This is a genomic window from Pseudomonas sp. B5(2017) (assembly GCF_002112825.1).
Lineage (GTDB): Bacteria > Pseudomonadota > Gammaproteobacteria > Pseudomonadales > Pseudomonadaceae > Aquipseudomonas > Aquipseudomonas putida_Z.
This window is the reverse complement of record NZ_NEIR01000004.1, coordinates 1-57,354: the sequence shown is the minus strand read 5'-3', so window position 1 is coordinate 57,354 and position 57,354 is coordinate 1. Positions and strand designations below refer to the sequence as shown.

Genomic DNA, 57,354 nt, shown 5'->3' with positions numbered 1-57,354 from the left:
CTGCCGGCCACCTTCCTGTCGCAAATGGCCAACCAGCAGTTCCACGGGCAGTGGCTGGCCGACCTGTTCTGGCCGGCGTTCGGCCTGGCGGCGGCGCTGGGGGTGCTGCTGGTGAGCCTGCGCCGTGGCGGCGCACCTCGGCCTGGCTCACTGCCACCCTGTGGCTGCAGGGGCTGGGTGTACTGGCCTGCCTGATGGGCGGGGGTGTCGGGCTGGCGTTGGGCGTGGTGCTGTGTGGCGGGCCGTTCCTGGCCTGCATGCAGCTGGTGATGCAACGTTCGCGGGAGCTGGCGCCGCATGCCACGCAGCGCAATGCCGGGCTGCTGACAGCCTGCTTTGCCCTGGGGCAGTTGAGTGGGCCGCTGCTGGCGGCGGTCAGCAGCCATTACAGCGGCGGGCTGCAGCCGGCGCTGATGGTGGCCGCGGGTGGGTTGATGGTGGCTGGGGGGCTGGTGCTGTTTGGCTCTGCACAGCAGGGCAGCGCCTGTCAGGCCAAGGCAGCATCCTGAATCGTGGCTGCCCGTGCCGGCCTCTTCGCGGGTAAACCCGCTCCCACAGGTACTGCACAGGCCTTGAAGATTGTGCGGCCCCTGTGGGAGCGGGTTTACCCGCGAAGAGGCCGTAACAGGCTAAAACTCACCCCACAAACTTACGCAACTGCTGCTTCACCCAAGGCTCGGCACTCACCAGGACCACCCCCAGCAGCACCATCAACGCGCCAACCACAAAGTTCAGGCTCAGCGGCTCATCCAGCAACAACACGCCGAAGGTCACCCCGAACAGCGGGGTGATGAACGAGAACACTGCCAGGTTCGACGCCAGGTATTTGCGCAGCAACCAGAACCAGGTCAGGTAGCTGATGAACGACACCACAATCCCCTGGAACAGCACGCTGCCCATCGCCAGCGGCGTCAGCGTCACCGCGCCGATCTGGCCGCTGAGCAAGGCAATCAGCAGCAACCCGGCAAAGCCCACCGCCAGCTGATAGAACAGGGTCAGGGTCGCCGGTGCTTCCGACAGCCGCGAGCAACGCACCACCACCGTGGTCGCCCCCCAGGCCAGCCCGGCGATCACGCCAAAGGCATCCCCCAGCAGGGTGCGGCCGTCCATGTGCTCGAACGACATGCCGCCGGCAAACGCCATGGCAATGCCACCGAAGGCCAGCAGTATCCCAAGCCATTGCAGCAGCCGCAGGCGTTCGCTGGGCAACCTGAAATGCAGGCCCAACGCGGTAAACACCGGCGCGGTATAGAGGAACACCGACATGTGCGCCGCAGAGGTCAGCTTCAGCCCCTCGGCAATGAACAGGAACTCCAGGCCGAACAGCCCGCCCGCCACCACCCCGGCACGCCAGGTGCTGCCGACCTGCTCCCAGCCCCCGCGCCAGCACAGCATCAGGCCCACCAGCACGGCGGCGATGCCGTTGCGCAGGGCCGCCTGCATCACCGGCGCGATATCGATGGCGGCAGTCTTGATCAACACCTGCTGGCAGCCCCAGATCAGGCACAGCCCCAGCATCACCTGGAAGGCAAAGGCGTCGGGGTTCTTGCGGACCGCGCTCATAGGCGGGCCTCTGTGGTGGTCATTGGCATGGGCAAGGGCTCGGCAGTGTTCAGGAACTACCGATTATCGGGTGTCCATGGCCGCCCTTGCCAGCCTCAAAACGACCTCAGGCGATCTGTGCCTTCGCCGACACCTGCTCGAAGGTGGTTTCGTCCAGCGCATCCTCCTGCTCGTCCAGCACCTGGCGCGGGTGCTCGAAGCCGGGAATGCTGCTGTCGATCAGGCTCATCAGCCGCGAACCGCGCTCGGTCAGCACGAAGTTCTCGCCATTGCCGCCATCCTCTTCGGGCCGGGTTTCGATGAAACCACGCTCGAACAACAACCTTTCGTACTCGCAGGCACGGGTTTTCAGGTGGTCCAGGTCGCCCACCGGCTCCCCCTTGGCAGCCAGTGCCGCAGCGTGCTGCTCGGCATAGGGGCGTGGCGTGAAGCTGTGACCGGCGCCGTTCTGCACCTCGTGCAGCAAACGCTCGATCAGGTCCCAGTCGTAGGCGATGCTCATGGCTACGGGCTCCTGCTGTGGACGGAAGGGGTACACAGGTTGGGACCTGTCGAGGTTGCCCAGCGTTCCGAAATATCTCAGCGCCGGCGCTGTGGACCCAATGGCTAGCACGGCTCGGTCAGTTGCCCAACTGGGGACAGGCTGACCATGAAGTGCCACCGGTCGAAGGCGCTGAACTAACGGCCAGGCACATGCCTCCACCGGGCATCACCACCGCCGGAGGTAGAAGGATGAAACTGCTGCTGCCCATTGCCTGTGCCACTGCCCTGTTCTGCGCCCTGCCCGCCTGGGCCTGCACACCGGAAGAAGCAACGCAGAAACGCGAAGAGCTGGCCGGGTTGGTCACCCAGTTGACCGAGCAGAACCCGCAGAAGGCCAAGGAGATCAATGACGAGCTTCAAGGGATGGAGCTGGGGACGGCGAGCAAGGATTTGCCCGACAAGTGTCAGCTGATCGACAAGCGGATCAAGGAGTTGAAAGAGGCGGAGAAAAAGGCTGAATGATCAATGGCCGCGTGACGTGCGCCCTGTAGGAGCGGCCTCGTGTCGCGAAAGGGCCGCAAAGCGGCCCCCGGATAGATGCGTCACTCACGAAATCGAGGGGCTGCTTCGCAGCCCTTTCGCGACACAAGGCCGCTCCTACAAAGGACCCACCAACCTGACAGAGTGCTGATTACTCAGCCGCAGGCTTGCGCTTCTTCAGCGGCGCCAGGCCGTCGGCGCTGGCCAGCGGTGCGTTGGCCTTTGGCTTGGCGGTTGGCTTGCGCTTGGCGGCCGCCTTCTTGTCACCGGTCTTCTTCTCGACCTTTTTCTTCTTGCTGCCAGCTGCCTTGCCCGAGGCCTTGACCTTCTTCGGCCCGTTGTAGGTGCCCTTCACTTCCTTGATCACCCGGCGCTCGAACTGCTGCTTGAGGTAGCGCTCGATGCTCGACATCAGGTTCCAGTCGTTGTGGGTGATCAGCGAGATCGCCAGGCCTTCGCCACCGGCACGGCCGGTACGGCCCACGCGGTGCACGTACTCGTCACCGCTGCGCGGCATGTCGAAGTTGATCACCAGGTCCAGGCCGTCGATGTCCAGGCCACGGGCCGCAACGTCGGTAGCCACCAGCACCTTGGAGCTGCCCTGCTTGAAGCGGTCCAGGGCCAGCTTGCGGTCCTTCTGGTCCTTCTCGCCGTGCAGCACGAAGGCCTTCACGTCCTTGGCCACCAGGTGGCCGTAGATGCGGTCGGCCAGGGCGCGGGTGTTGGTGAAGATGATCGCCTTGTCGAAGGTTTCGTTGGCCAGCAGCCACTGCACGATCTGCTCTTTGTGCTGGTCGTGGTCAGCGGTGATGATCTGCTGGCGGGTGCCTTCGGCCAGCTGCGAGACGCTGTTGAGCATCAGGTGCTCTGGGTCTTTCAGCACCTTGCCGATGATGTCGCGCAGGGCCGCACCACCGGTAGTGGCGGAGAACAGCAGGGTCTGCTGGCGGTTCTCGCACTCCTTGCACAGGCGCTCCATGTCTTCGGCAAAGCCCATGTCGAGCATGCGGTCGGCTTCGTCGAGGATCAGCACCTGCACGTGGGACAGGTCGAGGTTGCCGGCATTGAGCTGCTCGAGCAGGCGGCCCGGGGTGCCGATCAGCACGTCCGGCACCTTGCGCAGCATGGCGGCCTGTTCCTTGAAGTCCTCACCGCCGGTAACCAGGCCCGACTTGATGTAGGTGAACTGGGAGAACAGCTGTACCTGCTTGAGGGTCTGCTGGGCCAGTTCACGGGTCGGCAGCAGGATCAGCGCACGGATCTCGACGCGGCGTTCGCGCAGGTCGACCAGGCGGTTGAGCAGCGGCAGCACGAAGGCCGCGGTCTTGCCGCTGCCGGTCTGCGCGGTCACGCGCAGGTCACGCCCTTGCAGGGCCAGGGGGATGGCCGCGGCCTGCACCGGGGTTGGCTCGACAAAGTTAAGCTCGGCCACGGCTTTAAGCAGGCGTTCGTGCAGGGCGAATTGGGAGAACACGGAGGTAACCTCAGGCAAGTGCGGAAAATTCAGTTGCATAGGGTAACGTTTTCTGCCGCCTTAGCCGAATTTCTTTTGGCAACTTTGTCGCCATCCGCGCTCTAATGGCGCTTCGTTTGGCAACAAGACTGTACGCAAGCCCATGGATATCCAACGAATCTGGCGTGACTCCCTCGACCTGTGGGGCACCCTTGACCAACATCCGATGCTGCACGCGGCCATTGGCCTGGCGGTGCTGCTGCTCATTTCCCTGGTCATCGGCCGCCTGGCACGCTTCCTGGTGCTGCATGGCGCCCGCCTGCTGGCCCGCCAGCCAGCGCTGAAATGGCTGGACGACCTGCGCAACAACAAGGTGTTCCACCGCCTGGCACAGACCACGCCGTCACTGGTGCTGCAGTTCGGCCTCAAACTGGTGCCTGAGCTGTCCGACACCGCCCAGCACTTCCTCGGCAATGTCGCCCTGGCCTTTACCCTGCTGTTCATGACCATGGCGCTGTCGTGCCTGCTGGATGCCCTGCTCGACATCTATGCCCGCACCGAACACGCCCGCACCCGCTCGATCAAGGGTTACGTGCAACTGGCCAAGATGATGCTGTGGATCTTCGCCTCCATCGTCATCGTCGCCACCCTGATCGACCGCTCGCCGCTGTTGCTACTGTCGGGCCTGGGTGCCATGTCGGCGGTGCTGCTGTTGGTGTACAAGGACACCCTGCTGTCGTTCGTCGCCAGTGTGCAGCTGACCAGCAACGACATGCTGCACGTGGGCGACTGGATCGAAATGCCCCAGGTGGGCGCCGATGGCGACGTGGTGGACATCACCCTGCACACGGTGAAGGTGCAGAACTTCGACAAGACCATCGTCTCCATCCCCACCTGGCGCCTGATGAGCGAGTCGTTCCGCAACTACCGCGGCATGCAGCAGTCCGGTGGCCGACGCATCAAGCGCAGCCTGTTCATCGACGCGGCTGGCGTGCGGTTCCTGACTCGCGAGGAAGAACAGCGCCTCACCCAGGTCAGCCTTCTGCGCGATTACCTGGCGGGCAAGCGCCAGGAACTGCAAAGCTGGAACGAAGCCCTGGGGCCGGTGGCCGAGCTGTCGGCCAACCGCCGCAAGCTGACCAACATCGGCACCTTCCGTGCGTTTGCCCTGGCCTACCTGAAGAACCACCCCAACGTGCACCCGAACATGACCTGCATGGTGCGGCAGATGCAGACAACCGCCGAGGGTGTACCGCTGGAGATCTACTGCTTTACCACCACCACGGCGTGGGCTGAGTACGAGCGGATTCAGGGGGATATCTTCGATTATCTGCTGGCGGTGTTGCCGGAGTTCGGGCTGAACCTGTACCAGCAACCGAGTGGCAACGACATGCGGGTGGGGTTGAGCGGGCGTGTATCGCAAGAGCCTGTGCCGCGTCGGCTGGAAGACATGAGCGAGGCTTGATATTGCCGGGGCTGCTTCGCAGCCCATCGCCGGCAAGCCAGCTCCCACAGGCTCCGCGCAAAATTCGAGAGGTGTGCAGTACCTGTGGGAGCAACTGTCTTGCTCAAATTCCAAAAGGTGGGGCGATCCCTGTGGGAGCTGGCTTGCCGGCGATGGGCCGCAAAGCGGCCCCAAATTGCTTGACTGACAGGCATTACGCCTGAGGGTGGTGTTCAAGGGGTTTTCATCATGCCCAGTTCAGCATCATCCATGAGCGCCTTGGCCAAGGCACAGAGATAGTGCGAAGCCCAGATTAGCTGGGGTTTGTCTTCCATCAAGCCGTCCAGGGTCATGTCTCGCGCGTAGCCCATCAGCTCCGAAGCTTGTTCGCGGGCGCTCTGGCAAGGGATGCCGGCTTCGATACGGAACAGCGGATGAGTCTGGCTTTTCACCTTGGTAGAAAGTGGTTTTGCCGACGGTGAATTTGGTTTCTTCTGTAGACATCGTTCAATCTCCCCCGAAATCTCTAGTGCCTGGGCTGGCCCTATCGCCGGCAAGCCGGGCTCCCACAGAGGCAGCCCCAGGCGAATCATGATGCGGATTAATGCAGCGTCTGCGGATCTGCTGTTTTTTGGACTTGAGCCAGCGCTGATTCAAGCAACTTGCGGAGGGTCTCCAGCTCGTGCATTGACGCCATCATCAATACCGAGACGGGTGATCTCGGTTGCATCAAAACGGCTTGCTGAGCAACGGCTTCGGCGCATAGCGCGTAATCCGAGGCCATCAGCAGCGTGTCTTCCAGGGAATGGAGGTTGCAGGGTGGATCGGGGACTATCTTCAGCATGGTGTAACCCTCAATTTGTGGTTGGGGACTACCGCCATTTGCTGTCAAACAAAGGGTGGCAGCTGTGCACGGGTTGACAGACCGGTCAAATTGAGAAACCCGGCGCACCCGAAGGTGCCCCACGCACAGCCGCCATTGAAGGGAAAGCTGAGGATTGTAATTTGAGTCGGCCTGTCAAAGCCGGTCGTTGGATCGCAACGACTAGACGAGACTAGAGGCCAACTCGGAACATCACAATGGCCCGCAGTATCTTTGGGAAATGCCCTACAAGAAAGGGGCAAAATCTGATTTTTTAGCCGCTAGGGATAACACATCGCACATTCGCACATCGTGTCGATGATAGAGGCGCCACTCTCGGCATTCCGTTTCGCAGCAAGGAGGCGTATTAAGCCACTGTAACAATTTGATTTTATTGACAAATTTCCTCGTTAGAAAGAAGGTATTGCACTCCATGCTGGCAAATGGCAATTTCTTGGTCGGATCAGGCCATCACCGAATGGAAACAACATGCCAAATACCTATAATATATACAAAGTTAAATATCACAAAATCAACGAGCTAAAGGAGAAGCTTAAATCCGTAGGCTTGATTGAGCAAAAAACAATCCCCACTCCAAATTATTCTAAGACGTTTTATTTCTCAGAAAACATCAAAGGCAATGATGTCTGGTGGTGGAATACATACAGAGAGTTCTTCAATGACAACGTGAAAGAGCCAAAAAACACTTTTAATTTTGGCATGCTACTATGCCAAAATCTAGAAGATCAGGAACAAATCTACGCAGTGAGCCTGGGGAAATCTCACTTCTATCTATCCAAATTCATTCACCTTGATTTCGGAATTGATCTTGCGATACGCGTCGCAGATGAAAATTCAATCCTACTAAAAAAAAGCCGCTATTTCACTGGCACAAAGCGCCAAGATGTGTCCTCTTATCAGCGCTTCCAAATCGATAGCTATGAAGCAGGCGAATCGGTCGACCACTTGAAACTCAAGGCTGCCAATAAGGAAATCTGGGGCGATCGCAACATAATTTTTGCCGACTCCATTCAGATGGACATGGATAAACAACCTTTGGAATTATCGGCAATCTTTCAACAGATTGATGAAAGTTTTCGTGGTGAAAAAATCATCCATCTACCTAAGCTTGAATCTGTAGATACTGAAGTAGCAAGTGAACTTGATAATCTACTGCTCAATCACCTCAAAAATGAGGGCGGCGAAGTTCTTATTGAAGAATTTCAGGTGCACGGGATAGCGATATGCTTTAGCTTCCATGATTACGACTATGAAATCAAGGCAAAAGTAGACAAGGGTAATCATCGCCAAGCTCTAGGCAACACCATTGACATCCAGACCATATCAAAGTTTCTGGTGGCCCACCCTGACATCATCGATATTAACAACATCTCCGTTCAGTTCAAAAGCGAAGATTCAGGTCGATTCACACGCCCCCTAAAAGAGATTCTAGACTGTCCAATTGAATACGAAGATCAGCATTATTTCCTTAAAAGTGGCGAATGGTTCGTCTTCAACCAGACGTTCATGACCTACCTAAAACGATCTCTAAGCAATATTGAAGTAAAACTGGAGGAGCCACTGGTCGAATCTGCCTTCATTGCCTGGCAAACAGAAAAGCGGAAAAATGCGAAGCCAGAGGATGACAAAATCGACTATCGCGAGGCTTATTTCAATCAAAAAATATGTAACGACCGGGACTACGAACTCCTAGACAGGGTTCTGACAGATATTAAGTCACTGGAACAGAAAAGGCGGAACTATCAAGTAGAAGTTGCCGACCTCTACAATAACGGCGAAATAATATCGGTAAAAATCTCCAAGAAAAAACCAGAGCTAATCTACAATATCGAGCAGTCCCGGGACGCTATCACACTAATAAAAAACAAGACAATCAAGTTTGAAAAAGAATTGAGCAGCGCCGCTCTTTGGTTCGTATTTGAAGACAATGTAGAAAAAATAACCGATGTAAACTCAATCCAGTTCCTTCTAGCTGTAGAATCCTGGCATAAATTAGTCAGAAGCCATGGACTCACCCCCAGGATCTACATATCTAAACACAAAAGAGACGTCGAGAAAAAAAGAAAGAAAAAGGCATAACTCCCATCAAATATTTTAGAGCTCATTAAAACGCCCTTTCAATCGTTAAGCGCCGAAAAAGGTATTGACGAAGCGTCCGGATAGGCTCAATACGATGAGCTAAACTGTGATTAGCACTGAGGTCTCAGTATGGAATATCACATTCGCCCGGCCACGAGCAAAGATGCAGCAGCGATTAGCCGAGTAATTTTAGCCGCACTGCGTGGGTCAAACTCACAGGACTACCCGCTTGATGTGATCGCTCAGATTGAGCGAAGCTTTTCTCTTGAGGGGGGTGACAGCACAACTTGCTAAGCGTAGAGTCTTCGTAGCTTTGCTAGGCGAAAAACTTATAGGCACTGCCGGTCTCGACGGTGATGTAGTCAGAAGTGTTTTTGTTGACCCGGCTCACCAAAAAGGCGGTGTCGGTCGGCAGTTGATGGATGTCATTCATGCAACCGCTATCCGCGCCGGCACTGGCGTTGTACGTGTTCCATCGTCGATTACAGCTGAAAAATTTTATGTCGCATTGGGTTATCAGAAAATTCGCGACGAGTTTCATGGGGCTGAGCGCACCATCGTTATGGAAAAACGGCTTTAGGCCTTGTCCCGCCCTTACCCACTTACGCGGCAACTCAATCATTTCACTCGCCTGGTTACGTCGGCAGCCGCTGAGCAAACCTTATAAATAGTTAGATCGTGTCGATTCACTCGCCGATTGGATCAGACTCTTGATCGCCGCTGCCCACCTACCGCAGTGCAAGTCTGTAGTCAAGGGCTTGCCGTGATTGAGCTCTCGATTAATAACCATAGCAAAACCGAATTAGGTTCAAGAACGCTCGCGCTTGATATACGGGCCGGTCTAGCGGTGCGTGCGATGCCAGAACCGATGCCACACCGGCTTGAGGAAATGAACGAGGTTTAAGAATGCCGGGCTGCCGTGCAGCCCCTCCCATCTCAAGGCCGAGTCAGGTGTGCACATTCATGGTTGTCGAAAGGCGGTTGCTCTCGCGCCCATGGACCATGCAATACAACGCACCGGCCAGGATCAACCCCATCGCCCAACTGATATCCGCCCCCAGCCACTCGGCCACGAAGCCCGTGTAGAACGACAGCTTCATGAACGGGATGGTACCGATGATCGACACGGCGTACACCGCCAGGCTTCGACGATTGAAGCACCCATAACGCCCCTTGGAGTCATACAGCGCCCCCACATCATAGTGGCCTCGGCATACCCAGTAGTAATCCACCAGGTTGATCGCGCTCCATGGGATCAACAGGTACAGCTGGCCGATCAGGATGTCGGCAAAGAACGTATCGAAATTGTATTGGGTGGCGATGGCGATCACCGTTGCCGCTGCGGTCAGCCCAGCCATCACCAAGGCCTTGGCAGTCGCGGTCACGCGCCGGATGGTCTTGAAGGCGCCAAAGATCGTGACCGACGACATGTAGGCGCTGTACAGGCACAGGACGTTGTACTGGATCACCCCCAGCGCGATCACTGCCAGCGCCAACGGCGCCCACGGGCCAAACAACGCGGCAATAGCTGTGGCCGGGTCATGCCCCAGTGCCGAGGGCAACTCCACCGCCACCAGCGCGCCCAGTGCCATCATGGCGAAGGAACCCAGCGCACAACCGCAATAGGTGGCCCAGAAGGTGGCGCGTGGATTGACGTTGGCCGGGAGATAGCGCGAGTAATCGGCTACATAGGGGCCATACCCCAGCGTCCAGGAGGCCGACTGGGCCACGATCAGGTTGAAGGCGGTGAACGAGAAGCCGGTACTCACTGCCGTTGTGGTTGCCATGTCGCCGGGGTGCAGCAGGATCAGCACCAGGGCGCCGGCAAAAACCAGTGTGGACAACAGGCTCATCCACGCGCCCAGGCGGTGGATCAGCTCGTAGCCGACAAAGCCGATGACAAAAGTCAGCAAGCCGACCACCACGATCGCCTGGTCATCGCTCATGGGCACCAGCGCCTGCAGGGCATTGCGCATCAGCACGCCGCTGGCGGCGAGGAACAGGACTGCGGCCGTGACCATCACCAGCAGAGGGAGCGCGGCACCATGGACACCGAACTGGGCCCGGCTCTGGATCATTTGTGGCACGCCCAGGTGAGGCCCCTGGGCAGAATGCGCGGCCATGAACACGGTGCCGATCAGGTTGCCGACCAACAGGCCCAGCAAGGTCCAGCCCAGACTCAACCCCGACGCAGCGCCCAGGGTGCCGACCATCAGGGCGGTTATCTGGAAATTGGAGCTGAACCAGATGGTGAACAATCGTTTAGGCGTGCCATAACGCTCGGCGTGTGGGACAAATTCGATACTTCGCGTTTCTAGCTTCACGCCGGTCTCCCGATTTTGTTTTCATGATTATCGGGTAGGTACCGGCGGGATTTGGGTTCAGTAACGAACGCGTCATAGCTGGCTGCGCCATGGCTTGCCTGATAACGTCAGGGTACCCAGGCGGCTCATCCACACCGACGCCAGGATCACTGCCCCGCCGATGAACAGCCTGCCCAATGGCTCGTCCTGGTTCCAGATCAGTAGATTGAGCAGCAACCCTACCGGCACATGCAGGTTGTTCATCACCGCCAGCGTCCCGCCCGAAACCATGCAGGCGCCCTTGTTCCACCAGTACAGCCCCAGCGCCGTCGGGCACAGGCCCAGGAACAGCAGCACCAGCCACTGCACATCGGTGGTCGGCAGGTGCTGGGCGTTGCCAAACAGCAGGAAGGCCGGCAACACCACGATCAACGCGCCCAGGTAGAAGTAGCCAAAGCGCTTGTAGTGCGGCAAGTCGCTGGGGTGGCGTGCAACCAGGTGGCGGTACAGCACCTGGCCGGCGGCGTAGGTGAAGTTGGCCAGTTGCAGCAGCAGGAAGCCGATGAAGAACTCGCCGCTGATGGTGTCGAAGCGGATCACCGCCGCGCCGGCCACCGCCACCAGCGCTGCCAGCAGCGCCCACGGGTTGAAACGCCGGTTCATGGCGTCTTCGATCAGCGTCACGTGCAACGGCGTGAGAATGGTGAACAGCAGCACCTCCGGCACGGTGAGCACGCGAAAGCTCAGGTACAGGCAGACGTAGGTGATGCCGTACTGCAGCGCGCCGATCAGCAGCATCGAGCGCATGAAGCGCGGCTCGACCTGGCGCCAGCGGGTCAGCGGCAGGAACACCAGGCCAGCCAGCACCACGCGCGCGAGCACGGCAAAGTAGCTGTCGACGTGCCCGGCCAGGTACTCGCCGATCAGGCTGAAGGAAAACGCCTGGATCAGCGCGACGATTATCAGGTAGCCCATGGTTGCCTCTCGTGGATCAAGGCCGCGACCTTAGCGGGTTGCGGGGAATGAGTTCAACCATGAGGAAAGTAAGGACGGCAGCGCACGCGGTCTATGTAGGAGCGGCCTTGTGTCGCGAAAGGGGTGCGAAGCGCCCCTGGGATCTCTGCACAGCAGCACATATTGCCGGGGCTGCTTTGCAGCCCTTTCGCGACACAAGGCCGCTCCTACACAGAGCAAAAGCAGACCGCATGTGCACAAATATAAAAAAAAGCCCGGCCATGCAGGCCGGGCAGGTACACCCAAAGGAGCAACAACAGGTGTCAGGGTTGGGAATTCGCTAAGCCTCAGGCCACCGCCGCCAGCTTGGCCTTGGCCTGGTTGACGCCCTTCTCGTGGAAGTCAGGGCTCATGTTCAGGCCTTCGGCATGGATGAAGTCGACATCGTGAATGCCGATGAAGGCCATTACCTGGCGCAGGTACGGTTCCTGGTGGTCGCTGGTGGCGCCGGCGTGGATGCCGCCACGGGCAGTCAGGACGATGGCGCGCTTGCCGGTCAGCAAGCCCTGCGGGCCGGTGGGGGTGTACTTGAAGGTGATGCCGGCACGCAGCACGTGGTCCAGCCAGGCCTTGAGGGTGCTGGGGATGGTGAAGTTGTACATCGGCGCAGCCATCACCAGCACGTCGGCGGCGAGCAGCTCATCGGTCAGTTCGTTGGAGCGGGCCAAGGCGTCCAGTTCGGCAGCACTGCGCTGTTCTTCGGGCTTCATCCAGCCACCCAGCAGGTTGGCGTCCAGGTGCGGCACCGGGTTCACGGCCAGGTCGCGCACACTGATCTGATCGGCCGGGTGGGCGGCCTGCCACTGCTGGATGAAATCACGGGTCAGCTGACGGGAAACGGAATCCTGCTGGCGGGCGCTGCTTTCGATGATCAGTACGCGGGACATGGGGGGCCTCCATCGGCAAAAAGGGTTGCGATTCGATGGAGGTGAGATTACGGCTTGACCTATCGATAAAAAAGCGTAAAAAGTGGGTTCAATCTATCGATTTATCAGTTTATTCTGCACTGCAGTTCAAGGCGATCCGTAATTTGATGATCTGCCGGTTGAACTTGGCAGTGACATCGACGCTTTTACCGGCCGGTACGTTCACCCGGCGCACCCGTGGTGCCTCGGGGCCATTGCGGAAAGTCACCTTGCACGCGGCCGGTACCTGCCCATAGTTGTTGAGGGTGATGGCGCCAATGTCATAGGCCGTGTCATAGGCGGTGTAGTCGAGCTTCACCCCGGTCAGTTCCTTCTCAACGTCGATGGGATAAGCCATGGCCCCGAGGGGCAGGCACATCAGTATTGCCGCACAACATTTCTTCATGGGCCGCTCTCCTTGAAAGAGCGCAGCTTAGGACAACAGGAGCGAAAGATGAAAGCGCCGCGCGTAACCCTTGACCAGTGGCGAACCCTGCAGGCAGTGGTCGATCACGGTGGGTTTGCCCAGGCCGCCGAGGCACTGCACCGCTCGCAGTCATCGGTCAGCTACACCGTGGCCCGCATGCAGGAGCAACTGGGCGTGCCGCTGCTGCGCATCGACGGCCGCAAGGCGGTGCTCACCGAGGCCGGCAATGTCCTGCTGCGCCGTTCGCGCCACCTGGTCAAGCAGGCCAGCCAGCTCGAGGACCTTGCCCACCACATGGAACAGGGCTGGGAGGCCGAGGTACGCCTGGTGGTCGATGCCGCCTACCCCAGTGCCCGCCTGGTACGCGCCCTGGCCGCGTTCATGCCGCAGAGCCGTGGCTGCCGGGTGCGCCTGCGTGAAGAAGTGCTGTCTGGCGTCGAGGAAGTGATGCACGAAGGCATCGCCGACCTGGCCATCAGCAGCTACAGCATCGGCGGTTACCTGGGCGCCGAACTGAGCGCGGTAGAATTCGTCGCCGTCGCCCACCCCGAACACAGCCTGCACCGCCTGGGCCGCGAACTGACCTTCCAGGACCTGGAAAGCCAGTTGCAGGTGGTAATCCGCGACTCCGGCCGCGCCCAGCCACGCGATGTCGGCTGGCTGGGTGCCGAGCAACGCTGGACCGTCGGCAGCCTCGGCACCGCCGCGACCTTCGTCAGCAGTGGCCTGGGCTTTGCCTGGCTGCCCCGCCACATGATCGAGCGCGAGCTGCGCGAAGGCGTGCTCAAGCCGTTGCCGCTGGATCAGGGTGGCAGCCGCCACCCACTGTTCTACCTTTATTCGAGCAAAGAGAAGACCTTGGGCCCGGCTACGCAGATTCTCATCGACCTGCTGCGCAATTTCGACACCGCGCCACTGGACGTGCCCTTCGCAGCCCCCCCACAAGCCTGAGAGGACCGCGCCCATGGCCTATTTCGAACACGAAGGATGCGCACTGCATTACGAGGAATATGGCCAGGGCGAACCCCTGGTATTGCTGCATGGCCTGGGCTCCAGCTGCCAGGACTGGGAGCTGCAGGTGCCGGTGCTCAGCCGCCATTACCGGGTAATCCTCATGGACATCCGCGGCCACGGTCGCTCCGACAAGCCACGCGACGGCTACCAGATCGCCACCTTCAGTGCCGACCTGCTGGCCCTGCTCGAACACCTGCACACCGGCCCGGTGCACTTCGTCGGCCTGTCCATGGGTGGCATGGTCGGCTTCCAGTTCGCCGTCGATCACCCACAGTGGCTGCGCAGCCTGTGCATCGTCAACAGCGCCCCCGAGGTCAAGCGCCGCACCCGCAGTGACTGGGCATGGTGGCTCAAGCGCTGGGGCCTGGCGCGCCTGCTCAGTGTCGAAACCGTCGGCAAGGGCCTGGCCGAGCGGCTGTTCCCCAAACCGCAGCAGGCCGAACTGCGGCACAAGATGGCCCAGCGCTGGGCGCGCAACGACAAGCGCGCCTACCTCAAGAGTTTCGATGCCATCGTCGACTGGGGCGTGCAGGAACGCATCGGCCAGATCCACTGTCCTACCCTGGTGATCGCCGCCGACCACGATTACACCCCGATACAACTGAAAGAACGCTACGTCGCCCTGATGCCCCACGCCAGGCTGGTGGTCATCGACGATTCCCGGCACGCTACACCCCTCGACCAACCCGAGGTCTTCAACCAGACCCTGCTGCAGTTCCTTGCAGCCGCTTCCACCTCTCAAGGATCTTTGAGCCCATGCTGAAAAAACTCCTGCTCACCGCCTGCTCGGTCGCCTTCGCCACCAGCGTCATGGCCTCCGACAAGACCCCGCACGTACTGCTGGACACCAGCTTCGGCCAGGTCGAAATCGAACTGAATGCCGAGAAGGCGCCGGTCAGTACCAAGAACTTCCTCGAGTACGTCGACAGCGGCTTCTACAACAACACCATCTTCCACCGGGTAATTCCGGGCTTCATGGTCCAGGGCGGCGGTTTCACCGACCAGATGGTCCAGAAAGATACCAAGGACCCGATCAAGAACGAGGCCAACAACGGCCTGCAGAACACCCGTGGCACGCTGTCGATGGCGCGTACCTCCAACCCGAACTCGGCCACCAGCCAGTTCTTCATCAACGTCGCCGACAACGATTTTCTCAATCCGGGCCGCGACGCCGGTTACGCCGTGTTCGGCAAAGTGACCAAGGGCATGGAGGTGGTAGACCAGATCGTCAATTCACCGACCACCGTCAAGAAAGGCATGCGCGATGTGCCGGCCGATCCGGTCTACATCAAGTCCGCCAAACGCATCGACTGACCGCAGGTTTCACAGGGACGTGAAACCTTCCGGGGTCGGGTAGCACAGGAGTCTTGTCACCCATGCTGTACCGCCGTTTCGAGCAACTGATCGACATCTTCCGCGACGCGCCCAGCGAGTCGCCACCCGGCCAGGTGTGGCCGTTCTACCTCTACTACCTGCGCCAGGTGTGGCCGAGCTTTGTCGCCCTGCTGGTGGTGGGCCTGGTCGCCTCGCTGATCGAGGTGGCGATGTTCAGCTACCTCAGCCGCATCATCGACCTGGCCCAGGGCACGCCCAATGCCAGTTTCTTCAGCGAACACAGCGGCGAGCTGATCTGGATGCTGGTGGTGATCCTGCTGCTGCGGCCGGTATTCTTCGGCCTGCACGACCTGCTGGTGCACCAGACCATCAACCCCGGCATGACCAGCCTGATCCGCTGGCAGAACCACACCTATGTGCTGAAGCAGAGCCTGAACTTCTTCCAGAGCGACTTCGCCGGGCGCATCGCCCAGCGCATCATGCAGACCGGCAACTCGCTGCGCGACTCTGCGGTGCAGGCGGTGGATGCGCTATGGCATGTGCTGATCTACGCCATCACCTCGCTGGTGCTGTTCGCCGAGGCCGACTGGCGCCTGATGCTGCCGCTGCTGTTGTGGATCGCCGGCTACATCGCCGCGCTGTTCTACTTCGTCCCCCGGGTGAAGGAGCGTTCGGTGATCTCCTCCGACGCCCGCTCCAAGCTGATGGGGCGCATCGTCGACGGCTACACCAACATCGCCACCCTCAAGCTGTTCGCCCATACCGACTTCGAGCAGCAGTACGCCCGCGAAGCGATCCGCGAACAGACAGAGAAAACCCAGCTGGCCGCACGCGTGGTCACCAGCATGGACGTGGTCATCACCACCCTCAATGGCCTGCTGGTGGTCGCCACCACCGGCCTGGCGCTGTGGCTGTGGAGCCAGTCGCTGATCACCGTCGGCGCCATCGCCCTGGCCACCGGCCTGGTGATCCGCATCGTCAACATGTCGGGCTGGATCATGTGGGTGGTCAACGGCATCTTCGAGAACATCGGCATGGTCCAGGACGGCCTGCAGACCATCGCCCAGCCGGTCACCGTCACCGACCGGCCCAACGCACCGGCGCTCAAGGTAAGCCGCGGTGCGGTGCGTTTCGATGACGTGGACTTCCATTACGGCAAGGCCGCCAACGTGATCGAAGGGCTCGACCTGGACATCCGCCCGGGCGAGAAGATCGGCCTGATCGGCCCGTCCGGGGCAGGCAAGTCGACCCTGGTCAACCTGCTGCTACGGCTGTATGACGTGCAGGGCGGGCGCATCCTCATCGACGGTCAGGACATTGCCGAAGTGAGCCAGGCCAGCCTGCGCGCGCAGATCGGCATGATCACCCAGGACACCTCGCTGCTGCACCGCTCGATCCGCGACAACCTGCTGTATGGTCGCCCCGGTGCCAGCGAGGCGGCGCTGCATGAAGCGGTGCGCCGGGCCCGCGCCGACGAGTTCATCCCGCAGTTGTCGGACGCCCAGGGGCGCACCGGTTTCGATGCCCATGTGGGCGAGCGCGGGGTCAAGCTGTCGGGTGGCCAGCGCCAGCGCATCGCGATTGCCCGGGTGCTGCTGAAGAATGCACCGATCCTGATCATGGACGAGGCCACTTCGGCGCTGGATTCGGAGGTGGAGGCAGCGATCCAGGAAAGCCTGGAGACGCTGATGCAGGGCAAGACAGTGATCGCCATTGCCCACCGGCTTTCCACCATTGCGCGGATGGACCGGCTGGTGGTGCTGGACAAGGGGCGAATTGTCGAGAGTGGCAGCCACAGTGAACTGCTGGAGCAGCAAGGCTTGTATGCCCGGTTGTGGCATCACCAGACCGGGGGGTTTGTCGGGGTCGACTGATCAGGGCAACAGCGCGCTTCCTGTAGGAGCGGCCTTGTGTCGCGAAAGGGCTGCGCAGCAGCCCCAGGTTTCCAGCTTCGCAGCAGAAATAGCTGGGGCCGCTTTGCGACCCTTTCGCGACACAAGGCCGCTCCTACAGGATTTGCGCCAGCCTTGAGCCAGGATCAGTCCCGGCGATAGGGCAACATCCCCCTGGCTTCCTCGGCATACGCCCGTACCCCTTCTCGCTCCTGCGCCAGAAAATCCTCCACCGCCCGCCGCAGCCCCGGGTGCAACAGGTAGTGCCACGACCGCGTCAGCACCGGCTCGAAGCCGCGAATAAGCTTGTGCTCCCCCTGCGCCCCGGCATCGAAACGCTGCAGCCCTTCGGCGATGGCAAAGTCCATGCCCTGGTAGAAACAGGTTTCGAAATGCAGCCGGTCGAATTCATCCAGGCAGCCCCAGTAGCGGCCAAACAGGCTGTCGCCGCCCACCAGGCTAAGGGCCATGGCCACATCACGGCCACCCTGCCGCGCCATCACCACGCGCAAGTTCTCGGGCATGCGCTCTGCCAGCAGGCTGAAGAACTCGCGTGTCAGGTAGGGCGCACGGCGGCGCACCGCGTAGGTATTGGCGTAGCAGCGGTAGACGAAATCCCACTGCGCCTCATCCAGGTCACCCCCACGGTACCAGCGGAATTCAATACCGTGCCCGGCCACCTGTTCACGCTCCTTGCGCATCTGCTTGCGCTTGCGCGAACTCAGGCTGTCGAGAAAATCCTGGAAGTCACGGTAGCCGTGGTTGCGCCAATGAAACTGGCAGCCCAGGCGCTCCATCCAGCCCGGCTGGCCGGCCAGCTGGTCGTCCAGCGCCGGCTCGGTGAAATTGATGTGCGCACCAGACAGCCCGCCCTTGCCCAGGTACTCCGGTAACGCCTGCAGTACCAGCAGGCCATCAGCTGGGTCGGCGGCGAGCAGGCGCGGGCCACTGACCGGGCTGAACGGCACGGCACCGAGCAGCTTGGGGTAGTAGGCAATGCCGGCCCGCTCACAGGCATCGGCCCAGCCATGGTCGAACACGTACTCGCCAAACGAGTGCCATTTGCGGTACGCCGGCAGCAGCGCCCGTACCTGCCCGTCACGTTCCAGCACCAGGTGCTCGGCGGCCCAGCCGGTGTTACGCGCGACGCTGCCGCTGTCCTCCATGGCACTGAGAAACGCATGGCGCAGGAACGGTTGGCCGGCCGGCACCAGGGCATCCCAGGTGGCCGCCGGTAGATCACGCAGATGGGCAAGGCTGTACAGGCTGGTCACGGTTTCGGCTCGCTGTTTCAAGGTACCCAGTATCCCCAAGGAAGGCCCGCCACTCAAATCTCGATAGCCGGGACAGATCCTTTTATTCTCAATTACTTAACCGCAGTGCCACTAATTCGACATTAATCTGTCATTCGCCCCCGCAATACTTGCGCCTGTTTTCCGGAACCCCAGAACCTGTCTATTCAGGCCCTTTCCGAAGACATGCCAACACAGGGGCGGGCGCTTGAGCCTCCCCCATCTTATTCAACAGGGAGAACCTTATGCGTCTTGTTTCTACACTTACCGGAGTGAGCCTCACCGGCATGATGCTGGCTCTGAGTACTCCGGCCAGTGCAGCTGTCGACGCCAAGCTGCTCGAAATGCTCCGCGCCAATGGCTCGATCAACCAGGCGCAGTACAACGAACTGCAGGCGGACCTGGCTCAAGAAACCAAGGAAAAGGCCGCTCAGAAAGCTCAGTCCGAACGGATGAGCTCCTTTGAACAGAAAGTGGCATGGGCCGCCAAGACCCAGATCAAGGGTGATGTGCGCCTGCGTTACGAAGACGTCAACGTCGACGACCCGATCGCTCGCAGCGGCAACCAGGACCGTGAACGCGTACGTGCCCGTATCGGCTTCTACAGCGAGATCAACCCGCAGGTCGACGCCGGCGTGCGTGTGGCCACCGGCAGCAGCGCCGATGCCCGCTCGACCAACCAGAGCCTGGACAACTACTTCGAGAAGAAATCGCTGTGGGTCGACCTGGCCTACCTCGACTGGCACCCGACTGCCGTCCCGAACCTGCACCTGATCGGCGGCAAGATGCTGCAGCCATGGGTGAGCATGGGCGACATCATCTGGGACAGCGACATCAACCCGGAAGGCCTGGCCGCTACCTACAAGACCAACCTCGGCCCGGCCGAAGTGTTCGGCAGCATCGGCCACTACAACCTGAAGGACAACGTCGACGGCGACGGCGTGCAGTTCAAGCACGACGCACAGCTGTACGCGGCCCAGCTGGGTACCAAGTTCAACGCGGCTGACACCGTCAAGGTCACCGTCGGCGGCAGTATCTACGGCTACGACAACGACAAGGAATCTGCTGCCCTGCGTTCGCTGGGCAACACCACCAACGAGTTCCAGCTGGTGGAAGGTTTCGGCCAGGTCGACTTCACCGGCTTCGCCATCCCGCTGTCGGCCTACGGCCAGTTCGTCAAGAACACCGAAAGCACCGATGGCAAGGACAAGGCCTGGCTGGCTGGTTTGAAGAGCAAGATCGGTGCCTGGAGCCTGGACTACAACTACCGCGACGTGCAGCGTAACGGTGTAGTCAGCCTGTTCACCGACTCTGACTTCGGTAACGGCTTCACCGGTTCCCGTGGCCACAAGTTCAAGGTGGGTTACGAAATCGACAAGAACTTCGCCCTCGGCGCGGCCTACATGATGGCCAAGACCGACTTCTCCAACCTGCCGAACAGCGATGCTGACGTAGACACGCTGCAGGTAGACCTGGAAGCCAAGTTCTAAGCGACACCCTGCACTGCTTCACCTGAAGCGGGAAATGCCGACCCCATCCGGCATTTCCCGCTTTTTTTGCCTGTGAAAAATGCACCGGCCTCTTCGCGGGTAAACCCGCTCCCACAGGGACCCCACAGATCTCAGGGCCTGTGGAGTACCTGTGGGAGCGGGTTCACCCGCGAAGAGGCCGGTACCGGCTTGCGCTCAATCAGCGCTTGCGCAGGATCACACTACCAATCGAATACCCCGCACCAAACGAGCTCAACACGCCCAGCGAGCCCTTGGCCAGGTCGTCCTGGTAAAGGTGGAAGGCAATCACCGACCCCGCCGAACTGGTGTTGGCATAACGGTCGAGAATCACCGGTGCATCTTCCTCGGCCACTTCACGCCCCAGCAGTTTCTTGACGATCAGGTGGTTCATGCTGAGGTTGGCCTGGTGCAGCCAGAAGCGTTTCACATCGCTGGGTTGCAGCCCGTTTTCCCGCAGGTGCTCACCGATCAGCTCGGCCACCTTCGGGCACACCTCGCGGAACACCTTGCGGCCTTCCTGGATGAACAGCTTGTCCGCCGCGCCCTCGCCCTCTTCCGCCGCGCGGTTGAGGAAACCGAAGTTGTTACGGATGTTGTTGGAGAACTCGGTCCACAGCTTGCTGCTGACGATGTCGAACTGGTGCGCCGAGGTGGCCTTGTCGGCACGCTCGAGCAGCACCGCAGTGGCAGCATCACCAAAGATGAAGTGGCTGTCGCGGTCACGGAAGTTCAGGTGGCCGGTGCACACCTCCGGGTTGACCATCAGCACCGCGCGCGCCTGGCCCAGGGCCACGCTGTTGGCGGCGGTCTGGATGCCGAAAGTGGCCGACGAGCAGGCTACGTTCATGTCGAAGGCAAAGCCCTGGATGCCCAGCGCCTGCTGCACTTCGATGGCGATGGCCGGGTACGGGCGCTGCAGGTTGGAGCAGGCGACGATCACCCCGTCGACATCGGCCGCCGTGCGACCGGCGCGCTCCAGGGCCTGGCGGGCAGCGGCCACGGCCATTTCGCAGAGCACCGAAGGTTCGTCGTTGGAGCGCTCGGGCAGGCGCGGCTTCATGCGCTGCGGGTCGAGGATGCCGGCCTTGTCCATGACGAAGCGGCTCTTGATGCCCGAGGCCTTTTCGATGAACGCGGCATCGGACAGCGGCGCCGCCTCGACTTCACCGCGCTCGATGGCGGCGGCGTTGTCCTGGTTGAACTGCTGCGACCAGGTGTTGAAGGACGCCACCAGTTCTTCGTTGGAAATGCTCTGGGCCGGGGTGTACAGGCCGGTGCCGCTGATCACGACGTTATGCACGGTCGTTCCTCTGGTCAAAGGCCATCGCCACGGGGCGCTGGCTGGAAACATGACAGGTTAATGGCACTTTAGTACCAATTTATAGGCGAGGGCTGCGCCCTCGTTCGCGGGCTCGCCCGCTCCCACAGGGGTTGCACCGCTTCCGAGGACACTGCTGTACCTGTGGGAGCGGGTTTACCCGCGAAGGGGCCGCCAGGCGACCCCAAATTGCATCAATATTGCCACAACTGTGGAAGTTTAGCCCTCCACCTGGCTCCATTGCTTGCTCAATCGCTTGTCGGAAATCGGCACCTTGGTCCCCAACTGCTGGGCAAACAGCGAAACCCGATATTCCTCCAGCCACCAACGGTACACCGTCAGTTGCTCATCACGCTTGCCTTCCTGGGCATGCTTGTCGGCACGGGCCTTGTACTGCGCCCACAGGTTGGCCAGCTCACCGCTCCACACCCGGTCCTTCTGCACCTGCGAACCCAGCTTCTCCAAGCGCAGTTCCACCGCCTTGAGGTAACGCGGCAGCTCCTTGAACCAGCCCCCGGGGGTTTCGCGCACGAAGCCTGGGTACACCAGGTTGCCGAGCTGTTGCTTGATGTCGTTCAGCGCCACCGCCTGGCTCAGGTCGATCTTGCCCTTGAAGCGCTTCTGCAGCCCATGCCACAGCTTCAGCACTTCCAACGTCTGCCGTGCCAGGCGCTCGGCATGCTCGGCCCAGCTGCCGCGCTTGCGCTCGGCCAGGCCAGCCAGGGCCGCACCATCGCGTGGCAGCGGCTGTTCACCTTCGAGGATGCAACTGTCCAGGCTGGCCAGCAGAATGTCCTCGACCAGCGCCTCGACCCGGCCCATTTCACGGTACAGCAGGCCCAACTCGGTCAGCCCCGGCAGCTTGCCGCGCAGGTACTTGGCCGGCTCGGCCAACTGCTGCAGCAACAGGCGCTGCAAGGCGCGGCGGTGCTGGAACTCGGCCTCGGCCTGGGTCGAGAAGCGCCCTTCGCGCACGGTGCCGCCCTCTTCCACCAGCGCCGGGTACACGGTCATCGACAGGCCGGCGATCTTCTGCTGCGCGGTCTGCTTCACCTCGCTGAAAGCCTTGGCCTGCACCGGCTGCTCGCTCTTGGCATCACGCGGCACGGCCAACGCTGCCTGGCTGGCTGCTGCAAAGCGCGCGGTCAGCTCGGCCAGGTCGCGGCCTTCACCCAGGAACTTGCCCTGGCCATCGACCACTTCGATGTTCATGCGCAGGTGGCCTTCAACCAGGTTGACCGACTCGTCCCATGCCTCGTCGGGCACACGGGCGCCAGTCATGCGCAGCAGTTCCTGGCCCAGGGCCTGCGGCAATGCGCCCTGGCCGAAGGTCATGCGTGCCAGCGAGGCCTTGACGAAGTCCGGCACCGGCACGAAGTTCTTGCGCAGGGCCTTGGGCAGGTTGCGCACCAGCGCCACGCACTTGGCTTCCAGCAGGCCGGGCACCAGCCACTCCAGGCGCTCGCCCGGCAGGCTCGGCAACAGCGGTGCCGGCACCCGCACGGTCACGCCATCGCGAGGGTGGCCGGGCTCGAAGTGGTAACTCAGCGGCAGGCGCAGCTCGCCCACCTGCATGCTGTCGGGGTACTGCGCAGCGGTGACTTCGCTGGCCTCGCGGGCCAGCACGTCTTCCTCGCGCATGATCAGCAGGTTGGCGTCCTTCTGGCTGCCCATGCGGTACCAGCTGTCGAAGGTCGCGGTCTGGTGGATTTCCGCCGGCAGACGCGCTTCGTAGAAGGCGTACAGCGTCTCTTCGTCGGCAAGAATGTCGCGGCGGCGGGCCTTGGCCTCCAGCTCGTCGAGCTCTTCCAGCAGGCGCTTGTTGGCCGCCAGGCACTTGGCCCGCGACTGGATTTCGCCACCCACCAGGCCTTCGCGGATGAACAGCTCGCGCGAGGTGACCGGGTCGATCGGGCCGAAATGCACCGGCCGACGGCCGACCAGGATCAGGCCGTACAGGGTGATCTGCTCGTAGGCCACCACCTGCCCGCGCTTCTTCTCCCAGTGCGGCTCGAAGTGGTTCTTCTTGACCAGGTGGCCGGCCAGCGGCTCGATCCAGTCCGGCTCGATCCTGGCCACCATGCGTGCGTACAGCTTGGTGGTTTCGACCAGTTCGGCCGCCATCACCCACTGCGGGCGCTTGCGCCCCAGGCCCGACGACGGGTGCACCCAGAAGCGCCGCTGACGGGCGCCCTGGTAGTCGCCCTCTTCGGTCTTCTGGCCGATCTGGCTGAGCAGGCCACTGAGAATGGCCTTGTGCATTTTCGGGTAGTCGGACGGGTCCTTGTTCACTGTCAGCTGCAGGTCACGGCAGATCAGCGCCAGCTGGCGATGGGCATCGCGCCATTCGCGCAGGCGCAGGTAGTTCAGGAAGTTCTTGCGGCACCAGTTGCGCAGCGGGTTGGCGGTCAGCGCCTGGCGCTGTTCCTCGAAGCCACGCCACAGGTTGACCAGCGCGGCGAAGTCGGAATCCACGTCCTTCCATTGCGCGTGCGCCTGGTCGGCGGCCTGCTGGCGCTCCGGCGGGCGTTCGCGCGGGTCTTGCACCGACAGCGCACTGGTGACGATCAGCACTTCCTGCAGGCTGCCCAGGCGGGCGCCTTCGAGCAGCATGCGGCCCAGCCGCGGGTCGATCGGCAGGCGCGCCAGCTGGCGGCCGATCGGCGTCAGCTGGTTTTCGCGGTTGACCGCCGACAGCTCCTGCAGCAGGTTGAAACCATCGCTGATGGCCTTGCCATCCGGCGGCTCGATAAACGGGAAGGCGTCGATTGCGCCCAGGCGCAGGTGCAGCATCTGCAGGATCACTGCCGCCAGGTTGGTGCGCAGGATCTCCGGGTCGGTGAACGCCGGCCGGCTGTTGAAATCCTCTTCGCTGTACAGGCGCACGCAGATGCCCGGTTCGACCCGGCCGCAGCGGCCCTTGCGCTGGTTGGCACTGGCCTGCGACACGGCTTCGATGGGCAGGCGCTGCACCTTGGCGCGGTAGCTGTAGCGGCTGATGCGCGCGGTACCGGTGTCGATCACATAGCGGATGCCCGGCACGGTCAGCGAGGTTTCCGCAACGTTGGTGGCCAGCACCACACGGCGCCCGGTGTGTGGCTGGAAGATGCGCTGCTGCTCGGCCGGCGACAGGCGCGCGTACAACGGCAGAATCTCGGTGTGGCGCAGTTGCGCCTTGCGCAGGATCTCGGCGGCATCGCGGATCTCGCGCTCGCCCGGCAGGAAGATCAGCACATCGCCGGGGCCCTTGCCCTCACTTCGCTCGTGGTGCGCAAGCTCGTCCAGCGTGGCGAGGATGGCCTGGTCGACGGTGAGGTCGTCCTCGATCTGGTTGCCCTCCTCGTCCTGCTCGCTGGTCAGTGGGCGATACCAGGTTTCCACCGGGAAGGTACGCCCGGACACCTCGATGATCGGCGCGCCGTCGAAGTGTTTGGAGAAGCGCTCCAGGTCAATGGTCGCCGAGGTGATGATCAGCTTCAGGTCCGGGCGGCGGTGCAGCAGGGTCTTCAGGTAGCCGAGCAGGAAGTCGATGTTCAGGCTGCGCTCGTGGGCCTCGTCGACGATGATCGTGTCGTAGCGCTCGAGGAAACGGTCGTGCTGGGTTTCGGCCAGCAGGATGCCGTCGGTCATCAGCTTGACCAGGGTGTTGGCGTCGCTCTGGTCTTCGAAACGCACCTGGTAGCCGACCAGCCCGCCCAGCGGCGTGCCCAGCTCTTCGGCGACCCGCGCGGCAACGCTGCGGGCGGCGATCCGGCGTGGCTGGGTGTGGGCGATCAGGCCATGGCTGCCACGGCCCAGTTCAAGGCAGATCTTCGGCAACTGGGTGGTCTTGCCCGAGCCGGTTTCGCCGGCGATCACCAGCACCTGGTGCTCGGCCAGGGCCTTCTTGATTTCGTCACGCTTGGCAGCGATGGGCAGGCTGTCGTCGTAGCGCACGGTCGGCACGCTCTGCTGGCGCGCGGTGACCTGGGCGCAGGACGCCTGGACCTTTTCCACCCACTGCGCCAGCTTGGCCTCATCGGGGCGCTTGCGCAGTTCGTGCAATTGCCGGCGCAGGCGATGGCGGTCGGCGATCATGGCGTGGTCGAGGTTTTGCAGCAGTTTGTCGATGGCGTGGTCAGTCATGGGGCTTTTTAGTGATGCAGGTGAGCCTGCTTTTTCATGATCGGCATTCGAAGGATGCGCGATTGTCGCAGATTTGCCGGTTCTCTGCTGCCTGTGCCGGCCTCTTCGCGGGTAAACCCGCTCCCACAGGGACCGCACGACACCCAGCCTTGATGCAATCCTGTGGGAGCGGGTTTACCCGCGAAGAGGCCAGGTGCAACGGCACAAATGTTTAGCCAGGTGCGATGTAAAGGTTGCCATTCACTGCTTTAATCAACCTTACGCCGCATGTGAGTATCAAAGGCATGACTCCCGTCCAGCCCATCGCCCCACCGTCGTCCCGCCCTTCGCAAGCGAAGGCCCGGCGCCGTGCCGGTGAGAATCCGCTGGTCCATATCATCCTCGCCTTCTGGGCCCTGTGGCACTGCCGTCACGCACGCCCACCGGATTTCTCGCTCACGCCGTTGTGACCAGACCCGGCCGTCTTCCGGCCGTTTGACTCAGCCGGGCCGCCTGCATGCGCGGTGGCCCGTGCGCCCGTGAGCGAATCCATCATGCACTTTGCACCTGTAGAGCAGGCCAGCCGTTTTCTGGCCGACAACCCCGATATCGAACTGTTCGAACTGTTCATCCTCGACGCCAACGGCGTACCGCGCGGCAAGCTGCTGCACCGCGAGGAACTGCTGGCCGTGTACCAGACCGGCCGGCCGCTGCCCAGCACCATTCTCGGCCTGACCCTGAACGGCGACGACGTGGAAAACTCCGGCCTGGTGTGGGACGTGGGCGATATCGACTGCCGCGCCTACCCGCTTGAAGGCAGCCTGGTACGCCTGCCCTGGCGCCGGGTGCCGACTGCCGCGGTGCAGGTGAGCATGCACCCGAACGAGGGCCTGCCGGCCAGCATCGCCGACCCGCGCCATGTGCTGCTGCGTACCATCGAGGCGTTGAAGGCCGACGGCTACCATCCAGTGATGGCCTGCGAACTGGAGTTCTACCTGCTCGACCAGCAACGTGATGCCCAGGGCCGCCCGCAACCGGCGCTGGACAACGACGGCGACCGCCCACGCACCACCCAGGTGTATGGCCTGCGCGAACTGGAGCAGATCGAACCGTTCCTCGCCGACCTCTACGCCGCCTGCAAGGCCCAGGGCATCCCGGCCCGCACGGCGATTTCGGAATACGCCCCCGGCCAGGTGGAAATCACCCTCGAGCACGGCGACGCCCTGCAGGCGATGGACCAGGCCGTGCGCTACAAGCGCCTGGTCAAGGGCGTGGCCCATGCCCATGGCATGCAGGCCTGCTTCATGGCCAAGCCGTTCGCGCAACTGGCCGGTACCGGCATGCACATGCACCTGAGCCTGGCCGACAGCGCCGGCAACAACCTGTTCGCCAGTGAGGACAAGGCCGGCACCCCGCTGCTGCGCCAGGCCGTGGCCGGCATGCTGCGCCACCTGCGCGACTCGCTGTTGCTGTTCTGCCCCAACGCCAACTCGTTCCGCCGCTTCCAGGCCAACAGCTATGCCCCGCTGGCGCCAACCTGGGGCGTCGACAACCGCACCGTGAGCCTGCGCATACCTGGCGGCCCGGCCAACAGCCGGCATGTGGAGCACCGCATCTGTGGCGCCGACGCCAACCCCTACCTGGCCGCTGCGGCGATCCTTGCCGCCAGCCACCGGGGCATCCGCGAACAGCTGGACCCGGGGGCACCGGTGGAAGGCAACGGCTATGCCCAGGCCACCGAACACCTGCCCACCGACTGGCTGACTGCCCTCGACGCCCTGCAGCATTCCAGCTGGGCTCGCGAAGCACTGGGCGAGGACTTCCTTGGCGTGTACCTGAAGGTCAAGCGCGCCGAGTACCGCCAGTTCATGGCCGAAGTCAGCGAGCAGGACTGGCGCTGGTACCTGCACCAGGCCTGAGCCCCCCAGATAACAAGGAACCCCCATGAACGCAGCATTGAACAAGGGCCCGGCGCAGCGCGCGCCGTCCTATTACAGCGCCACCCTCAACGACCACACCGAGTACCCGCAGCTCAAGGGCACGGTACAGGTGGATGTGGCGATCATCGGCGGCGGCTTCACCGGCGTGGCCACGGCGGTGGAACTGGCCGAGCGTGGCCTGAAGGTGGCCATCGTCGAAACCAACCGCATCGGCTGGGGTGCCAGCGGGCGCAACGGCGGCCAGGTCACCGGCAGCCTGTCGGGTGACGAAGCCATGCGCACGCAGATGCGCAACCGCCTGGGTGCCGAGGTCGATGACTTCATCTGGCACTTGCGCTGGCGCGGCCACCAGGTGATCGAGCAGCGCGTGGCGCGCTACGGCATCGACTGCGACCTCAAGCGCGGCCACCTGCACGCGGCCATGAAGCCCTCGCACATGGACGAGCTGCGCGCATTCGAAGCCGAGGCCCGGCGGCGCGGCATGGGCGAGCAGGTGCAATTGCTCGACCGCGAAGCCATGGCCGAGCACCTGCAAAGCCCGCTGTACCTGGGCGCGCTGAAGAACCTGCGCAACCTGCACCTGCACCCGCTCAACCTGTGCCTGGGCGAGGCCCGTGCCGCCCATGGCCTGGGGGCGCTGATTTTCGAAAATTCCGAAGTGCTGGACATCGTCCACGGCCCGCGCCCGGCGGTAGTCACCGCCCACGGGCGGGTAGAGGCGCGCCAGGTGATGCTGGCCGGCGATGTGTACCACAAACTGGAAAAGCGCCAGCTCAAGGGCAAGATCTTCCCGGCCATGGGTGGCATCGTCACCACCGCACCGCTGGGGGAACTGGCCGAACAGATCAACCCGCAGGATCTTGCGGTGTACGACTGCCGCTTCGTCCTCGACTACTACCGCCTGACCGCCGACAAGCGCCTGTTGTTCGGCGGTGGCGCCAACTATTCCGGCCGTGATTCACGGGATATCGAAGGCGAACTGCGCCCGTGCATCGAGCGCACCTTCCCGGCGTTGAAAGGCGTGCCGATCGAGTTCCAGTGGAGCTGCGCCATGGGCATCGTGGTCAACCGCATCCCGCAGCTGGGCAAGCTGTCGGACAACGTGTGGTATTGCCAGGGTTATTCGGGGCACGGCATTGCCACCAGCCACATCATGGGCGAGATCATGGCCGAGGCGTTGACCGGGACGCTGGAGAAGTTCGACACCTTTGCCCAGTGCAAGCATGTGCGGGTGCCGATGGGGGATTTGCTGGGTAACCCGCTGCTGGCGGCGGGGATGTGGTACTACCAGATGCTGGAGAAACTGCGCTGATTACGCGGTCTCTGTGGGAGCGGCCTTGTGTCGCGAAAGGGCCGCAAAGCGGCCCCAGGGTCTCAGCTGTGATGCTGAAATTGCTGAGGCCGCTTCGCGGCCCTTTCGCGACACGAGGCCGCTCCCACACTGAGCGTGCAGGGCTCTGATCAGGCGATCTTCTTCAAGCCCTGTTTCTTCAGCTCTTCATCGCGCAGTTCGCGGCGCAGGATCTTGCCCACGTTGGTGGTCGGCAGCGCGTCGCGGAACTCGATCTGGCGCGGGACCTTGTAGCCGGTGACGTTGGCGCGCATGTGCTCCATCACCTGTTCCTTGGTCACGGTCATGCCCGGCTTGACCACGATGAACACCTTGATCACTTCACCGGACTTCTCGTCCGGCACACCGATGGCCGCGCACTGCAGCACGCCCGGCAGGGCCGCCAGCACATCTTCCAGCTCGTTGGGGTACACGTTGAAGCCCGAGACCAGGATCATGTCCTTCTTGCGGTCGACAATGCGCATGTAGCCGTCCGGCTGGATCACGGCGATGTCACCGGTCTTCAGCCAGCCATTGCTGTCGAGGATCTCGGCAGTTGCCTCTTCGCGCTGCCAGTAGCCCTTCATCACCTGCGGGCCCTTGACGCACAACTCGCCCACCTCGCCCAACGGCAGCTCGTTGCCATTGTCGTCGATGACCTTGCACAGGGTGGACGGCACCGGAATACCGATGGTGCCGACCTGGTTGGCCTCCGCCGGGTTCACCGCAGCCACCGGGCTGGTCTCGGTCATGCCATAGCCTTCACAGATGGCGCAGCCGGTCACGGCCTTCCAGCGCTCGGCCACGCTCAGTTGCAGGGCCATGCCGCCGGACAGGGTGATCTTCAGCGCCGAGAAGTCGAGGGCACGGAACGCCTCGTTGTTGCACAAGGCAACGAACAGGGTGTTGAGGCCGACGAAGCCGCTGAACTTCCACTTGCCCAGCTCCTTGACCATGGCCGGCAGGTCACGCGGGTTGCTGATCAGCACGTTGTGGTTGCCGATCAGCATCATTGCCATGCAATGGAAGGTAAAGGCGTAGATGTGATACAGCGGCAGCGGGGTGATGAGGATTTCGCAGCCTTCGTGCAGGTTGGAGCCCATCAGCGCCCGGCACTGCAGCATGTTGGCCACCAGGTTGCGGTGGGTCAGCATCGCGCCCTTGGCCACGCCGGTGGTACCACCGGTGTATTGCAGCACCGCCACATCGTTGGCCTGCGGGTTGGCCTCGGTCACCGGCTGGCCCTTGCCCAGCGCCAGTGCGTCGTTGAAGCGTACGGCACGCGGCAGGTTGTAGGCCGGCACCATCTTCTTCACGTACTTGATCACGCTGTTGATCAGCAGGCGCTTGAGCGGCGGCAGCAGGTCGGCCACTTCGGTGACGATGACGTGCCTGACCTGGGTCTTGGGCACGACCTTCTCGGCCAGGTGGGCCATGTTGGCCAGGCACACCAGGGCCTTGGCGCCGGAGTCGTTGAACTGGTGTTCCATTTCCCGTGCGGTGTACAGCGGGTTGGTGTTGACCACGATCAGCCCGGCACGCATGGCACCGAATACCGCCACCGGGTATTGCAGTACGTTAGGCAGCTGCACGGCAATGCGGTCACCCGGCTTGAGGTCGGTATGCTGCTGCAACCAGGCGGCAAACGCCCCCGACAGCGCATACAGCTCGCCATAAGTGATAGTCTTGCCCAGGTTGCTAAAGGCCGGTTTGTCGGCAAAGCGTTGGCAGGATTGCTTGAGTACCGCCTGGATATTGGGGAATTCGTCAGGATTGATTTCCGCCGTAATCCCGGCTGGGTACTTATCCTTCCAAAAATGTTCGATCATGGAAGCCCACTCCTTCAGCAACAGCGAAGTTCGATTCACGCGTCGATGCGCTTATTATTGATATGAGATGACGGCTCGTTGCAAACCGGATCATCTGAAAGCGGGCCGAGAGTAACAGCTTTGCCTGGGGTCGCCTAGAGGCCAAAACAGGCCTCACGGTCACAAAAATGACTCAATGAACAATACAGGTCATTTTTAGAGTAATTATCCAAAATGTCGCAGATCGGGCTATAAATAGCCTGTTAGAGCGGTTTCACGGCATTCGCGGGCTTGCCCGCTCCCACAGGGACCTCACAGGTCTCGAATGCTGTGCAGTATCTGTGGGAGCGGGCAAGCCCGCGAAGGAGCCAACCCGGTATCAAGCTATGTCGCGCAGCTCCCGCCGCAGGATCTTGCCCACCGGCGTCATCGGCAACGACTCGCGCAGCACGATGTGCTTGGGTACCTTGTAGCCGGTGAAGTTGGCCTTGCAGTAGGCCTTCAGCTCATCCACGCTCAGCCCGCCCTCGCGCGGCACCACGAACAGCTTCACCGCCTCGCCGGAGCGCTCGTCCGGCACGCCGATGGCCGCGCAGTTGGCAACCTTGGGATGGCCCATCACCACATCCTCGATCTCGTTGGGGTACACGTTGAAACCCGAGACGATGATCATGTCCTTCTTGCGGTCGACGATGCGGGTGAAGCCGTCCGGGTCGATCACCGCGATGTCGCCGGTCTTGAACCAGCCTTCCGCATCCAGGGCCTGGGCCGTGGCCTCGGGCTGCTGCCAGTAGCCTTTCATCACCTGCGGGCCCTTGATGCACAGCTCGCCCCGCTCGCCCAGCGGCAACTCGTTGCCGTCATCGTCGATCACCTTGAAGGCGGTGCCAGCCACCGGGATGCCCACCGTGCCCAGGCGCGCCAGCTGGCCATAGGGGTTGGTGCTGGCCACTGGCGAGGTTTCGGTCAGGCCGTAGCCTTCGACGATGCGGCAACCGGTAAGCGCCTCCCAGCGCTCGGCCGTGGCCTTGACCAGCGCGGTGCCGCCGGAGTTGGTGACCTTCAGCGCCGAAAAGTCGAGCTGGCGGAAGCCCGGGTGGTCCATCAGTGCGACGAACAGCGTGTTCAGGCCCAGCAAGGCGGAGAAACGCCATTTGCCCAGCTCCTTGATGAAACCGGAAATATCCCGCGGGTTGGTGATCAGCACGTTGTGGTTGCCGGTAACCATCATGCACATGCAGTTCGCGGTAAAGGCATAGATGTGGTACAGCGGCAGCGGCGCGATCATCACTTCCTGGCCGTCCTTGATCAGCTTCTGCCCGTCCGGCCCGTGCTGCGAGAAGCAGGCCAGCACCTGCAGCATGTTGGCCACCAGGTTGCCATGGGTGAGCATGGCGCCCTTGGCCAGCCCGGTGGTGCCACCGGTGTATTGCAGCACGGCAGTATCGTCCAGACTGAGCGGCACCGGCTTGTGCGACAGCTCGCGGCCCTGGCGCAGCACGTGCTTGAACGACACCGCCTGGGGCAGCTGATAGGCCGGCACCATCTTCTTCACCTTGTCGACCACGGTGTTGACCAGCCAGCCCTTGGCGGTGGGCAGCATGTCGCCCATCCTGGCCTCGATCAGGTACTCGATGCCGGTATCGGGCAACACCTCCTGCACGCGCTTGCCGAACATGTTCAGGTACACCAGCGCACGCGCGCCGCTGTCCTTGAACTGGTGGCGCATCTCGCGCTCGGTGTACAGCGGGTTGGTGTTGACCACGATCAGGCCTGCGCGCAGGGCACCGAACACAGCGATGGGGTATTGCAGCACGTTGGGCATCTGCACCGCGATGCGGTCGCCCGGCTTGAGGTCGGTGTGCTGCTGCAACCAGGCGGCGAAGGCCGCCGAGTGGCGCTCCAGCTCCGCGTAGGTCAGGGTCACGCCCAGGTTGCTGAAGGCCGGGCGGTCGGCGAAACGTTTGCAGGAGCGCTCGAACACCTCGACGACCGAGGTGTAGGCATTGATGTCGATGGTGGAAGGCACGCCCGCCGGGCGCTTGTCATTCCAGAAGTCGGCTTGCATTTATTATTGTTCCTCTGCCTGGACCTGCTGTAAGTCCTGTAGTCCTTTCACCTGCCCGCTTGAAAGCGAAAAGGCGTTGATCCGACGTTAGCAGGTAAGCCCAAGGCGGCATATACGCCAAGTGCCGCCATTAACATTGTGAATCTTATTTGTGCCCTTCCTGCAATCCGGTCGGTTGTGCATACACTGTTCGGGTACCTGTGCGCACAAGGACCCGCCATGCCTCACGACGCCTTCTGGCTGCCCGCCAGCGAGCACTGCAGCCTGTACGTGCACCAATGGTTGCCGGCCACACCGGTAAAAGCCGTGGTGTTGCTGGCCCATGGCATGGCCGAGCATGCCGGGCGCTACCAGCACCTGGGCCATGCCTTGAGCGAAGCCGGCTTCGCCCTGTTCGCCGCCGACCAGCGCGGCCATGGGCGCACCGCCGAACTGGGCAGCCTCGGCCTGTTCGCCCGCCATCATGGCTGGAATGCCGTGGTCAACGACATCGGGCTGCTGGCCCAGCACATCGGCCAGCAATACCCGTGCACGCCGCTGTTCCTGTTCGGCCACAGCATGGGCAGCTACATCGCCCAGGCCTACCTGCTGCACCACAGTGGCAGCCTGCATGGGGCGATCCTCAGCGGCTCCAACTACCAGCCGGCGGCGCTGTACCACGTGGCGCGGCTGATTGCCCGGCTGGAAGCCTGGCGCCAGGGGCCGCTGGGCAAGAGCGCACTGATCGAGTGGTTGTCGTTCGGCTCGTTCAACAAGGCCTTCAAGCCCAACCGCACGGCGTTCGACTGGCTCAGCCGCGACCCGGCGCAGGTCGACCTGTACGTCAACGACCCGCTTTGCGGCTTTCGCTGCAGCAACCAGTTGTGGCTCGACCTGCTGCAAGGCTTGGCGCAGATCAGCCAGCCGAGTAACCTCGCGCAGATCGATCCGAACCTGCCGCTGCTGGTAATCGGTGGTGAATGTGATCCGGTCAGTGCCGGCAAGCGTCTCACCCACCTGGCCGACGCCCTGCGCGCGACCGGCAATCGACATGTACAGCTGCGCGTCTATCCTGAGGCGCGGCACGAAGTACTCAACGAAACCAACCGTGACGAGGTCACCGCCGATATTCTCGGCTGGCTTGAACAGGCGCTGGCTCTTGGCCGCCCTGTGCGCAGTGAATGACAGCCGCCCTCGCCTACCGCTTAAGGAAGCCCCGATGTCCCAGGTCACCAACACGCCTTACGAAGCCCTCGAAGTCGGCCAGAAGGCCGAGTACAAGAAGTCCGTCGAAGAACGCGACATCCAGTTGTTCGCCGCGATGTCCGGTGACCACAACCCGGTACACCTGGACGCCGAGTTCGCTGCCAAGAGCATGTTCCGCGAGCGCATTGCCCACGGCATGTTCAGCGGCGCGCTGATCAGTGCTGCAGTGGCCTGCACCCTGCCTGGCCCTGGCACCATCTACCTGGGCCAGCAGATGAGCTTCCAGAAGCCGGTGAAAATTGGCGATACCCTGACCGTGCGCCTGGAAATCCTGGAGAAGCTGCCCAAATTCAAGGTGCGCATCGCCACCAATGTGTACAACCAGAATGATGAGCTGGTGGTCCAGGGCGAGGCCGAGATCCTCGCACCGCGCAAGCAGCAGACCGTCGAGCTGGTGTCGCCGCCGAATTTTGTGGCTAGCTGAAGATTGATGCAGGCAGTACCGGCCCTTTCGCGGGTAAACCCGCTCCCACATGGATCTCACAGCATCAAGCCGTGACGCAATCCTGTGGGAGCGGGTTTACCCGCGAAGAGGCCGGCGCAGCCAACATCATTCGATAGCCTGCAACCGCCGCTCGATATGCCTGCGCTCCGGCTCCTGCCGGGTCAGCGCCAGCGCCTGCCGCCAGGCCGCCCGGGCCTCTTCCATATGCCCCAGCTGGAAATGCAGCTCGCCCCGCGTCGCATGCGCCAGGTGATAGTCCAGCAACTCTCCCCTCGCCAGAATCCCTTCGACTTCCCGCAGCCCAACCTCCGGCCCATCCCGCTTCGCCAGCGCCACGGCCCTGTTCAGTTCTACCACTGCTGACGGCCAATGCCGCTGCAGCACGTCATACAGCCCGACGATCTCCGCCCAGTCGGTCGCTTCGGCCGTAGCCGCTTCGGCATGCACCGCCGCAATCGCCGCCTGCACGGTATAGGCACCGAATGCCCGGCTTTGCAGGGCCTGGCGCACCAGTTCGCAGCCTTCGGCAATGCGTTGCCGGTCCCACAGGCTACGGTCCTGCTGCTCGAGCAATACCAGATTGCCCCGGCCATCGGTACGCGCGCGCTGCCGGGACGCCTGCAGCAACATCAGGGCCAGCAGGCCGACCGCCTCCGGGTCGGGCAGCAACTGCACCAGCAGGCGCGCCAGGCGAATGGCTTCATCGCTCAGCTCCTGCTGCAACAGCGCCTCGCCCGCCGACGCCGAATAGCCCTCGTTGAACACCAGGTAGATCACCCGCAGCACACTCTCCAGGCGCTCGGGCAGTTCGCTCAGCTCCGGCACCTGATAAGGGATGCCGGCATCGCGGATCTTGGCCTTGGCGCGCACGATACGCTGGGCAATGGTGGCCGGACTCTGCAGGAAAGCACGGGCGATCTGCTCGGTGGTCAGGTCGCAGACTTCACGCAGGGTCAGCGGCACCTGGGCATCGGCGGACAAGGCCGGGTGGCAGCAGGTGAAGATCAGCCGCAGGCGGTCGTCGGCCAGCAGTTCTTCTTCGCTGGGGTCCTGCGCCTGGCCGTCGAGCAGCATGCTCAGGTCCGCCTGGGAACGGTCGAATCGGGCGCGCCGGCGCAGCGCATCGATGGCCTTGAAGCGGCCGGTGGACACCAGCCACGCCCGCGGGTTATCGGGGATACCGTCGCGCTGCCAGCGCTCGACGGCGATGAAGAAGGCATCGTGCATGGCCTCCTCGGCCAGGTCGAAATCACCCAGCAGGCGGATCAGCGTCGCCAGGATGCGCCGTGACTCGCTCCGGTAGACCGCCTCGACCTCGGCGCGCACCTGCGCCAGTGCCGTCATCAGTCGGGCATCCGCTGGGTCACCACCTCCACCAGGCGGTCCATGCTTTCTCCCCAACCCTGGTGGAAGCCCATTTCCTCATGGGCGCGGCAATCGGCGGCATTCCAGTGCCAGGCGCGGGCGGTGTAGCGGGTTTTGCCCTGCTCCTCGTCAAAACTGATCACGGCAGTCATGAAGGCCTTGTCCGAAGGTACCCAGCCTGGGCCGAAGGCATCGGTGAACACCAGCCGCCGCGGCGCGGCGATCTCCAGGAACACGCCCTGGTTCGGGTACTCGCTGCCATCCGGCGCGCGCATCAGGGTGCGGAACAGGCCGCCGATCCACAACTGTATCTCGCACTCCGGGGTGGTCATGCCGTGCGGCCCCCACCACTGCATCAGCCACTGGGGCTCGGTCCAGGCGCGGAACACCTTGGCCGGTGGCGCGTCGATCAGGCGGCTGATGGACAACTCGTGTTGCGCTTGCGCGGGGTGTGCAAGGCTCATGCTGGTAGGTCTCCATTGCTGTCAGGGTTGCAGTTCGCGCACCGGCCGCACCTCGACACTGCCGACCCGCGCGGCGGGGATGCCCTTGGCGATGTTCAGCGCCTCGTTCAGGTCGCGGGCTTCCACCAGGTAGAAGCCCGCCAGTTGCTCCTTGGTCTCGGCGAACGGGCCGTCGGTCAGGCTCATGTGCCCGTTGCGCATGCGCACTGTGGTGGCAGTCTGCACCGGCTTCAGCGCCTCGGCCGCCAGCATTCGCCCGGAGCCTTGGATGGATTCGGCATACGCCATGCATTCGGCGTCTTCCGGGCTGTCGGGCAGGCTGTGCAGCAGCCCCTCGTCACAATAGACCAGGCACAGGTATTTCATGGTCGCCTCCAGGGCATTGGCAAAGTGCGTTTGGCGATAACGGCTCAGGGCTTGAGATCGAACAGGGCTTTCTGGGTTTCCATGTCGAATGGCGCCGACCAGTGTTCGTGGATTACCTGCCACTGGCCACCTTGACGACGATAGCCCACGGTGGCGCGCATGAAGCCGCACTGGCTTTCGTTGTCCGCGGGGCCACAGCGGTTAAGCCAGTGGGCCAAGGCCAGGTCGCCAGCGGCATGCACGGTAAGTTCGGCGAATTCGAAAACCATCGGGCCGGGGCACATGCCCATGCACATTTCCCAATGCGCCTGGTAGGTTGCCTTGCCTTTGAATTGCAGGGCCTGAATGGCATCGAAGGCGACAATATCGTCGGCATAGGGAGCGACGATGTTGGGAATGTCGCGGTCGCGCACGGCCTGCATCCAGCGCTCGATCAATTGGCGGATCTCGGTTTCGGCTGCGGTGCTCATCGGGGGTTCCTCCGACAGGTCATGGGTGATTGGGCACGGGTGCAACGTGCTCTCACCTATTGGTCGAACGGGAACTGGAGGAATCGACAGGCAACGGAAACTATTCTGCATGAGTAATTGCAGAATACCCGCGAGAAACAAAGAAAGCAGGCCTGTTCAGGCCATTGCGGCTTGTTCGAAGACCTCGTCGGCCCACTGGTTGAGGCTCTTGCCGGCAGCACGGGCAGCAACACTCGCGGCAGCATGAACTTCGGGCCGAATACGCAGCATTACTTTGCCCGAGGCAGGCTTTTCCGGCGCAATGCCCTGCTCTGCACAATCGGCCAGGTAGTCTTCCAGCGCATCGCGAAACGCCTCATGCAGCTCGGGCACCGAGCTTGCGTGAAAACTGATGATGTCACGCATACCAAGCACACGGCCGACGAAGATATCGTCACGCGCGTCGTACTCGATACGGGCGGCGTAGCCTTTGTAGCGCATGCAACTCATATCCTGACTCCTGCCCGCAAGAGGAATTCACGGGCTTCTTCAATCTGATACCGCTTGGCTTCCTTGCCTGGATGAGGCCGATGACATCTCCAGCATTGGCCACCCAGCACCAGCTTGACCCTGGAGCCTTGCCGCTCCAGCACCTCACCGCCCAGATGGAGTACCAATGCCTCGATCTCGGAGAAAGCCAACGACGCCGTGGTCGGCGTTCGGAAAATTGCGTCGAGGACTTTGCGGTATCGAGTGTTCATCAAAAAATGCTATCAAATTAAGATAGCACTTTTTCCTCGATATTCATTCAGGATTTTTCTGTTGCCCGAACTGCAAGTCGGTTGATGGCCCCCTCACCAGCAAGCCGGCGAAAGGGCCATCAACACCAGGCAAGAGCCTGATCAACCCTGCTGGCACCCCTCACCCATGGCCCGGTACTGGATGGTGTGCACCTGGCCCTGGTGGTCTTCGTAGGTCATGGTCGCAGGTACCACTTCGCAGACGTTGGGGATGGTCGACAGGTTGATCACCCGCTTGATGTCCAGGTTCATGGAGTAGTCGTACTGCTGGGCGACGGGCTCGCTGGAGACGGGTCTGGCCTCATCGGCGAGGGCGAACGAGGACATACCGACCAATGCAAGAATCAGTAATGGTTTCATGTGAGTTTGCCTTTTGAGCATTCAAGCTGATCGATTGACTTCTATTGCCATGCCCGGCGCGGAGAAGTTGCCATCTGCGGTGAAGATGGCACGAAGTACCGATCCCGCTTCGTACTGCCAGTGGGGATGGCTAAAAGTCTACTCCCGGCCTGGAATAGTTGAACCCCGAACTCGGACATTCACCCTTGCCAGATATGCAACAATCTGCGACAAGTTCACCGCAAAACATCAGGCCAGAGCCTCTGGCCACCTTTCAGGGCAGGGCGCGCAATTTCTGAAAATTTGTACTGTTCGATACTTTCGGCCCCGGAACGCCGGCTGCTGGACCACTTTTACCGCCAGCACGGCTCACGCATGCGTGCTGCGGGCGATGCTGAGCTGTGGGTGGCGCGGGGCCCCGGCATCATCGCGGGCTTGAGCCTGAGCCCGGTGGGCGATGGCTTCTGGCTGACCGGGTTGTTCGTCGACCCGCAGCGGCGCAGCCAAGGGGTGGCCGGGCGGTTGGTCGAGGCGGCGCTGGCGCAGGCTGGCGGGCCCACCTGGCTGTTCTGCCACCCGGACCTTGCGCCCTTCTACCAGCGCCTGGGCTTCGACATGGCCCAGCAGCTGCCGGAAGCCCTGGCTGGCCGCCTGCAGCGCTACCAGCGCAGCAAGCGGCTGGTGGCACTGCAACGAGGTCAGTCGTCGCTGGCGTCGAGCCCGGGGAACAGCACCTCGGTGTAACCGAACCGGGAAAAGTCCTGGATGCGTGACGGGTACAGCCGACCAATCAGGTGGTCACATTCATGCTGCACCACCCGCGCATGGAAGCCGTCGGCAAAGCGGTTGATCGGGTTGCCCTGGGGGTCGATGCCTTCATAGCAGATGTGCTTGAAACGCGGCACCACGCCGCGCAGGCCGGGTACCGACAGGCAGCCTTCCCAACCGTCCTCGATCTCGCTGGACGTCGGCGTGATGACCGGGTTGAGCAGGATGGTCTGCGGCACCGGTTCGGCATCCGGGTAACGCTCGCTGCGCTCGAAGCCGAAGATCACCAGCTGCAGGTCGATACCGATCTGTGGCGCGGCCAGGCCCACGCCGCCCACATGGCGCATGGTTTCGAACATGTCATCGATCAGTTGCTGCAGTTCGGCACTGCCGAGCATGTGCTCGGGCACTGGCGGGGCGATGCGCAGCAGGCGTTCGTCGCCCATCTTGAGAATGTCACGGATCATCGGGGGTTCGGCTCGGAAGATTGCTGCTCGCTCGGTACAGGGTGCTCATGGCCCAGCACGGTAATGGTTTCGCGGGCCTTGTGCTCATCGGCGTCCTTCTCGCCAGGGTTCTTGCCCTCGCTCGACATGTGCTCGATCACTGCGTTCATCTCCGCGCCCAGCAGCAAAACGGCGGCGGAGATATAGAAATACAGCAATAGCACGATGATTGCACCGATACTGCCGTACATGGCGTTGTAGTCGGCAAAGGTCTTCACATAGTAGGCAAAGCCCAGCGAGGCCAAGATCCACACCACCACCGCCAGCACCGAGCCCGGGGTGATGAAGCGGAACTGCTGCTTCACATCGGGCATCACGTAGTAGATCAGCGCCACCGCCACCATCATCAGGATGATGATCGCCGGCCAGCGCAGGATGGTCCACACCGTGACGATCACCTCCTGCATGCCGACCTGGGCGGCAATCCACTCCATCACCTGCGGCCCCAGCACCATCAGCGCCGCAGCCACCAGCAACATGCCGGCAATGCCCACGGTGTAGATGATCGACAACGGAATGCGCTTCCACACCGGGCGGCCCTCGGGCACATCGTAGGCGGCGTTCATCGCGCTCATCATCAGGCGCACACCGGCCGATGCGGTCCACAAGGCAATCACGATACCCACCGACAACAGCCCGCCCTTGGACTGCTGCAACTGGTCGATCACCGGGTTCACCTGCTCCAGCGCCTGGGGTGGCAGCACCAGTTCCGATTGCAGGCGCAGCCAGGAGAAGAAGTCCGGCAGGTGCAGGAAGCCGATCAGGGCGATCAGGAACAGCAGGAACGGGAACAACGAGAACAGCATCTGGTAGGCCAGTGCGGAAGCGTAGGTCGACATCTCGTCGTCGAGGAATTCCTTGACGGTGCGTACCAGCACGCGGTGCAGGGGCAGGCCGCGCAGGTCGGGGAAAATCATAGCGTCTCCTTTCGCCGCTTGATTCGTGTGTACCACGGTAAGTCTAATAGACCATGCCGCTGCTGTGCTGATCCCGGCCATGCTGCAAGAATTTGCTTACGCCAGTAGCGGCCTCTTCGCGGGCACGCCCGCTCCCACAGGTACTGCACAGTGCTTAAAATCTGTTCGGTACCTGTGGGAGCGGGCGTGCCCGCGAGAAGGCCGGGACAGGCCTCACATCAAGGCTTTTTCACCGCGTCCTTCACGTTGCCCTTGATCTGTTGCCCCTCGCCCTTGAGCTCCTGCGCTTCCCCCTCGGCCCGCAGCCGCTCGTTGTCGGTCACTTTGCCGACACCCTGCTTGACGTTGCCGATCGCTTCGTTGGCCAGGCCTTTCGCTTTGTCTTTGGTACCGCTCATGGCAAAACTCCTGCAATTGGGGGCACGTGGACCGTGCCGACAGTCGGTGGACCCGACGCCTTCGCCAAGCGTTCCAAGAGTTTTTTCGCCCTCGAGCCGAACGGCAAGGCGGTTGGCAAACCTTGCCCCGCTACCCGCCACCCCTCACAATGCAGGCCTTCATAGCGTCAACCCGCAGGAACCTGCATGAAACTCGACAAACCCGCCGCCATCGCCCGGCGTAACGAAGTACTGGCCCGCCCGGTGCTGACCAGCAGCAACACCCTGTTCGCCATCCTCGATCGCAAGCGCAACCTGTGGTGGTTCGAGGTGCCGGTGGCGCTGCTGCGCAAGGGCCAGCCCGACTGGGTCAACCTACTGCTGCACACCCCGGAAAGCGACGAGCTGCAGCACCTGAAGGTGCCGACCAACTTCCTGCGCGCTCACCAGGAACAGATGGAAGTGCGCAACCCCGGCAAGCGCCGCTCGACCATCAGCCTGGCCCTCAGCGCCGACCGCGACTCGCTGCTGCGCGACACCCGCCCGGGTGGCGAGCAGCTGGACTTCCGTACCTTCGTGCAGGCCTGATCAGGCCTTCTCGATGCGATCGTCATGGATGACGATGCGGCCCTGCTTGAACAAACCGCCAATGGCCTTCTTGAAGTTGCCCTTGCTGACGTTGAACAGCTTGCTGATCAGCGCCGGGTCGCTCTTGTCGCACACCCCCAGCACCCCGCCTTCGGCCTCCAGGCGCGCCATGATCTGCTCCTGCAGGCTGTCGGCCAGGGCAGCACCCACCGGTTGCAGGCTCAAGGCGATCTTGCCGTCCGCGCGCACTTCCTTGATGAAGCCCTTCTCGTGCATGCCCGAGCGCAGGAACTTGAACACCTCGTTCTTGTGGATCAGGCCCCAGTGGCGGTTGTTGATGATCGCCTTGAAGCCCATCGGCGTCTCGCCGGCCACCAGCAGCTCGACCGGCTGGCCTACCTGGTAGTCCGCCGGGGTGCGGTCCAGGTAACGGTCCAAGCGTGAGGTGGCGGTGATGCGGCGGGTGCGCTTGTCGAGATACACGTGCACCACGCAGTAGTCGCCGATCTTCAGCGGCCGCGCCTCTTCCGAGTACGGCATCAGCAGGTCCTTGGACAGGCCCCAGTCGAGGAAGATGCCGGCACCGTTGATGTCCTTGACCTTGAGGCTGGCGAACTCGCCAACCTGCACCTTGGGCTTCTCGGTGGTGGCGATCAGCTGGTCTTCGCTGTCCAGGTAGATGAACACGTTCAGCCAGTCATCCACTTCGGTTTCGGCGTTTTTCGGGATGTAGCGCCCGGGCAGCAGGATCTCGCCGTCGGCGCCGCCGTCCAGGTACAGGCCGAAGTCCACGTGTTTCACGATTTGCAAACTGTTGTAACGCCCAAGCAGAGCCATTTCCGATGTTCCTCAAGACAAGGCGGCTATTCTACACCTGAAGCCAGCGCGCCGCCCGACCGCTGATGCAGTGGAACCGTCAGCGTCCCTCTTGCGTCTACCGTCTGGCCAGCACCGCAAGGAACAGCCCATGCCGCTACGCCTGTCCAAAGCCCTGCTCGTCGCCATCGGCTGCGCCCTGGCCCTGGCCGCCTGCAGCCGTATCGACCTGGCCTACCGCAACCTCGACCGCCTGGTGCCGTGGTCGCTGGGCGACTACCTGGCCATGAACAGCGAGCAGAAGGCCATGCTTGACGACCGCCTGCGGGAGCACCTGGCCTGGCATTGCAAGACCCAGCTGCCTGGTTACCTCGACTGGCTGGACCGGGTACGCGGCATGGTCGCCGACGACCAGGTGACCGACCAGGCCCTGCAGCAGCGTACCCGCGAAGCCCGCGAGGCGATTGGCCGGGTAGCCGAGGAAATCACCCCTTCGGCCACCGAGTTGCTGCGCGGCATGAGCGATAGCCAGGTGGCGGAGATGCGCGAGGCGTTCCGCGAGGACATCAGCGAACGGCAGAAGAAGTATGTGGATACGCCGCTGGACAAGCAGATCGCCCGCCGTACCGAACGCATGGAGAAACGCCTGACGCCGTGGTTTGGCGAGCTGACCGCGGTACAGAAGCAGCGCGTGCAGGCCTGGTCCCAGGCGCTGGGCGACCAGAACCGCGAATGGATCGCCAACCGCGCGCACTGGCAGCAGCAATTGCTGCTGGCGATGAACCAGCGCAACGACGCCAGCTTCGAGCCACGCCTGGCGACGTTGTTGCAGCGCAAGGAGAGTTTGTGGACGCCGGAGTACCGGGCGGCGTATCAGAATACCGAGCAGCAGGCGCGCAGCTTGCTGGTGGACCTGGTGCACCAGAGTACCCCGCAGCAGCGGCGGTACCTGCAGGAGCGGTTGGGCAAGGTGCGTACCGATTTCAGTGAATTGAAGTGTTTGAAGGGGTAATTGGGAAAAGCAGGCCCGGCCTCTTCGCGGGTAAACCCGCTCCCACAGAGACCTCACTGGTTTCGAATCCTGTGCCGTACGTGTGGGAGCGGGTTTACCCGCGAAGGGGCCAGGCCTGCCAAAGCACAGTCACCGCCCCTTGCGCCGATACGGAAACACATCGATCACCTTCCCTTCACGAATCGCCGCCTGCAGCCCCTTCCAGTAATCCGCGTCGTACAACTCCCCATGCAGCCGGCTGAACAAGCGCCGCTGGCCGATATCGGCAAACAGGAACGGCGGAAACTCCTCGGGGAACACGTCATGCGGCCCGATCGAGTACCACGGCTCGCCCGACATCTCGTCCTCCGGGTAACGCGGCGGCGGGATATGGCGGAAGTTCACCTCGGTCAGAAAGCTGATCTCGTCATAGTCATAGAACACCACCCGGCCATGGCGGGTAACGCCAAAGTTCTTCAGCAGCATGTCGCCAGGGAAGATATTCGCCGCCGCCAGCTGCTTGATGGCCAGGCCGTAATCCTCCAGGGCCTCCAGCACCTGGCCCTCGCTGGCGTGTTCCAGGTACAGGTTCAGCGGCGTCATGCGCCGCTCGGTCCAGCAGTGGCGGATCAGCACCGTGTCACCCTCCAGCGCCACGGTCGATGGCGCCACCTCCAGCAGTTCGGCCAGGCATTCCGGCTCGAACTTGCTACGCGGGAAGCGAAAATCGGCGAACTCCTGGGTATCGGCCATGCGCCCGACGCGGTCGACGCTTTTCACCAGCCGGTACTTGTCGATCACCGTGGCACGGTCGACCGTCTTCGACGGTGAAAAGCGGTCCTTGATGATCTTGAACACGGTGTTGAAGCCCGGCAGGGTGAACACGCTCATGACCATGCCGCGTACCCCGGGCGCCATGACGAAGCGGTCGTCGCTGCTGGCCAGGTGGTTGATCAGCGCCCGATAGAACTCCGACTTGCCGTGCTTGTAGAAACCGATGGAGGTGTACAGCTCGGCCACGTGCTTGCCAGGCAAAATGCGCTTGAGGAAGTTGACGAACTCCGCCGGCACCGGCACATCGACCATGAAGTACGAGCGGGTGAAGGAAAAGATGATCGACACCTCGGCCTCGTCGGTGATCAGCGCATCGGCCTCGATACCGTGCCCTTCGCAGTGCAGCAGCGGTATTACCAGCGGCCACTGCTCGTCGCTGTTGAACAGCCGGCCGACCAGGTAGGCGCCCTTGTTGCGGTACAGCACCGGCACAAACAGCTCCAACGCCAGTTTCGGATCCTTGCATACCCAGTCCGGCAGGCACTCGCGCAGCTGATCCTCCAGGCGCACCAAGTCGCCTTCCAGGTTGCTGTACGGCACTTCGAACGGGTAATCGCTGAACACTGCCCGCAGCAGGCTCTTGAGCCCAGCATCAGGCCGATAGGTACGGGTTTGCGCGGCGCGCTCACGGCTGCGCATGGACGGTCGGGTGGTGTGGATGAACATGCAGCCGTCGCTGATCAGGTCGTGGCTGAACAGGCTGCAGAACAGCGAGTTGTACCAGGTCTCGGACAGCTCGTCGTCCAGCCTTGGGTCGATCAGGTGGATATAGGCGTTCTTTACCAACGGCCATTGTTCCACATCCAGCAGCACGTCCTCGGCAAAACCATTACGCAGCCAGCCGTTGACCTCGGCGACCTTCTCTTCATAGAGATTGATGCGGGCGGCAGAGGCACGCTGGATATCCTGCCAGCGCGCCTGCTCGAAGCGCTTGCGGGCACCGAGGGTTATGCGCTGGAAGTGGTCGCGGTAGTCGTCGAAGCCGGCGAGGATCATTCGGGCGATTTCGACAGCGGGCCAGGGCTGGGGCATGCGAGGACCTCGGTGCAAGAGTGAGATACAGAGCTTAGTCTGCCTGTCCGGAATACGGCGCCTGTGCCGGCCTCTTCGCGGGTAAACCCGCTCCCACAGGATTACCACAGGGCCGAGCATTGCACAGAACCTGTGGGAGCGGGTTTACCCGCGAAGAGGCCGGCACAGGTTTACACCGCAAGAAAGCACAAGAATCCCCAGCCCCCCTGGCGTACACTCGCGCCCCTGCCCTGCCTCCGGAGACCGTTGTGAGCCCCATCGCCCTAGCCCGCCTGCTGACCCTTGCCGCCGTCTGGGGGGCGAGCTTCCTGTTCATGCGCATCATCGCCCCCGAGCTGGGCACGGTGCCGACGGCGTTCTTCCGTGTGTCCATCGCCTGCCTGGGCCTGGTTGCACTGCTCGCCGCCGCCCGCGTGCGCTGGGACTTCCAGGGCAAGCTCGGCGCCTGCCTGGTGCTGGGCATGATCAACTCCGGTATCCCCGCCACGTTCTACTCCGTGGCCGCCCAGGTGCTGCCCGCCGGCTACTCGGCAATCTTCAACGCCACCACGCCGCTGATGGGTGTGCTGATCGGCGTGCTGTTCTTCCGCGAACCGATGACCCTGGCCAAGCTCTGCGGCATCTTCCTGGGCCTGTTCGGCGTCGGCATCCTCAGCGGCGCCGGCCCGGTGGCCCTGGACCTGGCCCTGCTGCAAGGCGCCCTCGCCTGCCTGGCGGCCACCACCTGCTACGGCTTTGCCGGCTTCCTTGCCCGCCGCTGGGTCAGCGGCCTGGACAGCCGCCTGTCGGCACTGGGCAGCATGCTCGGCGCCACCCTGATGCTGAGCCCGCTGTTCGCCTGGAGCGCGCTGAGCCAGCCACCTGCCAGCTGGGGCGGCTGGCAGGTGTGGCTGTCGCTGCTGGGCCTGGGCCTGCTGTGCACAGCGTTCGCCTACATCCTGTACTTCCGCCTGCTGGAGGAGATCGGCCCGGTCATGGCCAGCACCGTGACCTTCCTGATCCCGGTATTCGGCGTATTGTGGGGGGCGTGGCTGCTGGACGAACCGTTGTCGATGGCGCACCTGTACGGCGGCCTGCTGATTGGCCTGGCATTGTGGCTGGTGCTGCGCCCGGCACGCAGCTGAAGCGGGGTACAGGATGAACGACGCGTACAAGAAGGTCCTGTTCCGCCTGGAGCAGGACGAAAACGGCTACCCGCCCGCCTCGGTCGAGGGCCTGTGGGCCAAGGCCGTGGAAGGCGGCTATGCCGTCGACAACATTCCCTTCCATGTCTACGGCATCGCCCCGGGCGACGTGATCGACACCCGTGAGGAAGCCGGCGAAACCTGGTTCGCCGAACTGCGCCACAGCAGCGGCAGCTCGGTGTTCCGGGTTATCGTCAAGCCCCCGGAAACCCTGGGCCAGGTACGCGCGGCCTTGCTCGATTTCGGCTGCAACTGCGAAACTGAGCAGGCGGTGAAGATGCTGGCGGTCGAGGTCCCGCCGCAGCGCTCGCTCGACACCTTGCTCTACTACCTGCTCACCCAGCGCGAAGCCGGCCTGCTGGACTTCGAGGAAGGCGTACTGCGCCACGCCATCCCCGAAGAATTCCGCTAGGGCCTACGCCTCGGCCAGGCGCGCGGCGGGCTTGCGGAACACGAACAGCAAGCCCACCACGATCAGCCCCATGCCCAGCAGGCTGAGCGGCGCCAGGCGGTTGCCGAAGATCAGCAGGTCCATCACCGCGGTCACTGCCGGCACCAGGTAGAACAGGCTGGTGACATTGACCAGGTTACCCTTGGCGATCAGCCGATACAGCAGCAGGGTCGCCAGTAGCGAGACCACCAGCCCCATCCACAGCAGCGCGCCGACGAAACCACCAGTCCACTCCACATGCAGCGGCTGCAGCGGCGCGAACAATGCGCACATGGCAAAGCCGGCCAGGTACTGCAGCGGCAGCGTGCCCATTGGGTTGTCGGTGATGCGCTTCTGCAGGATCGAGCCGAAGGTCATGCTGGCCAGCGCCAGCAAGGCGAACAGCATTCCCGCCAACGACACCCCGCCCAGGTTGATGCCCTGGTAGACCACCATGATCAACCCGCCAAGCCCCAACCCCAGGCCGAACAAGCGGCTCCAGGAGCGCTGGCGCTCCATCAGCACCACGGTCAGGATCGGTTGTACCCCCATCACCGTGGCCATGACGCCGGGGGTGACATGGGTATCGAGCGCCAGCAGGTAGAAGATCTGGTAGGCGCCGAGCAGCACACAGCCAGTGCCCAGGGCCCGCAGGATGGCCCCGCGACTGCGCGGCCAGCGCAGCCCCAGCAATGGGCCGATCAGCAGCAGGCCGGCCAGGGCCAGCGCCGAGCGCAACAGCAGGAAGGCAAACGGGCTGGCATGCGCCAGGCCGAGCTTGGAGACGATCGCCCCGCTGCTCCACAGCAGGACGAACAGGCTGGTAGTGGCCGCCGAGGCCACGGATGCTTTGCTAAAGACAGACATGTATTGCCACCTGATATAAGGCGAATAAGCCAGACGGACGGCGTGCGCTTCAGCGTGGGAAATCGCCGACCGTGTTCAGTAGGTTGCGTGTGCGAAGGGATGCGGCCAGAAGCCGATCAGCCCAGCACGACCACGCAAGGAGGCGGAGCTACGCCGCCTACGACGCCACTGACAGGTGGTGTTGGATAGTGACTGATCATCGCCGGCTGCTGGCAGCCACGCACGACCATGCTCGCGACTGGCGCGATGGCAAAGCTTGTGGTGGATGGGCTGGCTGGCATGAACAGGTCTTCGGGAAGAGAACAATGGGCTGGACTATAGCCCGGTGTTTCCTGGCAGGCAACTACCCCGCCGGCCACAATCCCGTGTAGGAGCGGCCTTGTGTCGCGAGGGGGCGCGAAGCGGCCCAAGCTCTTTGCATCCAGGCCGATATTGCCGGGGCCGCTTTGCGGCCCATCGCCGGCAAGCCGGGCTCCCACAAGTACGGCGCAGAACTCAAGATTTTCGCGGTCCCTGTGGGAGCCTGGCTTGCCGGCGATGGGCTGCGCAGCAGCCCCAGTGACGTTAACTGGCTGGTAAGGGGTCGCGTGTGTATTGGTTAATTTCTCACCACCCCGATTCGTCTGAATGCGAAACGCAGCCCGCATTCACCCGTTTCGAGGACCACCGATGAACGTATCCGCCTGGCTCTACCGGCCAGCCCAGATCACCTGCCTGCTGCTGGTCAGCGCCTACGCCCACGCCGCCAAGCCCGGCGACGTGTTCAAAGACTGCAAGGACTGCCCCGAGATGGTCGTGCTGCCCGCCGGCAGCTACGTGATGGGGGCCCCCGACGATGAAGTCGGCCGCCAGCCCGACGAGGGCCCGCTGCACACCGTGACCTTCGCCAAGCCCTTCGCCATGAGCCGCTACCAGGTCACCGCCGGCGAACTGGACGCCTACATCAAGGCCACCGGCACCGTCATCAAGAGCGGCGACGACCGCCCCGGCCGCTGGTGCGAAGCCAGCAAGCCCAGCTACAAGCAAGGCCCCCGCCAGCCGGCGGTGTGCGTCGACTACGACGAAGTGCAGGCCTACACCCGATGGCTGGCGAAAACCACCGGCAAGCCATACCGCATGGTCAGCGAAGCCGAACGCGAATATGCCGCCCGTGGCGGCTCCAGCGGCCCGTTCCCCTTCCCCTTCGACGAACCGGGCAAGTACGAGATCAGCAAGCACGCCAACACCTATGGCCCCAAGGACGGGCATACCTTCACCGCCCCGGTGGGCAGCTACCCGCCCAATGCCTTCGGCATGTACGACATGCACGGCAACGTCTACGAATGGGTCGCCGACTGCTACCACGACAGCTACGAAGGCGCCCCCACCGACGGCAGCGCCTGGATCCAGGACCCCAAGTGCATCCGCGCGCACATGCGCGGCAACGACTGGGGCGAGCCGCCGATCTTCTCCCGCTCGGCCAACCGCAACGACCGCCTCAAGACCACCCGCGGTGACTTCCTCGGCTTTCGCGTAGCACGCGAACTGTGAAGTTGTGACGCGGTTAACGCAGCACCGGCCAAAAAAATCGCCAATAAGAATCGTTCCGGTTTTTAACAGGTGCTGCGTCCTATAGCTGACATAGAAAAAAACCCTCTGCCAACGAGACCGCAATAGATGTCCAAGTCCCTCCCCGGCCCGCTCAACCCGCTTGCCAAAGCATTACTGATCCGTCATTCCCTTCGTCCCCAGCGCGCGTTCACACGCATCGGCCTGGGCCTGGCGATATCCGCTGCGATGGTTGCCCAGGTGCAGGCACAGGAGTGGACCCTGGATATTCCCGCGCAGTCGATGAACTCGGCGTTGCAGGCACTGGCCAAGCAGACCGATACCCAGTTGCTGTACAGCCCGGAGGACATCAGTGGGCTGCGCTCCACGGCCCTCAAGGGCCGGCATGACCTGCAGTCTTCGTTGCGGACATTGCTGCAAGGCACCGGGCTGCGTTACCAGATCGATGGCAACACCGTGACGGTGACGGCCAGTTCGGGCGCACAGGCCGGCCAGGTCGAGCTTTCGGCGACCAACGTCAATAGCGTGGGCCTTGGTGCCACTACCGAAGGCACGGGCTCCTACACCACCGGTGTGACCAACACCGCCACCAAGATGAACCTGTCGATCCGTGAAACGCCCCAGTCGATCAGCGTAGTCACCCGCCAGCGCATGGACGACCAGCAGCTCAACAGCGTGACCCAGGTGCTCAACCAGACACCCGGCATCACCATGTCCCAGGACGGTGGCCTGCGCTACAACATCTATTCCCGCGGCAGTGCCATCAACACCTACCAGCTTGACGGCGTGACCACCACCCAGGAAAACCAGACCCGCAACATGCCCAGCACGTTGCTGGACATGACCCTTTACGACCGCGTCGAAATCGTCCGCGGCGCGACCGGCCTGATGACCGGTGCGGGTGAACCCGGCGGTGTGGTCAACCTCATTCGCAAACGCCCGACCCGCGAATTCCAGTCGCATATCCAGGGCACTGTCGGCTCCTGGGACTCCTACCGCAGCGAAGTCGATGTTTCCGGCCCCTTGACCGAGGGTGGCAACCTGCGCGGGCGCATGGTGGCGGCCAAGCAGAAAAGCGGCAGCTTTCGCGACTGGTACAAGGAAGACAAGGACATCCTCTACGGCGTTCTCGAAGCGGACCTGAACGACGACACCCTGGTACGTTTCGGCGTCGACTACCAGAAGTTCAAAGCCACCGGTTCACCGGGTGTACCGTTGTTGTTCACCAACGGCAAGCAGACCAACTTCTCCCGCTCGACCAGTTCCGGCGCCCGCTGGATGTACGACGAGCTGGAAACCACCAACTATTTCATGGCCGCCGAGCATTCCTTCGCCAATGACTGGCAAATCAAGCTGGCCGCGAACTACATGGATTCCAATCGCGATAACTACAACGGCTCATACCAGACCACGACGAACCGAGCATGGATTGATGAAGCAACCGGCGCCGCGAGAATGCTGCGCTACAATGCCGAAGCCGATCAGACTCAACGCGGCGTGGACCTGACCCTGCAGGGGCCGTTTTCCCTGTTCGGGCGCACTCACGAGTTCATCACCGGCTTCAACTATCAGGATTACAAGAACGATCACACCGGTTATGACGTTGGCAGCACAACCGTCAACTTCTATGACTGGGACAACTACCTGCCTCGGCCAACCGAGACTGGCGCACTTGGGGAAATTCTCAACATCAAGAGCAGCCAGCGCGGCACCTACGCGGCATTCAAGTTCAACCTGATGGATGACCTGAACGTAATCGTGGGCGCGCGCACCTCCGACTATGACTACGACTATTACTACTGGCCTACCTCATTCGGATCGCCGGACGTCAAGATGCACGAGCGGGGTGAGGTAACACCGTACGCGGGCATCACCTATGACCTGACCCCTGAGCAATCGGTGTACGCCAGCTATACCGATATCTTCAAGCCACAATCAAGCCGCGATAGCAACGGTTCGGTCATCGGCCCGGTCGTAGGCGCCAACTATGAAGTGGGCTGGAAAGGGGCATTCTACGACGGTCGTCTGAATGCCAGCACGGCACTGTTCCTGGTCAAGCGCGACAATTTGGCAGTAGTGGACAACGGTGTGCTGGTGAACGGCACGGTAAAACAGGATGGCTCGGGAGGCGAGCAAGCCTACAAGGCTGCAAAGGGTACCGAGACCAAAGGTATCGACCTGGAGCTTTCGGGCGAAGTACTGCCTGGTTGGCAAGTCATGACCAGCTACAGCCATGCCCGCACGGAAGACGCCGAGGGCGAGCGCCAGCTGACGCAGTACTCCATGGACACTTTCCGCTTCTGGAACACCTATCGCTTCCAGGGTGACTGGAACAGGCTGACCGTGGGTGGCGGGGTGTCCTGGAACTCCAGCATGTCGCTCTACTACACCAACCTCAAAGCCCGAGCCACCCAGGATGACTACACCGTTGCCAGCCTGATGGCGCGCTATCAGGTCACCGACCATCTGGCCGCCACTCTGAACCTGAACAACATCTTCGACGAGAAGTACTACTCGGGTATCGGCGGCAGTGTTGGCCATTACGGTGACCCGCGTAACGCCACCATGAGCCTGCGCTACGACTTCTAGGCCGACAGCCACCTGTACCGTTGTAATCGAAGCGGCGTCATCCACACAGGATGACGCCGCTTTTTTCGTCTCGGTGGCGACACTGCCGACATGAAAAAACCTGTGGGGCCCACGTTGAACGCGGGCCCCACAGGTCATTCAGCCGGCCTTGCCGGGTCAACCCATGACCGGCTCCGCCACCAGCCTTGCCGCAAGCCCCTCGATCACGTCCGGATGCTTGAGGATGTCATAGTGACCCGCTGCAACCGCGTGGTTCTCACCGCTTCCGTGAACCGCGAAGCGTTGGCCATGGTCACCTGCCCACCAGCACAAGGCAGCGGCGCGGGTTGCCGGCAATGCCGGCAACCGTTCCGACAACGCCTTGAGCCGCATCGCCACGGCAAAGGTGTGGGCCAGTTCGGCGCTTTCGACACTGGCGAAGGCCGACGCTACCTGCAGCCCCGAGCGTGCCTCTTCGATCAGCCGCTCAAGCAGCGGCACACCACTGCCCGCCGCGATGGCAGGCAGCACCAGCTGCTCCTTGGCCAGCCCCAGCAGCACACTCAGGAAGCTGCCAAGGTCGGCACTCCAGTCCGCCGCCGGCGTTGCCGGCGCACCGGTTGGGATAAAACTGTCGACCAGGCCAAGCAACGATACTTGCTGGCCCTGGGCTTCCAGCTCCTGGGCCACCAGCACCGCCAGCGTGCCACCCAGCGACCAGCCGGCAAGCTGGTATGGCCCTTCGGGCTGCTTCTGGCGAATGTACTGGGCATAGTCGATCGCCATGGCCTGCAACGAATCATCCTGCCAGTTGCGATCGAGCAACATGCGGCATTGCACGCCGTAGACGCTGCAATGCCCTTCCAGCCGGCGCGCCAGCGGCTCGTAGTCGAACACCGTGCCAAAGCCTGCATGCAGGCAGAACAGCGGCCTGGCCCCGGCTACCCGGCTGTTGAGCAGCAGCAGCGGATCAAGGGCAACGTCGGCATCGGTATAGCCGGAAAGCTCGCCAATGGTGGGCCTGGCCATGACATCGCGCAGTTTCAGCTCGATCGACAGGTCGGGCCGTGCTCGTACCTTCGACAGCATCTTCAGCACGCGCAGCGAATCGCCCCCCAATTCGAAGAAGTTGTCATCGACACCAACTTCATCCACCTCCAGCACTTCCTGCCAGATGGCCGCCAGCGCCTTTTCCGTGTCATCGCGCGGAGCCACCCGCACCGGGCGCCCGGCCAACTCCGGGGCCGGCAGCGCATTGCGATCGATCTTGCCATTGGGCGTGAGTGGAAACGCCGGCAGCAATACCCACTGGGTCGGCACCATGTAGTCCGGCAGGTCGGCACGCAAGGCGTCACGCAATGGCGTAGCGGAAGTCACCCCATTGCCGGTGACCAGATACGCCACCAATTGCTTGCCGGTAGCGCCCTCCCGGGCCACCACCACAGCATCCCGCACATCCGCCAGATTACGCAGCCGTGCTTCGACTTCCCCAGGTTCGATGCGGAAACCGCGAACCTTCAACTGGTTGTCCAGGCGGCCGATGAAATCGATCACGCCATCCGCCCGACGACGCACCCGGTCACCGGTGCGGTACAGCCGCCCGCCCTGGGCAAACGGGTCGGCGACAAAGCGCTCGGCGGTCAGGGACGGACGCTGGTGATACCCGCGCGCCACACCCTCGCCACCAATGTAGAGTTCCCCGGCCACGCCATCGGGCACCGGGTTCAGGCTTTGGTCCAGCACATGCAGCGTGCGCTGGCCAACCCGCTCACCGATCGGCGCATACACCGCCTGGCATGACTGCTGTGCCGATACTTTCCACAACAGGGGGGTCACGACCGTTTCGGTAGGCCCGTAGCCATTGGTCAGGAACTGCGGGCGCAAGGTCCGCTTGACCAGTTCGAACAGTGCATCGGGCACCGCGTCACCGCCAAAGCAATAGATGCGCACCGGCGGTGCGGCCTCCTGCCGGGTTTGCGCGAACTCGGCCAGTTGCTGCAGATACGCCGGCGGGAAGCAGGCAATGTCGATGCGCTCGGCATGCAGTACCTGCCAGGTTTGCTCGGCAGTCCACAGCTGGCTACCGCGCACCACCAGGCAGCCGCCCGACGACAGGGTCGACAGCCAACGCTCCTGGGCACCGTCGAAAGCGAACGACATGAACAACAGCTCGCGAGTGCTTTCATCCATCTGGTAAAGGCGGGCGATTGCCTGGCAGTGCATGCCGATCTGCCCGTGGCTGACCGCCACGCCCTTGGGCTTGCCGGTAGAGCCAGAGGTATAGATCAGGTACGCCAGGTTGGTGTCGTGCACCATCACCTGAGGGGCATCGGACGGCAAGCTGGCGATAGCCAGAAGGTCCAGCTCCACGCAGTGCTCCACCCCGGCAAAACGCTGGCGCAAGCCGCTGCTGGTCACCAGCAGGTGCATGGCCGAATCCTCGACAATCCACTGCAAGCGATCCTGCGGGTAGTCGATATCCAGCGGCACATAGGCGGCGCCGGTTTTCATCACCGCCAGAAATGCCACGATCACCTCCACCGAGCGTTCCAGGGCGATGCCGACCGTAACCTCCGGGCGCGCACCCAAGGCAATCAGGTGGTGTGCCAGGCGGTTGGCACGCTCATCCAGCTGGGCGTAGCTCAACTGTCGCTCGCCACAGGCCACCGCAATTGCCTCTGGCCGCACCTGGGCATGCCGGGCAATCAGCTCGGCCAGCCTTGGCATGGCCTGCTCGCATGGCTGCAAGCCATTGCGAGCCTGGGCCTGCTGCGCTTGCGCCGGGGTCAGCATGTCCAGGCTGCCCACGGTGGCGTGAGGGTTGTCGAGCATGCCCTCGAGCAGCCGTTCGAAACTGCCACGAATGCTGTCGGTGGCTTGCTCCGTGAAGCGGTTGCGCAAGTAGAGGAACTCGACCGAGAGCGTCTCGCCCAGATGCACCGCCAGGTCCATGGCGTAGTTGGTCACGTCGCGGTTGCTCACCTCACCGAACTGCAGCGAGCCACCACCACCTTCCTGCAGGCGTTCGTCCACCGGGTAGTTCTCGAACACCACGATGCTGTCGAACAACGCTTGCCCGGCCTGCCCTGCCCAGCGCTGCACATCGGCCAAGGCTGCATGTTCGTGGTCGCGCAGTTCCAGGTTGCAGGCCTGCAGTTGCTGCAGCCAGTCGACAATCCGCTGCTGCGGTTGGGGCGTCTGCACCACCGGCAAGGTGTTGATGAACAACCCCAGCATTTCGTCGGCACCGCGCAAGCCGGCTGGCCGGCCCGCCACGGTGGCGCCGAAGCACACCGTGGCTTGCCCGGTATAGCGCTGTAGCAGCAGCAGCCAGGTCGCTTGGATCAAGGTGTTTGGGGTGATGCGCAAGCGCTGGGCCTGCTCGCGCAGTTGCCGGGTACGCGAGGCATCCCAACGCAGGTACAGCGCGGCGTGCCCCTGCAGGTCTGCCGCCGGGCGAGCCGCCAGGCTGTCCGCCAGCCAGGTGGGGCTTTCCAGCTCTTGCAGCTTGCCTCGCCAGAACTGCTCCAGCGCCGCCTTGGGTTGCCCGGCAAGCCAGCGGATGTAATCGCCAAACCGCCCTGCCGGCGCTCGCGCAGGGTGGCCATGGTAAGTCTGCAACACCTCGCCAAGCAGCCGCGAGGTACTCCAGCCGTCCATCAGTATGTGATGACGGGTCCATAGCAGATGCAAACGTTCGTCGTCCAGCCGCACCAGGGTCAGGCGCATCAACGGTGCGACACTCAGGTCCAGGCCTTGTGCGGCATCGGCCTCGGCCAGCGCCTGCAGCATCTGCGCACTTACCGAGCGGTCGCGCCAGTCATGCACGACCACCGGCAATTCGACCTTGCGGTAGACAAGCTGCAAAGGTTCGGCCAAGTGGGGCGCCGACCAGAAGGCACTGCGCAGGATATCGTGGCAGTCGATCACCTGCTGCCAGGCTGCCACGAACCGTTCGATTTCCAGGCCTTTGACTTCCACCGAAGTCTGGTTGATGTAAAGCGCGCCTTCAGGCCCCTGCAGCGAATGGAACAGCATGCCCTGCTGCATCGGCGACAGCGGGTAGATATCGGCCACCTGCCGTGCAACTGCCGGCAGCTCATCCAGCTGCTGTTGGCGCAGCGCGGCCAGTGGGAAGTCCGAAGGCGTTACACCACGGTTGCCAGGCTCGCAGCAATGAGCGATCAGCGCGCCAAGCTCTGCGGCATAGTCATCTGCCAACTTTTGCATGACCGCGGTGTCGTAGCGCTGCGCACTGAAGGTCCAGCCAAGTTTCAGCTCGCCGCCGTATACCTGGCCGTTCAGGGCGATCTGGCTATCGAGCGGCGCATCGGCTGGTTTGGCCGCACCGCCGTATTCCCGCGCGGGTGCGAACAAGCCCGACTGCTCGTCGAAGCTACCGTCGAACTGCCCGAGGTAGTTGAACACGATCTCGCCCTGAGGCAACGCAGCCAGGGCCTCACGCGCACCAGCCGGCCCCATGTACTTCAGCGCGCCATAGCCCAGGCCTTTGTTCGGCACGGCCCGCAGTTGCTCCTTGACCGCCTTGATCGATTCGGCGATCCCGCCCAGCGGGCTCAGCTTCACTGGGTACATGCTGGTGAACCAGCCCACCGTGCGGCTCAGGTCAATGTCATCGAACAGGTCTTCCCGGCCATGGCCTTCCAGCCTGACCAGCACCTCCGGCCGCTCGGTCCAGCGGGCGATCACCCGAGCCAGGGCCGTCAGCAGCAAGTCATTGATCTGCGTGCGATAGGCCACAGGCGCATCGTGCAACAACTGTCGGGTGGCTTCGCGGCCCAGCCGCGTACTGACCGACGCAGCGTGCTGCTGCTGGTTGCCGCCCTGCGCATTGGCGCACGGCAGGTGGTCGCTGGTGCCCTGCAACTGCGCTTGCCAGTAGGCAAGTTCCGCTTGCAGCGCCTCGCTCTGGGCATAGGCCTGCAGGTGCTGCGCCCAGGTCTTGTAGGCGCTGGTCTTGGCTGGCAATTGCACCGGCTGTCGGTTGCCCAGGGCCTGGTAGGCCTGTTGCAGGTCCTCCAGCAACAGGCGCCACGACACACCATCTACCGCCAGGTGATGAATGACCAGCAGCAGACGCTGGCTGCCATCGGGCAGGCTGGCCAGCAGCGCACGGACCAGCAAGCCTTGCTGCAGGTTCAGGCTGCGTTGGGCCTGGTCAGCGAGTGTGGACAACGCCTCCTCGTCGGCGCACGCATGCTCCCAGAGTATCCGGGCCTGGTGCTGTGGCTTGTACTCGGCTTGCCAGGCCCCCGCCTGCTGCTCGAAGCCCAGGCGCAGTGCATCATGATGGGCGACCAGTGCCAGCAACGCATCGTGCAGGCGGTCCGCTTGCAGGGATTCGCTGGGTGTCAGCAGAATCGACTGGTTCCAATGCCCACGCTCACCAATGTCGGCCTCGAAGAACCATTGCTGAATCGGGGTCAGCGGTGTGCTGCCCGTGATCGGCCCTTGCTCGCCAATACCTTCGACAACACGCCGCGCCACCGTGGCCAGGCCTTGTACGGTCTGATGCTGGAACAGTTGCTTGGGGGTGAACTGCACGCCGGCCTGGCGGGCCTTGCCCACGACCTGAAGGGAAACGATGGAGTCGCCACCCAGTTCGAAGAAGTTGTCGTCCAGGCCTACTCGCTCCAGCTTCAGCACATCGGCCCAGATCGCCGCGATCTGTTGTTCCAGTTCACTCTGCGGGGCCACGTATGCCGCTTGCAGCAGGCTGGCGTCCGGT

Annotated in this window: 46 protein-coding genes and 4 pseudogenes (1 of these 50 only partly in view); 21 read left to right on the top strand and 29 right to left on the bottom strand. The window is 62.6% G+C overall.

Translation table 11 applies throughout. From position 1 onward, the window contains the following. Positions 1-509 (top strand): annotated as a pseudogene (locus CAG00_RS07185) (MFS transporter); it begins 660 nt to the left of the window's first position. 127 nt (positions 510-636) lie between these two features. Here the strand turns inward: CAG00_RS07185 and CAG00_RS07180 are convergent. Together CAG00_RS07180 and CAG00_RS07175 are read right to left on the bottom strand one after the other, a co-directional pair. Further along, positions 637-1,563, bottom strand: a complete 927-nt coding sequence (locus tag CAG00_RS07180; protein WP_075045983.1) for a DMT family transporter — start codon at positions 1,561-1,563, stop codon at positions 637-639. Positions 1,564-1,669: 106 nt separating this feature from the next. Beyond that, complete coding sequence (locus tag CAG00_RS07175) at positions 1,670-2,065, bottom strand: hypothetical protein (RefSeq protein ID WP_013973698.1); 396 nt, start codon at positions 2,063-2,065, stop codon at positions 1,670-1,672. Between the two features lie 230 nt (positions 2,066-2,295). Between CAG00_RS07175 and CAG00_RS07170 the strand changes: the two genes are divergently transcribed. Further along, a complete protein-coding gene (locus CAG00_RS07170; RefSeq protein WP_025340165.1) occupies positions 2,296-2,568 on the top strand; it encodes a hypothetical protein in 273 nt (90 codons plus the stop codon). Positions 2,569-2,737: 169 nt separating this feature from the next. Here CAG00_RS07170 and CAG00_RS07165 read toward each other — a convergent pair whose 3' ends face one another. Further along, positions 2,738-4,099, bottom strand: coding sequence for a DEAD/DEAH box helicase (locus CAG00_RS07165; RefSeq protein ID WP_039612590.1), 1,362 nt, complete (start codon positions 4,097-4,099; stop codon positions 2,738-2,740). 103 nt (positions 4,100-4,202) lie between these two features. Here CAG00_RS07165 and CAG00_RS07160 point away from each other — a divergent pair, with 103 nt between their 5' ends. Further along, the gene (locus tag CAG00_RS07160) at positions 4,203-5,504 is read left to right on the top strand and encodes a mechanosensitive ion channel family protein (RefSeq protein ID WP_085663943.1); all 1,302 of its coding nucleotides are present in this window, start codon (positions 4,203-4,205) and stop codon (positions 5,502-5,504) included. Between the two features lie 212 nt (positions 5,505-5,716). On the opposite strand, the pseudogene CAG00_RS07155 reads toward CAG00_RS07160, so the two are convergent. Then, positions 5,717-5,987, bottom strand: a pseudogene (locus tag CAG00_RS07155) (DUF3077 domain-containing protein). 97 nt (positions 5,988-6,084) lie between these two features. Next, positions 6,085-6,327 carry a hypothetical protein gene (locus CAG00_RS07150; protein WP_085663942.1) on the bottom strand — a complete coding sequence of 81 codons (243 nt, stop codon included), beginning with the start codon at positions 6,325-6,327 and terminating at the stop codon, positions 6,085-6,087. A gap of 507 nt (positions 6,328-6,834) precedes the next feature. On the opposite strand from CAG00_RS07150, the gene CAG00_RS07145 reads away from it, so the two are divergent. Beyond that, positions 6,835-8,445 (top strand): DUF6119 family protein, encoded by a 1,611-nt coding sequence (locus tag CAG00_RS07145; RefSeq protein WP_085663941.1) that lies wholly within the window; start codon positions 6,835-6,837, stop codon positions 8,443-8,445. 129 nt (positions 8,446-8,574) lie between these two features. Continuing rightward, positions 8,575-9,025, top strand: a pseudogene (locus CAG00_RS07140) (GNAT family N-acetyltransferase). A 367-nt stretch (positions 9,026-9,392) separates the two neighbouring features. On the opposite strand, the gene CAG00_RS07135 reads toward CAG00_RS07140, so the two are convergent. The 4 genes from CAG00_RS07135 to CAG00_RS07120 all read right to left on the bottom strand — a co-directional run bounded on the left by CAG00_RS07135 (position 9,393) and on the right by CAG00_RS07120 (position 13,073). Further along, the gene (locus CAG00_RS07135; protein ID WP_085663940.1) at positions 9,393-10,769 is read right to left on the bottom strand and encodes a cytosine permease; all 1,377 of its coding nucleotides are present in this window, start codon (positions 10,767-10,769) and stop codon (positions 9,393-9,395) included. 72 nt (positions 10,770-10,841) lie between these two features. Beyond that, positions 10,842-11,723 (bottom strand): carboxylate/amino acid/amine transporter, encoded by an 882-nt coding sequence (locus CAG00_RS07130; RefSeq protein WP_085663939.1) that lies wholly within the window; start codon positions 11,721-11,723, stop codon positions 10,842-10,844. 326 nt (positions 11,724-12,049) lie between these two features. Next, the gene (locus CAG00_RS07125) at positions 12,050-12,649 is read right to left on the bottom strand and encodes an FMN-dependent NADH-azoreductase (protein ID WP_025340170.1); all 600 of its coding nucleotides are present in this window, start codon (positions 12,647-12,649) and stop codon (positions 12,050-12,052) included. A 109-nt stretch (positions 12,650-12,758) separates the two neighbouring features. Next, positions 12,759-13,073, bottom strand: a complete 315-nt coding sequence (locus tag CAG00_RS07120) for a hypothetical protein (protein ID WP_012051530.1) — start codon at positions 13,071-13,073, stop codon at positions 12,759-12,761. Positions 13,074-13,121: 48 nt separating this feature from the next. Here CAG00_RS07120 and CAG00_RS07115 point away from each other — a divergent pair, with 48 nt between their 5' ends. The 4 genes from CAG00_RS07115 to CAG00_RS07100 all read left to right on the top strand — a co-directional run bounded on the left by CAG00_RS07115 (position 13,122) and on the right by CAG00_RS07100 (position 17,317). Then, a complete protein-coding gene (locus CAG00_RS07115) occupies positions 13,122-14,045 on the top strand; it encodes a LysR family transcriptional regulator (protein ID WP_012273620.1) in 924 nt (307 codons plus the stop codon). A gap of 13 nt (positions 14,046-14,058) precedes the next feature. Continuing rightward, a complete protein-coding gene (locus CAG00_RS07110; protein ID WP_085663938.1) occupies positions 14,059-14,871 on the top strand; it encodes an alpha/beta fold hydrolase in 813 nt (270 codons plus the stop codon). Further along, the gene (locus CAG00_RS07105; protein ID WP_085663937.1) at positions 14,865-15,422 is read left to right on the top strand and encodes a peptidylprolyl isomerase; all 558 of its coding nucleotides are present in this window, start codon (positions 14,865-14,867) and stop codon (positions 15,420-15,422) included. The genes CAG00_RS07110 and CAG00_RS07105 overlap by 7 nt, the downstream gene beginning before the upstream one ends. A 62-nt stretch (positions 15,423-15,484) precedes the next feature. Beyond that, complete coding sequence (locus CAG00_RS07100; protein WP_075045990.1) at positions 15,485-17,317, top strand: ABC transporter ATP-binding protein; 1,833 nt, start codon at positions 15,485-15,487, stop codon at positions 17,315-17,317. A gap of 164 nt (positions 17,318-17,481) precedes the next feature. Here CAG00_RS07100 and CAG00_RS07095 read toward each other — a convergent pair whose 3' ends face one another. Continuing rightward, a complete protein-coding gene (locus CAG00_RS07095; protein WP_085664061.1) occupies positions 17,482-18,609 on the bottom strand; it encodes a GNAT family N-acetyltransferase in 1,128 nt (375 codons plus the stop codon). A 263-nt stretch (positions 18,610-18,872) separates the two neighbouring features. Between CAG00_RS07095 and CAG00_RS07090 the strand changes: the two genes are divergently transcribed. Next, a complete protein-coding gene (locus CAG00_RS07090) occupies positions 18,873-20,117 on the top strand; it encodes a putative porin (RefSeq protein WP_085663936.1) in 1,245 nt (414 codons plus the stop codon). 199 nt (positions 20,118-20,316) lie between these two features. On the opposite strand, the gene CAG00_RS07085 is transcribed toward CAG00_RS07090, so the two are convergent. Both CAG00_RS07085 and hrpA read right to left on the bottom strand, forming a co-directional pair. Then, complete coding sequence (locus CAG00_RS07085) at positions 20,317-21,438, bottom strand: beta-ketoacyl-ACP synthase III (RefSeq protein ID WP_085663935.1); 1,122 nt, start codon at positions 21,436-21,438, stop codon at positions 20,317-20,319. A 237-nt stretch (positions 21,439-21,675) separates the two neighbouring features. Continuing rightward, a complete protein-coding gene (gene hrpA, locus CAG00_RS07080; RefSeq protein ID WP_025340176.1) occupies positions 21,676-25,581 on the bottom strand; it encodes an ATP-dependent RNA helicase HrpA in 3,906 nt (1,301 codons plus the stop codon). Between the two features lie 533 nt (positions 25,582-26,114). Between hrpA and CAG00_RS07075 the strand changes: the two genes are divergently transcribed. Together CAG00_RS07075 and CAG00_RS07070 are read left to right on the top strand one after the other, a co-directional pair. After that, positions 26,115-27,479 carry a glutamine synthetase family protein gene (locus CAG00_RS07075; protein ID WP_085663934.1) on the top strand — a complete coding sequence of 455 codons (1,365 nt, stop codon included), beginning with the start codon at positions 26,115-26,117 and terminating at the stop codon, positions 27,477-27,479. 25 nt (positions 27,480-27,504) lie between these two features. Next, positions 27,505-28,812 (top strand): FAD-binding oxidoreductase, encoded by a 1,308-nt coding sequence (locus CAG00_RS07070; protein ID WP_085663933.1) that lies wholly within the window; start codon positions 27,505-27,507, stop codon positions 28,810-28,812. Positions 28,813-28,961: 149 nt separating this feature from the next. On the opposite strand, the gene fadD1 is transcribed toward CAG00_RS07070, so the two are convergent. After that, positions 28,962-30,659, bottom strand: coding sequence for a long-chain-fatty-acid--CoA ligase FadD1 (gene fadD1 / locus CAG00_RS07065; protein ID WP_025340179.1), 1,698 nt, complete (start codon positions 30,657-30,659; stop codon positions 28,962-28,964). 358 nt (positions 30,660-31,017) lie between these two features. Then, a complete protein-coding gene (fadD2, locus tag CAG00_RS07060) occupies positions 31,018-32,706 on the bottom strand; it encodes a long-chain-fatty-acid--CoA ligase FadD2 (protein WP_085663932.1) in 1,689 nt (562 codons plus the stop codon). Positions 32,707-32,925: 219 nt separating this feature from the next. Between fadD2 and CAG00_RS07055 the strand changes: the two genes are divergently transcribed. Beyond that, entirely contained in the window at positions 32,926-33,870 is a 945-nt protein-coding gene (locus CAG00_RS07055; protein WP_085618628.1) for an alpha/beta hydrolase, read from the top strand. 34 nt (positions 33,871-33,904) lie between these two features. After that, entirely contained in the window at positions 33,905-34,375 is a 471-nt protein-coding gene (locus CAG00_RS07050) for a MaoC family dehydratase (RefSeq protein ID WP_012273633.1), read from the top strand. 126 nt (positions 34,376-34,501) lie between these two features. On the opposite strand, the gene CAG00_RS07045 is transcribed toward CAG00_RS07050, so the two are convergent. The 7 genes from CAG00_RS07045 to CAG00_RS07015 form a co-directional block, all read right to left on the bottom strand. Further along, positions 34,502-35,740 carry an RNA polymerase sigma factor gene (locus tag CAG00_RS07045; protein ID WP_085663931.1) on the bottom strand — a complete coding sequence of 413 codons (1,239 nt, stop codon included), beginning with the start codon at positions 35,738-35,740 and terminating at the stop codon, positions 34,502-34,504. Then, positions 35,740-36,225, bottom strand: a complete 486-nt coding sequence (locus CAG00_RS07040; RefSeq protein ID WP_085663930.1) for an SRPBCC family protein — start codon at positions 36,223-36,225, stop codon at positions 35,740-35,742. The genes CAG00_RS07045 and CAG00_RS07040 overlap by 1 nt, the downstream gene beginning before the upstream one ends. Before the next feature lie 21 nt (positions 36,226-36,246). Further along, positions 36,247-36,591, bottom strand: a complete 345-nt coding sequence (locus CAG00_RS07035) for a YciI family protein (RefSeq protein WP_013973721.1) — start codon at positions 36,589-36,591, stop codon at positions 36,247-36,249. A gap of 44 nt (positions 36,592-36,635) precedes the next feature. After that, the gene (locus CAG00_RS07030; RefSeq protein WP_025340184.1) at positions 36,636-37,061 is read right to left on the bottom strand and encodes a nuclear transport factor 2 family protein; all 426 of its coding nucleotides are present in this window, start codon (positions 37,059-37,061) and stop codon (positions 36,636-36,638) included. Positions 37,062-37,217: 156 nt separating this feature from the next. Continuing rightward, positions 37,218-37,550 (bottom strand): type II toxin-antitoxin system HicB family antitoxin, encoded by a 333-nt coding sequence (locus CAG00_RS07025; RefSeq protein WP_015271315.1) that lies wholly within the window; start codon positions 37,548-37,550, stop codon positions 37,218-37,220. Next, entirely contained in the window at positions 37,547-37,801 is a 255-nt protein-coding gene (locus tag CAG00_RS07020; RefSeq protein WP_075045999.1) for a type II toxin-antitoxin system HicA family toxin, read from the bottom strand. Before CAG00_RS07020 ends, CAG00_RS07025 begins: the two co-directional genes overlap by 4 nt. 141 nt (positions 37,802-37,942) lie before the next feature. Further along, positions 37,943-38,200, bottom strand: coding sequence for a DUF2790 domain-containing protein (locus tag CAG00_RS07015; protein ID WP_004375752.1), 258 nt, complete (start codon positions 38,198-38,200; stop codon positions 37,943-37,945). A 354-nt stretch (positions 38,201-38,554) separates the two neighbouring features. On the opposite strand from CAG00_RS07015, the gene CAG00_RS07010 reads away from it, so the two are divergent. Beyond that, positions 38,555-38,923 (top strand): GNAT family N-acetyltransferase, encoded by a 369-nt coding sequence (locus CAG00_RS07010; protein ID WP_084785241.1) that lies wholly within the window; start codon positions 38,555-38,557, stop codon positions 38,921-38,923. Here the strand turns inward: CAG00_RS07010 and def are convergent. The 3 genes from def to CAG00_RS06995 all read right to left on the bottom strand — a co-directional run bounded on the left by def (position 38,878) and on the right by CAG00_RS06995 (position 40,768). Then, on the bottom strand, positions 38,878-39,414 hold the full coding sequence (gene def / locus CAG00_RS07005) for a peptide deformylase (RefSeq protein WP_013973724.1): 537 nt from the start codon (positions 39,412-39,414) through the stop codon (positions 38,878-38,880). The two genes, CAG00_RS07010 and def, sit on opposite strands and share 46 nt — an antisense overlap. Continuing rightward, complete coding sequence (locus CAG00_RS07000; protein ID WP_025340186.1) at positions 39,411-40,370, bottom strand: YihY/virulence factor BrkB family protein; 960 nt, start codon at positions 40,368-40,370, stop codon at positions 39,411-39,413. Before CAG00_RS07000 ends, def begins: the two co-directional genes overlap by 4 nt. A 218-nt stretch (positions 40,371-40,588) precedes the next feature. Next, positions 40,589-40,768: a CsbD family protein gene (locus CAG00_RS06995; RefSeq protein ID WP_015271319.1), complete on the bottom strand. Its 180-nt coding sequence runs from the start codon at positions 40,766-40,768 to the stop codon at positions 40,589-40,591. Positions 40,769-40,954: 186 nt separating this feature from the next. Between CAG00_RS06995 and CAG00_RS06990 the strand changes: the two genes are divergently transcribed. Then, entirely contained in the window at positions 40,955-41,335 is a 381-nt protein-coding gene (locus CAG00_RS06990; RefSeq protein WP_085663929.1) for a hypothetical protein, read from the top strand. On the opposite strand, the gene CAG00_RS06985 is transcribed toward CAG00_RS06990, so the two are convergent. Continuing rightward, entirely contained in the window at positions 41,336-42,172 is an 837-nt protein-coding gene (locus CAG00_RS06985; RefSeq protein ID WP_013973728.1) for a S1 RNA-binding domain-containing protein, read from the bottom strand. A 130-nt stretch (positions 42,173-42,302) separates the two neighbouring features. Here CAG00_RS06985 and CAG00_RS06980 point away from each other — a divergent pair, with 130 nt between their 5' ends. Continuing rightward, positions 42,303-43,163, top strand: a complete 861-nt coding sequence (locus CAG00_RS06980; protein WP_085663928.1) for a DUF6279 family lipoprotein — start codon at positions 42,303-42,305, stop codon at positions 43,161-43,163. Positions 43,164-43,292: 129 nt separating this feature from the next. On the opposite strand, the gene aceK is transcribed toward CAG00_RS06980, so the two are convergent. Then, positions 43,293-45,008, bottom strand: coding sequence for a bifunctional isocitrate dehydrogenase kinase/phosphatase (aceK, locus tag CAG00_RS06975; protein WP_085663927.1), 1,716 nt, complete (start codon positions 45,006-45,008; stop codon positions 43,293-43,295). Positions 45,009-45,256: 248 nt separating this feature from the next. Between aceK and CAG00_RS06965 the strand changes: the two genes are divergently transcribed. Both CAG00_RS06965 and CAG00_RS06960 read left to right on the top strand, forming a co-directional pair. Next, positions 45,257-46,132 carry a DMT family transporter gene (locus CAG00_RS06965; protein ID WP_085663925.1) on the top strand — a complete coding sequence of 292 codons (876 nt, stop codon included), beginning with the start codon at positions 45,257-45,259 and terminating at the stop codon, positions 46,130-46,132. A gap of 13 nt (positions 46,133-46,145) precedes the next feature. Next, the gene (locus CAG00_RS06960) at positions 46,146-46,604 is read left to right on the top strand and encodes a DUF4265 domain-containing protein (protein ID WP_085663924.1); all 459 of its coding nucleotides are present in this window, start codon (positions 46,146-46,148) and stop codon (positions 46,602-46,604) included. Positions 46,605-46,607: 3 nt separating this feature from the next. Here the strand turns inward: CAG00_RS06960 and CAG00_RS06955 are convergent, their stop codons facing one another. Continuing rightward, a complete protein-coding gene (locus CAG00_RS06955; RefSeq protein WP_085663923.1) occupies positions 46,608-47,489 on the bottom strand; it encodes a DMT family transporter in 882 nt (293 codons plus the stop codon). Positions 47,490-48,158: 669 nt separating this feature from the next. Between CAG00_RS06955 and CAG00_RS06945 the strand changes: the two genes are divergently transcribed. Continuing rightward, positions 48,159-49,019: a formylglycine-generating enzyme family protein gene (locus tag CAG00_RS06945; RefSeq protein ID WP_025340192.1), complete on the top strand. Its 861-nt coding sequence runs from the start codon at positions 48,159-48,161 to the stop codon at positions 49,017-49,019. Between the two features lie 126 nt (positions 49,020-49,145). Continuing rightward, entirely contained in the window at positions 49,146-51,626 is a 2,481-nt protein-coding gene (locus CAG00_RS06940; RefSeq protein WP_085663921.1) for a TonB-dependent siderophore receptor, read from the top strand. Positions 51,627-51,782: 156 nt separating this feature from the next. On the opposite strand, the gene CAG00_RS06935 is transcribed toward CAG00_RS06940, so the two are convergent. Both CAG00_RS06935 and CAG00_RS29260 read right to left on the bottom strand, forming a co-directional pair. Then, complete coding sequence (locus CAG00_RS06935; RefSeq protein WP_371915764.1) at positions 51,783-57,113, bottom strand: amino acid adenylation domain-containing protein; 5,331 nt, start codon at positions 57,111-57,113, stop codon at positions 51,783-51,785. Between the two features lie 60 nt (positions 57,114-57,173). Then, positions 57,174-57,354, bottom strand: a pseudogene (locus CAG00_RS29260) (phosphopantetheine-binding protein); the annotation flags it as partial.

Excerpts from the sequence above, each read along its gene's own strand:
- CAG00_RS07145 (WP_085663941.1), top strand. The coding sequence starts at position 6,835 with ATGCCAAATACCTATAATATATACAAAGTTAAATATCACAAAATCAAC.
- CAG00_RS07130 (WP_085663939.1), bottom strand. The coding sequence starts at position 11,723 with ATGGGCTACCTGATAATCGTCGCGCTGATCCAGGCGTTTTCCTTCAGC.
- CAG00_RS07070 (WP_085663933.1), top strand. The coding sequence starts at position 27,505 with ATGAACGCAGCATTGAACAAGGGCCCGGCGCAGCGCGCGCCGTCCTAT.
- hrpA (WP_025340176.1), bottom strand. The coding sequence starts at position 25,581 with ATGACTGACCACGCCATCGACAAACTGCTGCAAAACCTCGACCACGCC.
- CAG00_RS07125 (WP_025340170.1), bottom strand. The coding sequence starts at position 12,649 with ATGTCCCGCGTACTGATCATCGAAAGCAGCGCCCGCCAGCAGGATTCC.
- def (WP_013973724.1), bottom strand. The coding sequence starts at position 39,414 with ATGATCCGTGACATTCTCAAGATGGGCGACGAACGCCTGCTGCGCATC.
- CAG00_RS07160 (WP_085663943.1), top strand. The coding sequence starts at position 4,203 with ATGGATATCCAACGAATCTGGCGTGACTCCCTCGACCTGTGGGGCACC.
- CAG00_RS07090 (WP_085663936.1), top strand. The coding sequence starts at position 18,873 with ATGCGTCTTGTTTCTACACTTACCGGAGTGAGCCTCACCGGCATGATG.
- CAG00_RS07035 (WP_013973721.1), bottom strand. The coding sequence starts at position 36,591 with ATGAAATACCTGTGCCTGGTCTATTGTGACGAGGGGCTGCTGCACAGC.
- fadD1 (WP_025340179.1), bottom strand. The coding sequence starts at position 30,659 with ATGATCGAACATTTTTGGAAGGATAAGTACCCAGCCGGGATTACGGCG.
- CAG00_RS06945 (WP_025340192.1), top strand. The coding sequence starts at position 48,159 with ATGAACGTATCCGCCTGGCTCTACCGGCCAGCCCAGATCACCTGCCTG.
- CAG00_RS07010 (WP_084785241.1), top strand. The coding sequence starts at position 38,555 with ATGCGTGCTGCGGGCGATGCTGAGCTGTGGGTGGCGCGGGGCCCCGGC.
- aceK (WP_085663927.1), bottom strand. The coding sequence starts at position 45,008 with ATGCCCCAGCCCTGGCCCGCTGTCGAAATCGCCCGAATGATCCTCGCC.
- CAG00_RS07040 (WP_085663930.1), bottom strand. The coding sequence starts at position 36,225 with ATGAGCCTTGCACACCCCGCGCAAGCGCAACACGAGTTGTCCATCAGC.
- CAG00_RS07165 (WP_039612590.1), bottom strand. The coding sequence starts at position 4,099 with ATGCAACTGAATTTTCCGCACTTGCCTGAGGTTACCTCCGTGTTCTCC.
- CAG00_RS07050 (WP_012273633.1), top strand. The coding sequence starts at position 33,905 with ATGTCCCAGGTCACCAACACGCCTTACGAAGCCCTCGAAGTCGGCCAG.
- CAG00_RS06960 (WP_085663924.1), top strand. The coding sequence starts at position 46,146 with ATGAACGACGCGTACAAGAAGGTCCTGTTCCGCCTGGAGCAGGACGAA.
- CAG00_RS06980 (WP_085663928.1), top strand. The coding sequence starts at position 42,303 with ATGCCGCTACGCCTGTCCAAAGCCCTGCTCGTCGCCATCGGCTGCGCC.
- CAG00_RS07020 (WP_075045999.1), bottom strand. The coding sequence starts at position 37,801 with ATGAACACTCGATACCGCAAAGTCCTCGACGCAATTTTCCGAACGCCG.
- CAG00_RS07170 (WP_025340165.1), top strand. The coding sequence starts at position 2,296 with ATGAAACTGCTGCTGCCCATTGCCTGTGCCACTGCCCTGTTCTGCGCC.
- CAG00_RS07110 (WP_085663938.1), top strand. The coding sequence starts at position 14,059 with ATGGCCTATTTCGAACACGAAGGATGCGCACTGCATTACGAGGAATAT.
- CAG00_RS06995 (WP_015271319.1), bottom strand. The coding sequence starts at position 40,768 with ATGAGCGGTACCAAAGACAAAGCGAAAGGCCTGGCCAACGAAGCGATC.
- CAG00_RS07180 (WP_075045983.1), bottom strand. The coding sequence starts at position 1,563 with ATGAGCGCGGTCCGCAAGAACCCCGACGCCTTTGCCTTCCAGGTGATG.
- CAG00_RS07105 (WP_085663937.1), top strand. The coding sequence starts at position 14,865 with ATGCTGAAAAAACTCCTGCTCACCGCCTGCTCGGTCGCCTTCGCCACC.
- CAG00_RS07115 (WP_012273620.1), top strand. The coding sequence starts at position 13,122 with ATGAAAGCGCCGCGCGTAACCCTTGACCAGTGGCGAACCCTGCAGGCA.
- CAG00_RS07015 (WP_004375752.1), bottom strand. The coding sequence starts at position 38,200 with ATGAAACCATTACTGATTCTTGCATTGGTCGGTATGTCCTCGTTCGCC.
- CAG00_RS06955 (WP_085663923.1), bottom strand. The coding sequence starts at position 47,489 with ATGTCTGTCTTTAGCAAAGCATCCGTGGCCTCGGCGGCCACTACCAGC.
- CAG00_RS07055 (WP_085618628.1), top strand. The coding sequence starts at position 32,926 with ATGCCTCACGACGCCTTCTGGCTGCCCGCCAGCGAGCACTGCAGCCTG.
- CAG00_RS07030 (WP_025340184.1), bottom strand. The coding sequence starts at position 37,061 with ATGAGCACCGCAGCCGAAACCGAGATCCGCCAATTGATCGAGCGCTGG.
- CAG00_RS06940 (WP_085663921.1), top strand. The coding sequence starts at position 49,146 with ATGTCCAAGTCCCTCCCCGGCCCGCTCAACCCGCTTGCCAAAGCATTA.
- CAG00_RS07000 (WP_025340186.1), bottom strand. The coding sequence starts at position 40,370 with ATGATTTTCCCCGACCTGCGCGGCCTGCCCCTGCACCGCGTGCTGGTA.
- CAG00_RS06985 (WP_013973728.1), bottom strand. The coding sequence starts at position 42,172 with ATGGCTCTGCTTGGGCGTTACAACAGTTTGCAAATCGTGAAACACGTG.
- fadD2 (WP_085663932.1), bottom strand. The coding sequence starts at position 32,706 with ATGCAAGCCGACTTCTGGAATGACAAGCGCCCGGCGGGCGTGCCTTCC.
- CAG00_RS07100 (WP_075045990.1), top strand. The coding sequence starts at position 15,485 with ATGCTGTACCGCCGTTTCGAGCAACTGATCGACATCTTCCGCGACGCG.
- CAG00_RS07120 (WP_012051530.1), bottom strand. The coding sequence starts at position 13,073 with ATGAAGAAATGTTGTGCGGCAATACTGATGTGCCTGCCCCTCGGGGCC.
- CAG00_RS07175 (WP_013973698.1), bottom strand. The coding sequence starts at position 2,065 with ATGAGCATCGCCTACGACTGGGACCTGATCGAGCGTTTGCTGCACGAG.
- CAG00_RS06990 (WP_085663929.1), top strand. The coding sequence starts at position 40,955 with ATGAAACTCGACAAACCCGCCGCCATCGCCCGGCGTAACGAAGTACTG.
- CAG00_RS07045 (WP_085663931.1), bottom strand. The coding sequence starts at position 35,740 with ATGACGGCACTGGCGCAGGTGCGCGCCGAGGTCGAGGCGGTCTACCGG.
- CAG00_RS07150 (WP_085663942.1), bottom strand. The coding sequence starts at position 6,327 with ATGCTGAAGATAGTCCCCGATCCACCCTGCAACCTCCATTCCCTGGAA.
- CAG00_RS07025 (WP_015271315.1), bottom strand. The coding sequence starts at position 37,550 with ATGAGTTGCATGCGCTACAAAGGCTACGCCGCCCGTATCGAGTACGAC.
- CAG00_RS07075 (WP_085663934.1), top strand. The coding sequence starts at position 26,115 with ATGCACTTTGCACCTGTAGAGCAGGCCAGCCGTTTTCTGGCCGACAAC.